Genomic DNA, 55,039 nt, shown 5'->3' with positions numbered 1-55,039 from the left:
CTCCGCCCGGGTGGCCCAGCAGTAGGCCAGAGCGCCGAGGTGGTTGCGGTCGGAGATGAGCAGGTGGGTGTCCGGGTCGGCGGACAGGGTCTTCATCGCGCGGGCTTTGTCCAGTTCGTGCCGCAGGAACCACAGCGAGTGCCCGGCGGATGAGGGGTGTACGGGGCCGCGCAGTCCGGCCGCCAGGCGGGGGTTGGGTTCGGTGAACCACAGGCATGCGTCGCCCAAGGCGGGCAGCATCCGGGCGAGCAGGGATGTTTTGCCCGCCCCGGGCGGCCCGTCCAGGACGAGTATGGGGGCGTCAGCTCCGGGCATGGTCGGTGTCCTTCGTCTTGGTGCGGGTGGGGCAGGGTGTGGTCATGGTGGCCAGGCCGAGCGCGAGGTTTTCCACGCGGACGGCGAGGTCCGCGCTGGTCGGCAGGTCGGCCGAGTGCTGGCCGGAGAGCCGTCCGTCGATGGCCTTCCACATGGCGGCGAACGGATCGCCGAAGCCGGTGTGTTCACCGTCGGCGCTGGTGGTGACGCGGGTGGTGGCCGCCGTCTCGTAGGGGCGGGCGAAGTCCACGGTGGCGGCCTCGATGGCGTCGGCTAGGTGGATCTGTTCGCGGAAGACGCCTGCGGGGGTGGCGCCGATGATCAGCGTGAACAGTTGCCCGGCCGGGCCGCGCAGGGTGGCGTGCAGGGACTGCCCGGCAGGGTCCACGACGCAGGCGGCCGGCTGGACGCCAGCGGCGGCCAGGGTCAGGGCGGTCAGCAGGTGGTAGCCCTGCCACAGAAGGATCTGCAGCGCCGTCACCTGGTGACCTTCCAAGCCCGGCGGCACGTTCTGCGGCGGGTCGTCGGCGAAGGTGTAGGGGGCGAACCCGTCCGGCAGGATGCGCCGGCGGGCGGCCTCGTCGAGCCCGTCGGCCTTGACCAGCCACCCTTGCGACGGTTCGGGGACCGCAGCCAGAGCGGCGTGCAGGGCCGGGTCGTGGGCGCGCATCGCCCCGACTTCGAGCAGCAGCCCGGCTGTGCGCGCCTGCTCGACCAGGGCCCGGCTGCGGGCGGCGTCCAAGCCCACGGGCTTTTCCGTGAAGACATGGAGCCCGGCCGTCAGAGCCATGCTGATGAGGTCTTCGTGCACGCCGGTGAGGACCACCAGCATGTCGGCCCCCGCCAGTAGTTCGGGGACGCTCGCGGCCAGACGGGGCACGGCGAAGCGCTCGGCGGCGGCGCGGGCGCGAGCCGGATCGCGGTCGGTGAGGGCGACGACCTCGAACGCCGGGGTGGTGGTCAGGTGCGGAAGGTGCAGGCCGAATGCGGCGGCGCCGCAACCGGCGACGGCCAGCCGCCATGGCCGGTGCGTGCGGGTCATCGGGGCACCTGCGCGCTGCGCCAGCAGCCGGTGGCCGCCTGGTGGGAGCGGCGGGCGATCTCCTGCTCGGGCAGGGCCCGCAGGTCGGGGTTGAACAGCTCCACCGAGACCGCCCCGCTGTAGCCGACGCCGGCCAGGGCGCGGGCGAAGACTGGCCACGGCAGCGCCCCCTCGCCGGGGAACAGCCGTGCGGCGTCGCTCCACTCGGGCCCGCCCGCGGGGGTGTCGGCGATCTGCACGTGCCCGACCGCGCCGGTACCGAGCGCCGTGATGTGGCCGGGCTCGGCCCCGGCCGCCGCCCAGTGGAAGGAGTCGACCAGCGCCACCGCATTGCCGCGCCCGCCCTGAGCCAGGAGATCAGCCAGTTGCGGCAGCGTGTCGGCCACCGGGTGCGGGCCGTCCAGCTCGGGCGGCAGCCCGGCCTGGACGCTGACCGCTTCGACGGCCAGCCGCACCCCGTGCTCGGCGGCCGCGTCGGCGAGCACGCCGATACGGCAGGCGGCAACCTGCAGCGCCTCGGCCTGGGGAAGGTCTGAGCGCGGGTTCAGCACGGTGGTGGCGATCGGGCAGCCCAGTGCGGCGAACGCCGCGAGGCGTTCACCAAGCCCGGTCAGGCACGTCTGGTAGGCGTCCGGGCCGGTCAGGAGCGGGGCGGGCAGTACCGGCCCGGCGGGCAGGATGCCGCTCGCGGCCGCGACGTTCAACCGGTGTTCGGCCAGCAGGTCGCGCACCCGGTCCAGGCCGTGGGCCTGAGCCTGCTGGATCGACAGCTCGACCGCGCTGAATCCGGCGGCCGCCGCCAGGGCGAGAAACTGCGGGAGAGCCACGCCCGACAGCGTGGCCGGATTGAGGCAGGCAACGAACGGGACTGCCCCGCTTGCGGCGGCCCCGGCGGCGGTCTCGCCGGGGGGTGGGGGTGCGGCGCTCACGCGGTGGCCAGCTTCCCGGCCAGCAGCTCCGAGCGCAGATCATCCAGCCCAGCCATCACCTCGCCGATCACGCGGCGTGCCACCGACTCGGCGATGGGGTCCGGGCCGCAGGCCTGGACGACGGCCTGCCACGGGTCGTGCAGGTCACGCCCGGACTGCGACACCAGCGCGACCGCGCAGGCCAGCCCGCTCTCCTCATACAGACGGCGGGCGGCCTCGGCGGCGGCCAGGTTGTAGAGCTTGCCGACGTGGTAGACCGGGTTCTTGCCCGACACGCCTTCGGCCGACCACGGCCGCAGCATGCTGATCAGCCCGTTGGCACGGTTACCCCGGCCGACCACGCCCTCGTCGCCGGACTCCAGGGAGGAGCCGGTCGCCGTCAGGTACAACTCGGGCCGGGCGTCCTGGTCACGGGTGTTGACCGCGACCTGCACCCGGTGGTCCGGGGCGAGCTGAGCGGCCAGGTCGCCGATCAACTCCCGCATCTGCGCGCGCCGGCCAATGTAGGTGTCCAGGTCCGGGGTGTGGCGGGCGATCTGCGGCACGCAGACGGTCACCCGGATATCGCGGTCGTGGCGGATGACCATGAGTTTGATGTCGGTGCCGTAGTGCGGGTGCGCGGCCTTGAACGTCTCGCTGCACAGGTGGGTCTCGATCGCGGCGGCGAGCTGCTCGGCCATCCCGTGCGGCGCGTAGCCGACGCCGGCGGAGGTGTCGTTGGCGAACAGCCGATGCCGCTCGGCCAGATCCTCCAGGCTGCGCGGGGCGAACCAGCGCTGCCGCGACGCCTGCTGCTCCTGACCTCGCCCATCATGGACCGCGCCGGGGCTGGAAGCCTGCGTCAGCTGGGTGCGGACCTCCACCCACCTCCTGGTGTCCAGCAGCGGCAGGGCCTGCCCCAGATAGTCCTTGACCGCCGTGGTGACGATGTCGGTGACCGGGATGACCTGATCGCCGAGTGCCGCGGTGATCCGCCCGTTGACCAGGACCTGGACCGGCGCGGTCAGCTCCCCGAAGCCGAACCGCACCTCGGCGGCCCCGCCCAGCAGCGCGGTCTTGTCGGTGTTGTGGTGCAGGATCGCGCCGAAGGTATCCAGGCAGTAGCGGCTGTAGGCGCGGGAGATGGCCTCGGCCACACCGTCGGCGAGCGTGTCGGGATGCCCGGAGCCTTTGCGCTCGACCAGCTCCACGCCGGTCGTGGCGGTGACGGCGGCCAGGCCGCTGGTGGTGATGATTTCCATCAGGTGCTCTCCTTGGTCGGCGGTTCGGTATAGACAGCAGCAGAGACGGCGGGGCGGCGGCCGAGCAGCCGCAGCCGCCACCGTTCGGCGTGGTAGGTGGTGATGCGGGCCAGGTCGCGGGCCGACTCCACGGCGCGGGAGCGGTCCAGGAACGCCCACCCCTGGATCAGTCCGCCGGTCGCCTCGCCGACAGCGGCCCGGTCGGCTTGGATCGCGGCGGGCTCCACCCGCACACTCAGGTGCATCCGGGCCACGCAGATGCCGTGTCCCGCGCCCTGACGGACGAAGTACCGCAGCGTGGTCTCGGTCCGGTAGATCGGGTGGCGGACCACGGCCTTCGGCTCGATCAGCGTCAGGTGACCGAGCTGGCGGGCCCGGTCGATGAATTCCAGGTCCTCGCAGTCGCCCATCCACCGTCCCCGACGGCCCAAGTCGGTGCGGAACAGCCCGATCTCCAGCGCGATCTGGCGCTCGAACAGCAGGTTGCAGCCGGTCACCCAGTACGGCCACACCGCCGGCTCGCGCCCCTTGGGCCAGTCCACCGCGCCGTGGCACTCGCGCAGCGCCTTGGTCAGCACCACCGCCTCGCCCTGCGGGTACTCCACGAGGGTGCGGCCGCCAACGGCGAAGACTCCCTCCTCCTGGGCGGCGGCGACCAGCGTCTGCAGCCACGCGGCCTCCGGGGTGATGTCCGGATCGGTGATGGCCACGTAGCGTCCCCGGGCCGCGCAGATCCCGCGGTTACGGCCCGCGCTCAGCCCCGGTTTCGCCTCCTGCAGCACGCGCAGATGGAAGGGCCATGTGCGCTGCCGCAAGGCGTTGGTGATCGGGCGGAACGGCCCCGGAGGATCGTTGTCCACCACCACCACCTCCAGCAGATCGGCCGGCAGGCTCTGCAGGGCGAGCGCGTCCAGCAGGTTCCTCACCGCCGCGGCGTTGCCTCGGGCACTGACCACGACCGACACCAGCGGCGCGTCGGGTTCTACCATCGGTTCCCGCCCTCCTTCACCCCGTCGCGAACGGACACCGCCCATTCACCGCCGCCGACGCCGCGTCCGGAAGCCGAAACGTGTTGCCGAGGTGTTGCCGACCTCCTGAAGGGCCCCTGGCCTTTCGACAGGAGCTATCTACTGTGAAAGTTCAGGAGGCCGCGCAGAGGAGAGCCGATGCACGACCAGCCCTTCCGCCACCCGCTGACCGCGCTGCGCGCCGCGCTCGGGTTGCCTGCCGACAAGTACCTGGACCACCTGGATGACGCGCATTTCGCCCTCGGCTACGGGCGCATGGCCAAGCGGCGCGAGAAGGTCTCCCGCTGGGAGACGGGCGTGCACAAACCCGACGAGCACGCCCAGCACGCTATGGCCCGCCTGCACGGCATCCCGCGCGAGGTCGTCGCAGAACTCGGCTGGCCGGACTTCCTGCTGCGCGCCTTTCCCGATGACCGCCCGGTCCGCTACGGTCCCTGGACCACAGCAGGTACCGTGGCATCAATAGAGGCTGCCGCGCGGGGAGGCTCCATGGACCGACGGGGATTCCTCATCTCCAGCGGCGCGGCGCTGGGCGCCATCGCCCTCCAGTGGAGCGACACCCTCACCGACCTACCCCTGCCTCCATCTCAGGGCCGCCGGCTGACCGCCGCCATGCTCGCCCGCCTCGAACAGCGCCTGGATGACCTGCGCCACCTCGATGACGTGCTGGGCAGCACCGAGTTGCGCCCCTCGGCAGTGGCCGAGTACAACCTGCTCAGCACCCTCGCCCAGCAGGCCGTCTACGACGGCGCCGTGGCCAGACGCCTGTTCTCTGCTCTGGCTGAGGCGTCCCGGATGTGCGGCTGGCTGTACTTCGACTCCGGGCTGCATGCCGCCGCCCAACGCTTCTACATCACCTCGCTGCGCGCATCAGCCACCGCGGGAGACCCCGAAGTCGGCGCCAACACGCTCAATTTCATGGCGATCCAGACTTACTCCGTGGGCAATCCCCAGGATGCGGTCAACCTCATCCGGGCCGCCCAGGTGCAAGTTTCCGGACACACTACGGCCCGGGTCCGTGCCAGGCTGCACGCCCGCGCAGCCCGTGCCCTGTCCAAGACAGGAGACCTCAAAGGCTGCGCACGCGAACTCGACGCAGCCCGCGACGCCTACACCGCCGGACCACACGACGATGATCCGCCGTGGGCCTACTCACTCACCGCCGGGGAGATCGAAATGCTGGCGGGCTCGGCCGCCCTCGACCTCAAAGACCCTGGCCGCGCTCTGGAGCACTTCGCCGCCGCTCAACAAGCCGAGTACGCCGCCGCCGGACACGTACGCGACAGCGTGCTCTACCTGGCCCGCTCAGCCCACGCCCATCTCGAACTCGGAGACCTGGACGCGACCTGCGCGACCGCCACGCAAGCACTCACCCAGAACAAGAGCGTCGGCTCCTCTCGCCCTTCCGACGCACTCAGCGACCTCCGTGACCAACTGGCCTCCCATCGCGACGTCCCGGTCGTCCGCGAGTTCCTCAGCCTGAGCACGTAGCCCGCCGCGGCGTCGGCCGCGTTCCGAAGGATCGGCCGTCCTCATAAACGCGACAAGATCTTCTCCGAAAAGATCAGCACCCGCATCCGAGTCCGCCCCCAGTTCGAGGCCGCCCTCCCCCTGGCCCGCGAGATCAAGGCCCACGCCCCGCACTGCCGCGTGCTGTTCACCGTCTGTGAGATGAAGCGACTGGGCCGAGACGCCGCCGAGCTCACCGCCCTGGCCGACCACCTGACCGCCCACGGCCTGATCCTGGAAATGCTGGCCGGCCCGCTGCCGGGCATCTACGACCCCAGCGGTCCCGGCCGCATGCTCTTCGGCTTCTTCGCCGCCATGGCCGAGACCGAGCGCGAAGCCATCCGCGAAGCAACCCTGGAAGGACTCGACGCCGCCGCCCGCAAGGGCAAGCACGGCGGCCGGCCAACCGTCATCACCGACGACATGCTGCACACCGTGCTCCGCCGCCGGGCCGGCGGCGAGTCCGTCGAACAGATCCGCCCCGACCTGATCATCCCCACAGGCAAGCGCAAGGGGCAGAACCCGGGCCTGGCCAGCATCTACCGGGCGCTCGCTGAGCACGAGAAGGCCCAGGCGTACCCCGAAGCCGTCGCCCAGGCTCGCGCCGACTTCGCCGACCTCCACACCGTCGGGTGACCTCGCGACCTCACGACGGCAGCAACTCCGGCGTGCCCTCGCTCATGAGCCTCACCGCAGGCGATCTCCTACCCAGCTACAGAGTCGCCGCATCATCGCAGTTCAAGGGCATATCCGACGAAAGTTTCTTCAGGACTACTGGGACCCCTGGTGGCCACCGGGCTGGCCGACGTGCTGCCTGCCGTACCGGGCCTGGCCGAGCGGTGGGGCCGCGACGTCGTGCACTGTCCCTACTGCCACGGATGGGAGTCCCGCGACCGGCCGCTCGTGGTTCTCGGGACGAGCCTGCTGTCGGCGCACACGGCACAGCTGTGGCGCCGGCTCACCGACGACGTCACGTTTGTGCTGGATCCCGGCGTGCGGCTCGGCCCCGAGCAGGACGAGCAACTCGCCGCGCGGGGCATCGGCGTCGTCCGCGGCCCCGTCACCGCGCTCCGTACCGAGGAGGACCGGCTCACCGGGGTACGGCTGGCCGACGGCCGCCTCATCCCCTGCCAGGCGCTGGCCGTCACCACCACGCTCGCCGCACGGGCGGACTTCCTGGCCGGTCTCGGGCTCGAACCGGTCGACTGGATGATGGGCGGACATGTCGTCGGCGCCCGCATCGAGGCCGACGAGAGCGGCGCCACGGCCGTGCCCGGCGTGTACGTCGCGGGCAACGTCACCGACCTGCTCGGGCAGGTCGCCGGTGCCGTCGCTGCCGGGGTGACGACGGCGGCGGCGCTCAACGCCGCCCCCATCGCCAAGGAGATCGAACACGCGGTCGTCGAGCACCGATGGGCCGGAGAGACCTCCTCGGCCCGGATCGAGGCCGAGGTGCCGTTCTCGGCCCGGATCGCGGCCGAGGAAGGCGCGCGGGTCACGAGCGATCGGAGACACGGACGGTGAAGGACACCGACCCGCCCGGCGCCGACCGGCTGCGCCAGGCGGTCGGCGCGGTCGCCCCCCGGAGGGCTCCTGCTGATCGTCGACCACACCGCCCATGTCACCACCGGACCACGGGCCGCAGCGTGCGGCGTGCAGACGGGGACCAGGGAACCGCGGCAACGGAGATCGTCGTGATCGATCCGCCCTGGAGAGGCCCGGGCTCCTCCGCGGGAAGGTTCCGATCAGGTCAGGGAGGGGACACCGGCGCTCAGGCCGGTGGTCCGCGCCGGAAGGAAGGCCAGGCACAGCGCCCATCCGCTCCAGGCGACATAGCCCGCGAAGTTGGCCAGGTCGGCGCCGGGAAGACCCAGCGGCACGAACACCCCCGCCGCGATGGCCAGGGCCGAGCCCATGCCCAGGACACCGAACCAGCGCGGCGACCCCGGCAGCGCGACCAGCAGGAGGACGGTCCACGCTGCCGTGAACAGGTAGCCGAGAGTCTCGCCGATCCCGGTGCCGAGGTAGCCGTGGAGCGCGGAGAAAACGGTCTCCGCCACCTGTGGCTGCTCCGCATGGGCCAGCCCTGGTACGGCGAACGGCCAGCGGAGCAGGCCGAGTACCTGGACCAGCCCGGCCAGCACGCCCGCGTGCACCGACAGGGTGGCGGCCGCGCTGGGCGGCAGCCTCCTGCCGAGCAGGACCGCCGCGGGGATGAGCGCGCCCGCCCCCAGCGCCAGCAGCAGGAACCAGGCGGAGATCGTCGCCTGGTCGGCGGCGAACCTGGCGAGGATCTCCGCCGGCGGTTCGGCCAGGACGTCCGGATAGCCGAACGCGACTCCCAGACCGACGAAGGCGGTGTTGGCCGCGAGCACACCCGCGGTGAGGAACCATCTCATGGCGCCACTCCTAACTCTGAACGATGTTCAGTATTAAACACCGTTTAGAGTTAGCTTGTGAAGAGAGGACCGCAACGTTCGGCGAACCCCGAGGCTCTGCTGGACGCCGCCCTGGAGTTGATCGACGCCGGCCGGCTGACGATGCGGGCGCTGGCCGCCCAGGTGAACCTGACACCCGGCGCGCTCTACACCTACTTCCCCGACCGTGCGGCGATCGTGACGGCGCTGACCGACCGGCTGCTCGGCGCCGCCGACCTCGGCCTGCTGGAGGACACGACCAGGACGAGGGACGAGCGAATCGTCACGTTCGCGCTGAACCTGCGCGAGGTGCTGATGCGCCATCCCAGGGCGGTGCCCTCGATCCTCGGCGCCGCGTTCACCGGCCCCGTCGCGCTGCGGGTCGGCGAAAGCCTGCTCGGGGCACTGCCGGATCCGCGCGCCGCCTACACCGTCATGGTCTACGTGCTGGGCGCGATCGCGCTGGAAGCCGCCGAGATCGAGGAAGCGGGCCCCGACGCCGTCGCACCGGAGGCCCATCGGATCGCCGCCCGCAGGTCCGCCTTCGTCGTCGACCCCGAGGCCTTCCCGCATACACACGCGGCGGCGGACGTCATCGCCGCGTACGTCTCCACCGAACAGTTCCGCTGGGGCCTCGAGCGGGTCCTGTCCGCGCTCTAGGCATCCCCGCCCTGGGGGTGGCCAGGCCGTGAAGGACGCACGATCCAGCCGGGCCTTCAGGTGGCGAACCGCCAGGGGCGCCGGCGCCCGGCGCCGGCTCAGTTCGTCGGTGGGCTCTCGTCGTCATGGCCGCGCATCCGGTCCGCCGCCCGGCTCACCCCCAGGATGAGCCGTTCCACCGCCTTGTCGATCCGGTAGTACAGCCGTGGCGGGACGTGCGGGAGCAGCCGGGAGTGGCGCTGGCTGAGCAGCGTGAACATCTGCGCGGGCGGAAGGCCGACATAGCGCGGAAGGTTCTCGTACCACTGGGCGCTGTAGCGGGCCGATCTCTGGGTGGGCCGGATCGCGGACTTGCGTACCCGCTCGTAGCGGGCGAGGGCTGTCTCGAGATCCGGCTTCTCGTGCAGCGCGGCGGTCAGGATCGCGGCGTCCCCGAGCGCGAGGGCGGTGCCCGCGCCGATGGAGAAGTGCGTGGTGTGCGCGGCGTCGCCCACCAGCACGAGGTTGCCGCGGGACCACGTCCGGTTGGTCAGGGTGCGGAAGTTCAGCCAGCGCGCGCTGCCGCCGGAGTGCGCCCGGCCGATCAGCGGGTGGCCGTCCAGGACGTCGGCGAAGAGCTTCTCCAGCATGGTCAGGCAGTCGGCCTCGCTCGCCTCGTCGAACCCGAGCCCCTTCCACGTCTCGGGTGAGCACTCGATGACACAGGTGCTGTTGGCCTTGCCGTACCCGTAGCCGTAGCACCAGATCCAGCCATGCGCGGTCTCGGTGAAGGCGAAGGTGAAAGGGCCGAACACCCTGGTCGTGCCGAGCCAGATGTACATGTTCCGCCCGACCGCGACCTCGGTGCCGAAGTGGTCGCTGTGGCGTTCGCGCAGCACGCTGTTGATGCCGTCGCCGGCCACGACGAGGTCGGCGCCGGCCAACTCGGCCTCGTCGGTGATCTCGCGCTCGAACTCGATGTGCACGCCGAGGGAACGGGCCCGGTCGGAGAGGATGCCCATCAGCTCACGCCTGCCGATGCCGAAGCCCTCGTCCCAGTGATCCACCGTCACGGGCTCGCTGTCGCGGACGTGGGCGACCCAGCTGTCCCAGCGGACCGAGTTGGCGATGATGGCCTCCGCGGACTCGGCGTCGGCCCGGTGGAGGTCGTAGAGCAGGTCGTCCCAGTAGGTCACGCCCCAGCCGTCCGTCGCCCCGGCCGGGTTCCGCTCGTAGACGGTGATGTCATGGGACGGGTCCACCCGCTTCATCAGGATCGAGAAGTACAGGCTGGCGGGCCCGCCGCCGACGCAGGCGACCTTCACACGAACTCCCATTGTAGCTCAAAGTAAATGATCTGTTGCATTGAGTAACAATGCTATGTGCCTGGACGGTTTTCTGTCTCTGAGCCGCCGGTCAGAAGATGACCAAGGATCGAGACGGCGCGCCGCTGCGATGTCCGGCCGCGTGACACGCTGATCGTCCAGTCCTTCTGACATGGAGATCCGCCGTGGCCGCCGAAACTCCGGACGTGCCGTCCGGGCTCGGCAGGGAACGGGTGGCCGCCTTCACCGACGCGATCCTCGCGATCGCGATCACGCTGCTCGTCCTGGAGATACCGCGCCCTGGAGCGAGCGACCTCCCCGACCTGGCAGGGTTCCTCGCCGAGCAGCTCAGCTCGTTCTTCGCCTTCGTGGTCACCTTCCTCGTCCTGTGGCAGGTGTGGCGGGCCCATCACCGGCTCTTCGACCAGATCGAGCGCCTGTCCGGTCCGCTGGTGGCGGCGCACGTCCCGCTGCTGATCTTCGCCGTGCTCCTGCCGTACGGCACGACGGTCTTCGGGCTGGCGGACGAAGCCACCGGGCAGGACGCGGGGACCGCCCTCGCGGTCGGCCTGCTCGCCGGCAACGTGACCGCCGTGCTGGTGAGCCAGGCCCTGCTGGTCAGCCTCGTCCTCCGCCAGGGGTTGCACCGCCCCGGCACCGACCTGGCCCGCCTGCGCTCGGACGCCTGGGTGGGGTGGACGATCGGTCTCTACTGGGCCGCGACCACCGTCGCCTGCGTCTGGATCGCCGGCGTCGTCCCCTACCTGTGGCTCGCCTCCCCGGTGGCCGGCCACGTCGCCCACACCCTCACCGGACGCCGCCACTGACCGGCGCGTGCGGCGTCACGTCCGCGGCCCGGGTCCTTCCGGCCCCCGCCCGCCTTCCGGCGGCAGGCCGTCGCGCATGCCAGGAGCGATCAACCCGGTCTCGTAGGCCAGGACGACCCCCTGGACCCGGTCGCGGAGGCCGAGCCTGGAACAGGATGCGCGCGACATGAGCCTTCACCGTCGTCGGGCTGCGGGTCAGGCGGTCGGCGAGTTCGTGTGCGCCGTCGAGACGGGGACATGCGGGCATCCGAGGAGGACGAGTGCAGAAATTAGCGCTGGCGATCTTCTGATGATCTGAGGCCCCGCAGGGCTTGTATCCGGTACCCAGGTACAGGTTTACGGTCGGTTCATGACACAGCACATCGCCCTGGAGGCGGGATGGGTCCCGCCGTCGTGCACCCTGCCGAGCGCCGAGCGGCCGCTGCGAGTGGCGGAGTTCGACGCCTTGTTCGCCGACGCCGTCCAGCGGGTCGAGCGGCCCGGCCGTGAGCGCCTGCTGCTGGAGCTCGCCTTCACCTCCGGGAACGCCGCCCGCGCCGCCGAACTGGCTACGCGGGAGAACGGCTGCTGCTCCTTCTTCACCTTCACCCTCACCATCGCCGGCGGTGGCCTGGCCCTGGAGGTGACGGTTCCCGCCGAGCACGCCGACGTCCTGGACGCGCTGCAGGCGCGCGCGAGCACCTCCGCCGGTGCCGCGTCCGAGAACGCGGGTACGGCGGTTATCTTGGGTGACTCTCTGCGGTTAGGCGTGTCCGGTAAGTAGCATTAGATGTACTTGCCAGACTGATATCCGCGGGTAGTAAGGCATGTTGGTCATGCCTGGTGCACTCGCGCAGCCGTACCGAGCTGAACGGGCCGAGACCGCCGACGGGACGATGTGGTGGGTCGTGGTCGACGAGGACTTCGTCCTGCAGACGAGGCGTCGGCGTATCTGGCGGGATTACGGGCGGCGGGCCGGGCGCGCTCAACACCAAGAAGACCTCCTCGGGCCGGATCGCGCTCTACCTGTCGAACTGCCAGGGCCACGTACCGATGACGGGTGGGGGTTCCTGCGCCTCACCACGACCTTCGGCCGGCCCCCGATGCGCGTCACGGTTCCGCGTGGCGGTCGATGCCGAGGGTGGCGATCAGGTCTTCGTGGAGCTCGAACCAGACCCGGTGGCAGGAGTCCACGTCGGTGCGATCGACCCAGGCGACCTCCCCAGCCCGAGCGCGCGCCAGGGCGGAGGCGAACCGCGCGTCGTAGCCACGGAACCGGGCGAGAACCCTCCCGAGCCGATCAGAGAGCGGCAAGAGCCCACGCCCGACCACCGCGAGGTCGTCCAGAACTCTGGCGTCCCAGGAGGGGTCGGAGTGGTCGTTGCCGGCGAGCCGGTCACCGTCGGTGGGCCGGATCTGCCAGTCGGTGCAGGCTCGCTGCAGCAACGCGTTGAGCGGCAGGAACTCGCGGTAGACGTCACGGACCTCGCCACCGCCCCTGGCGCCGGCGAGTTCGGCCGCGAGCAGGCGCTCGTTCTCGGTGCGCCCTCGCTCGGTCAGCGACCAGCCCCCGGTGCCGGCGAACGCGGAGTGCTGGACCCAGCCGCGCGCCTCCGCGTCGTACAGCATCTCCTTCGTCTCGGCCGCATCGAGCCCGTACCGCCGGGCGATCACCGGCGTGTCGGCGAACCCGGTGATGCGTACGGCATGCAGCACCAGCAGGTCAGGGGCGGAATCGTGCGTCATGTGTCGGCGTCCTGTCGTGCCGTGAGGCGGTTGTAGTACTGCTGGCAGGCCTGCGGGGAGTTGAACCCCATGGCCTGCGCCATCTGCGCCCAGGTCAGTCCCGCGCTGCGGGCGATGAACAGCAGGGCGGATTCGAGCCCGTCGACCTCGGCCCGCGCGGCGGGAAGAAGGGCGAGCGCGCTCAGGGTGTCCTCCGGGCTCAGCTCGGCCTGCCGCCAGACGGCGAACTGGACGAGGTCGATCGCCGAAGGCGGGACGGGCGGCGGCCGCCACGGGCGAGGGTCGAGCGCGTCCGCGCCCCGGTCGAGCAGGCGCTCACGCGCCTCCTTCTCACGGTCCGCCTGGGCGCTGTCGGCTTGAGCCGTGTGGGCGATGTCCTGCTTGCGCGGCATGGACCCATCGTGCACAATCAACAAAAAGTTGTCAACAAAACGTTGAAAGGCGGAACGGGTGATCATAGCCTTGGCGGAGGCCGTCTCCAGCACTTGCGGTGGCAAGGCCGGGGCGCTCGGCGCCCTGCTCCGCGCGGGACTACCGGTCCCCGACGGCTTCGTCGTCCCGTTCGCCACCTACCTCACCGCCGCCCACGATCTGGACCTCGGCGCGCCGTACGACCTGGGCCTCGGCGGGCCGTACGCTCTGGACGCGGTACGGCAGGCGCTCAAGGCCCACCCGCTCGACACCGCCGAGCTCAGGCACGCGCTCGCCGGGCTCGGCGATCCACCCGTCGCGGTGCGATCCTCGGCCGCGAACGAGGACACCGGCCAGTCCTCGGCGGCCGGCCAGCACGAGAGCTTCCTGGCCGTGCGCGGAGCCGTCGAGGTCGCCGATGCCGTACGCGCCTGCTGGGCCTCGCTCTTCACCTCCCGAGCCGTCGGCTACCGGGGCCACCATGATCTCGCGATGGCCGTCATCGTCCAGCGCCATCTGGACGCCGAAGTCTCCGGAGTCATGTTCACGCCCTCAAGCCCCGACGGCCCGACCGAGATCGAGGCGTCCTGGGGCCTCGGCCCCAGCGTCGTCGAGGGCAAGGTCACCCCGGACTCCTACCGCGTCACCGGCGACGGGACGATCCACCGCACCATCGCCGACAAACACACCCGCCTCGACCGGCACGGCGACCGGCTCGTGCTCGGCGACGTACCGGCCTCCGCGCGTCAACACCCCACGATCGACGACGCGACCGCCACCCGGCTCGCCGAACTGGGCGAGGAGATCGCCGCACTCCGGGGCGGACCGCAGGACATCGAATGGGCCATCGCCGACGGCCGCCTCTGGGTCCTCCAGGCCCGCCCGATCACCGCCGCCCTTCCCCAACGAACCGAGCCTTCCCGGCAGTCCGGCGCTCCGGTCGGCACGCTCATCGGAACCCCGGGCAGTCAAGGGACGGCGACCGGCACCGCCAGGATCGTCCGCGGCCCCGGAGACTTCTCCCGCGTGCGCCCCGGCGACATCCTCATCTGCCCTTTCACCGACCCCGCCTGGACACTGCTGCTGCGCATAGCCGCCGGCGTCGTCACCGAAACCGGCGGCATGCTCTCCCACGCCGCCATCGTGGCCCGCGAACACGGCATCCCCGCCGTCCTCGGAACCCCGGCCGCGACGACCAAGCTCCGCGACGGCACCACCATCACCATCAACGGCTCCACCGGCACCATCACCTACCCCTGATCGCCGACCGAACGGAAAGGAGACGGTCCGCCCGATGCCGACTCGCCACCTCTACCTGACCCGCCACGGCGCGTCCGACCCCTTCGGGAACCTCACCGACACCGGCCGCCGGCAATCGGCCCTACTCGGCGAGCGCCTGGCCCACCTACCGATCGACGCCGTATGGCACTCCCCACTCCCCCGCGCCACCGCGAGCGCCCACGAACTCGCCCGCCACCTCCCGACCGCGTCAGTCGCCGAGGCCCCCGAACTCATCGACCACGTGCCCTACGTCCCCCGCCCCGCCGAGACGCCCCCGTCGTGGACCGGCTTCTTCGACGGCTACGACGCCACCGAAGCGGCCCACGGCCACCGCCTCGCCGACGCACTCGTCGCCCGCTTCACACAGCTCCCCGACACCGACACCCACGAGGTCCTGATCACCCACGCCTACCCGATCGCGTGGCTCGTACGGCACGCGCTGGAGGCCCCGCCGTACCGCTGGCTCGGTCTGAACAGCGCCAACACCGCCCTCACGATCATCGAATACCGCCCCGGCCTGCCCCCCACCCTGGTGATGTTCAACGACCTGAGCCACCTCCCACCCGACCTACGCTGGACCGGCTTCCCCACCAGCACCAGACCGTGACACCCAGTACGGCGAGCCGGACCACCGCTTCGGCGAGCAGGCCGGCGTTCCATCCATCCGAACGTGGTACTGGAACCTATGGGCGCACCCGCAGGCCGAACACCAGGTCGGAGTAGGCGGCGGTGTCGGTGACCACCATCTCCGGCTTCGGGCCGCCGTCGAGGTTGAACATGGCGTCCAGGATGAACAGCGAGTCGCGCAGCGTGCCGGGCACCACCAACCCGCCGACGCCCATCACCTGGTCGTTGACGACGTTCAGCCAGGTGGCGCCGTGCTGGCGGCCGAAGTAGAGCGGGTTGTGGCCGGTGTGCAGGTTCTGCACCGGCACGACGAAGCGCAACCCGTCGGCCGAGGCGATATGCCCCGACCCCCACGCCTTGACCACCTCCAGGCCGGACTGCGCGGCGATCAGCCGGGCGTTGGCCGCCGCGATCGTCTCACCACGCACCTACCCCTGGTCGACCTGCTGCAGCCGGGCCCGGGTCAGCGCCGGCACATTCGGCTTCTCGATCGGCACTAGGCCGACGATGCACGCCTCGGCCACCAGCAGGCCGCACAGGCTGACCGCGAAGTCGTCCATCCGGGCGTCGGCTCCGGAGACGTGGGTGAAGTCGGCCGCCGGCCCGGTGCGGTCGAACACCTCCAGCAGCAACTCGGGGAAGTCGACACGCGGCAGCATGCCGTCGACCAGGGAGCGTAGTTCCTTCATCAGCGGCGGCTCGGCGAGCGGGCCGAGCTTCTCCAGACGGAGCCGGCCGTCGACGAACTGCACCGCGGTGTTGGTGTCCGTCCAGCACCTGCGCGTACGCGCCCTCCAGCGCGCCGGCGAGCTCGGCCAGATGCCCGGCCGGTTCGGCCTCCAGCTCCATGCGCACTGTGCCCCACCGCACGGCCCAGCCCAGCCGGGTCGCCGCGCGGCGTTTGCCGGCCAGTGCACCGAGCGCGGCGCGATCCAGCCGGAAGAACTGCTCGAGCTCGGCGACCGATGGCTCCTCGGGGAACCGGCCGTAGCGGGCAACTTGCTCATCGGAGAGGAATTCGAAAGGCATGGCCCAGGACCGTAGAGCTCCCGACCAGGCCCAACACCGCTCGTCATCGAACCGAAACGAAGATCAACTATCTAGCGCTCATCCTCCTCGGAGGCATGCGTGTAGGCCGCTGGCTTCCCGCCTTCCGGGCGACCGTACCCGGCGGTCCCGACGAAGTCCCGACGGCGGCCGGACCGGTTCACCCGCGGCGGCATGAGACGGACGTTCAGGCCGGCGCCTCCAGCAGGCGGTCGAGTCCCAGCGGGACGAGCACCCGATGCACCCGTGGAGGCACGTGGGTCAGGCAGAGAGAGCCGCCCGCGTCCAGGAGACGCCACCGGAACGGCACGAGCACGCGTAGTCCGGAGCAGTCCATGAAGGTCACCTGGCTCATGTCGATCTCGATGACAGGCGCCGCTCCACGCCTCACCAGGTCGACCTCAGCCTCCACCAGTTCGGTCCGCAGGCAGCCCGCGGTCGCCATGTCGATCTCCCCGCACGGAGAGATGACCACGCGGTCGCCCTGATCAGCGGACGTCACTTTCAGCCGTTCCATCACGAACCTCCATCAACCCGCCTAACGGGGTGCCCGAAATGTCACGTGTGTGGTGGAAGCTGACCACATCTCGCCGCGCCGCGTCCCCTCCGCAAGGCAAATCCCCGGCAACAACCTCTCCAACCGGCCGAACCCACACAGGAAGGTCCCGCTCAGGCCGGCTGCGGCACTCGGCCGTCTCCGGGCGGAGCAGGCAGGAAGGCGAGGTAGGCGCTGGAGATCAGCCACGCCGCGAGCCCCCGGCAGGCCCTCACCGCGCTCCACGACTACCTCGCGGCCCATGTGGACGCGGACCTGCTCCCCTGCGCCGCGGAAACCCTCGACCGTCTGCTCGGCGCCGACGACCGGTGGGCCAACCCCGCCACGATGATGGACCCGTCCCGGTCCGTGGGGCAGTCGGCCGAGGCCAGGGAGCTGCTGCTGCTCGCCGACGATCTCGTGGCGCTGCTCGACGCGGAGACACCGCGCCTGATCGCGGCGTCCTCGCGGGACGGCTGGGACCGGGCCCGCCTGTACGGGCGCGCCGCCACGGGCCTGCTGCGCTACCACTTCTGGATGGCCGACACCTCGCCGGGCCGCGTGACGCGGCTGCTGGGCCTGCGGAGTTCGATGATCGCGCTGGCTACTTCCCGCTGGACCCGGCCCACCTGGCCGGGAACGACGGGATCGTGTTCGTCAAGGACGTCCGGCGGAGCTAGGTTCCCTCTGCCTTCAGTGCGGCGATCGTCGGCGGGTTATTCCTCCAGGGCTACCGCTATGCGGTCGAGGTCGGTGAGGAGCGCTGCCATCCGTTGGGGCGGGATCGCTTCGACCATGCGCTGCTCGATGGCGTAGACGGCGGCCTGGACCGCCGCCAGGCGTGCGTGGCCCTCTTCGGTGAGGTGGGCGGGCCGGGCGCGGCCGTGGTCGGCGGTGGCGGGCCGGGTGATCAGTCCCGCCTCCTGCAGACCCCGCAGGACGACGTTTCCGGACTGCCGGGTGACGAAGGTCGCACGGGCGAGGTCGGCGTTGGACATGCCGGGGTGCAGGGCCAGGAGCTCGAGGGTGGCGTACTGCGGCACGGTCAGCCCGTGCTCCCGCAGGGCCCTGTCCATGGCGCCGCGCAAGGCGGCCTGGGCGCGCTTGAGCAGGTACCCCACGTGTCCGGTGACGTCCTTCGCCGGCTCGGTCGGCAAGCTCTCCTTCATGTCAGCATTTTGACATAGGAATCCCCCGGTCCTAGCCTTGGCTATGTCAAAGTTCTGACATACAGGATCGAGGAAGACCATGTCCATCACCGTCAACGGCCCCGACTTCGTCGCCCTGCAAGTTCGCGACGTGGCCGCGGCAGCCGCCTTCTGCGAGCAGCACCTGGGCCTGCGCCGGGCCGCCGTCTCGCCGCCCCACGCGGTCGTCTTCGACACCGAGCCGACCCCGTTCGCCGTCCGCGAGCTCCTCCCGGGCGTCGACCTCGACGACACCGCGCGGCCCGGTCTCGGCGTCGCACTGTGGTTCCAGACCTCGGACGCCCACAAGCTGCGCGACCAGCTCACCGCCGCCGGGATCAAGATCCTCACCCCGGTGGCGGACAGCCCGTTCGGCCCGATGTTCTCCTTCGAGGGCCCTGAGGGCTACACGCTCACCGCGCACGGAGACAGCGGTCACGGTCAGGTTCGGTGACCTTCGCGTCCTCTTGAGCCCACGGAACGCGGCGTGCCGCCGCTTCGTGAGGAGGTGATCCGTCCACAACAAAAAGGGAAAGGGGGGTACCCGCTCCTTTCCACTCTCAACGTATAGCGCACCGGGGGACTTGCGGCAAGACCCGGGGTATGCCGCAGAATCGTCGGCCGAAGGCAGAAGCTGCGGAAACGGGGGACGCGAAAGTGCGCGTGGTGTTGTCGACGTATGGGTCGCGCGGGGATGTCGAACCGCTGGCGGGACTCGCGGTGCGGTTGCGGGAACTCGGTGCGGAGGTGCGGGTGTGCGCGCCGCCGGACGAGGAGTTCGCGCAGCGGCTGGCCGGTGTCGGCGTGCCGTTGGTGCCGGTCGGCCGGTCGGCGCGCGCGCTGATGACCGCGGCGCCGCCGCCGTCGTCCCTGCCCGAGCGTGCGGCCGAGTTGATCGCCGGCCAGTTCGACGCGGTCACCGCGGCGGCCGAGGGATGTGACGTGCTGGTGGCCACCGGCATGATCCCGGCCGCGGCCGGCGCGCTGTCGGTGGCCGAGAAACTGGGCATCCGCTCCGTTTCCGTGACCTTCCAGCAGCTCACCCTGCCGTCGCCGCGCCACCGGCCGCTGGCGTATCCGGGCCGGCCGTTCCCGCCGGGGGTGACCGACAACCGGGCGCTGTGGGACCTGGACGCCCAGAGCATCAACGCGTTGTTCGGGGCGGCGCTCAACACGAACCGGGCGTCGAACGGCCTGCCGCCGGTGGACAACGTCCGCGACTACGTCATCGGCGACCAGCCGTGGCTGGCGACGGACCCGATCCTGGACCCGTGGCAGGAGACGCCGGATTTCGACGTCGTCCAGACCGGCGCGTGGATCGTGCCCGACGTCCGCCCCCTCCCGGCCGAGCTGGTGGCGTTCCTGGACGTCGGCACACCACCGGTGTACGTGGGCTTCGGCAGCATGCCCATGCGCGCCTCGACGGACGTCGCCCAGGCGGCCATCGAGGCGGTCCGCGCGCAGGGCCGTCGCGCGGTCGTGGCCCGCGGCTGGGCCGACCTGGCCCTCATCGACGACCGGGACGACTGCTTCGTCGTGGGCGATGTCAACCAGCAGGCCCTGTTCGGCCGGGTGGCCGCCGTCGTGCACCACGGCGGCGCGGGCACCACGACGACTGCCACCCGGGCTGGCGCGCCTCAGGTGGTCGTGCCCCAGGCGGCGGACCAGCCGTACTGGGCGGGCCGGGTGGCCGAGCTCGGCATCGGGGTGGCACACGACGGTCCGGCTCCGACCTTCGACTCCCTGTCAGCCGCGCTCAGGACGGCCCTGGCCCACGAGACCCGCGCCCGAGCCACCGCCGTGGCCGGCGCGATCCGCACCGACGGGGCGACGGTGGCCGCGAAGCTCCTGCTCGACGTGGTCAGCGGAGAAAAAGCCACCCGTGTACGCGTGAACCACGCGTGATCGCCGAGCCAGGACCCCAGATCGGAGCTGATGACGTGAACCCCTTGACCACCAGCGCGTTCGACCTTCCCGACCACCTTGCCCCCAAGGCCGACCCGGCGCTGATCGCCGACGACGAAAAGCACTTCGCGGCCATCGCGGAGAGCCTCGAGCAGTCGATCGCCGAGCTGTCCGACCGCCTCGACGCCGCGCGCAAGGCGCCCGGCGGCAAAGGGCGGCAGGCGATGGACAGGGACCTTGAGGTCCACCGGCTGAGCGCTCGCCTGCGCGCCTTGCGCCGCTTCGGTCTGGACCTGTGCCTCGGACGCGTGGTCAGCGCGGACAACCCCGAGCCCGTGTACATCGGACGGCTTGGCCTCACGGACAGCGAGGGTCGCCGGCTGCTGCTCGACTGGCGCTCCCCCGCGGCTGAGCCGTTCTTCGGAGCCACCCACGGCAACCCGATGGGACTGGCAAGCCGGCGCAGGTATCGCTGGACCCGTGGCCGGATCAGCGACTACTGGGACGAGGTGTTCACCTCGGACGGGTTCGAAGGGCACGCCGCGCTCGACGACCAGTCCGCCTTCATCGCCAGCCTGGGCAGCAGCCGGTCGCCACGCATGCGGGACGTGCTCGGCACCATCCAGGCCGACCAGGACGCCATCATCCGCGCGGGATCGCGCGGCGCTCTCGTCGTCGACGGCGGTCCGGGTACGGGCAAGACCGTCGTCGCTCTGCACCGCTCCGCCTACCTGCTCTACTCCGACCCTCGCCTCGGTCACCGCCGGGGCGGCGTGCTGTTCGTCGGTCCGCACCAGCCGTACCTGGCCTACGTCGCCGACGTCCTGCCCAGCCTCGGCGAGGAGGGCGTGCAGACCTGCACCCTGCGGGACCTGGTCGCCGAGGGAGCCGCGGCAGCGATCGAGACCGACCCGGACGTGGCCCGCCTGAAGTCGTCCGCGGACCTGGTGAAGGCGATCGAACCGGCCGTCAGGTTCTACGAGAACCCGCCCACCAAGGGCATGACGGTCACGACCCACTGGTCCGACATCTGGCTGAGCGCCGACGACTGGGCCGAGGCGTTCGAAGCGGCGGAACCCGGCACTCCGCACAACGAGGCGCGCGACCAGATCTGGGAGGAGCTGCTCACGATCCTGGCGGACAAGCACGACGACGACGAAGTCCCGGCTGACCTGCTCCGCAAGTCGCTGCTGCGGAACAGGGAGCTGCTCACCACCTTCAACCGCGCGTGGCCGCTGCTCGAAGCGGCTGACCTCGTCGGAGACCTGTGGTCGGTACCCGCCTACCTGCGGATGTGCGCTCCCTGGCTCAGCCCCGACGAGGTTCGGAAGCTGCAGCGCGAGAACGCCCAGGCCTGGACGGTGTCCGACCTGCCGTTCCTGGACGCGGCACGGCAGCGGCTCGGCGACCCGGAGGCGTCGCGGCGTAAGCGTCGGCAAGATGCTTCTGTCGCCGCGCAGCGCGAGCGCATGGCGCAGGTCGTCGACAACCTGCTCGAGGCCGACGACGACGGTGAAGGGGTGGTGACGATGCTCCTCGGACGCGACATGCAGGACGCCCTGGTCGACGAGAGCGCGTCGCCCGGCATCGAGCCGGACCGGCTCGCCGGACCGTTCGCGCACATCGTCGTGGACGAGGCTCAGGAACTGACCGACGCGGAGTGGCAGATGTTGCTGCTCCGCTGCCCGTCCCGGAGCTTCACCATCGTCGGCGACCGCGCCCAGGCCAGGCACGGGTTCACCGAGTCGTGGCAGGAACGGCTCGAGCGGATCGGGCTCGACCGGATCGACCTGGCCTCGCTGAGCGTCAACTACCGCACGCCGGAAGAGGTCATGGCGGAGGCCGAGCCGGTCATCCGGGCCGTGCTCCCGGACGCCAACGTGCCGACCTCCATCCGTAGCAGCGGCGTCCCCGTCGTCCACGGACCCGCTTCGGATCTGGGCTCCATCCTCGACACCTGGCTCGCCGGGAACGCCGACGGCATCGCCTGCGTCATCGGCGATCCCACGTTCCGGTCGACGCCACGCGTCCGGTCGCTGACTCCGGAGCTGTCGAAGGGGCTCGAGTTCGACCTGGTCGTCCTCATCGACCCGGACAAGTTCGGCGAGGGCATCGAAGCAGCGGTCGACCGCTATGTCGCGATGACGCGAGCGACCCAGCGACTCGTCATCCTCACCAGCTCCTGACCCCGGCCGCCGAACGCGACCGCACATGGCCCGTCATCGCGCTCCCTGGAGACGGCCGCGCCTGTCTCATGGACGATCACCCATGAAACACGCGCGGGCGCCATGTGCGGTCCAACGGCGCATGCCGTCGCCCTGGCAGGAGGTTCGCCGTGCCGATCAGCACGATTCCGGCGATCGTGAGAGCGGGGCGTACGCTCGTCAGCCCGGCTGGCACGCCCCACCGCGCCATGGCAGCGGTGATGGCGTGCGGGCCCGTCGGAACAGCCGGGAACGCGGCGGTCCGATGCCGCTGGAACGCCTGCCGCCCAGGGAGCGCTTGGCTCAGCGGTGAGCGTCGGCCTTACTGGGGATGGCGGCCTTGATTCCGCGTCGCCGCGGGTAGGCGAATAGGTGTGGCCCGCGGTTGCGACAGCTCTGCCGCCAACGTCACACCCTAACCGCGCTGCTGGCCGACTCGCCACGCACCGCTACGGCAAGGCCAGGGGACGCCATGTGCGCCACAGCCAGCGCGGATTCGCCGTCGCGCAGCGATCTGATCGACTCTCTTTCCTCCACCGCCATGACTATTGTGGGGCACTATGCAGATGAACCGAGTCGCCATCGTCGGGTCCGGCGGCAGCGGCAAATCCCATCTGGCGCGCACACTCGGCTGCCTGTTGGACGCTCCGGTTACCCATCTGGACGCTGTCTTTTACGACGACAAGTGGGATGCGCTGCCACCGGAGAAGTTCGAGGCCGCGCAGCGCGAGCTCGTCGCCGCCCCGCGCTGGGTCATCGACGGCAACTACAACTCCTCCATCCATGTACGGCTGAAGGCGTGCGACACCGTGGTGATGATGGACGTCTCTACTCCGACCGCGCTGTGGGGTATCCTGTCCCGGCAGGTACGGCACGGTGCGGGCCAGCATGCCCAGGGGGTCTACAACCGCATCCACTGGGGCGTGATTCGCTATGTTGCGACCTATCGGCGGCAGATGCGGCCCAAGGTTCTCGCGAAGATTGACCAGTTCGCGGCCGGGAAGCCAGTGGTGTTCCTGACCAGCCGGGCCAAGACGCGGCGCTGGCTGGAGCAGGTGGCCGCCAGCAGCTAACCCAAGCGCACCAGCGAGACTCCGGAGGTTGCCGGTTAGACCCTTGTCAAATCATGTGATGCCGCACCAAGCGCTACGCGTGCGTCAGTGCCGAGACGTGCGGGGTGTGCGCGTCTATCTCACCGATCAATGTCTGCACGCTGTATGACCGCTTAGCGTGCGACGCGAGCTCAGAACGGAGCTCGCCCAGTAGGGACAGACATCTAAGAGAGGTGACCATGGGAAGCCGCTGTACCGCGAGATGACCTGTGTGCACGGCCTGATCGAGGTCCCCGGCCCTCACATGGGCCAGGCTCAGCCAGGCGCTATGGCGCAGTGCCGACCGGCGGTGGGCATCGGATGGATCCAGGGCACGCTCGAGCAGGAGAGCTTCAGCCGCGCGGGTGAGGTCGTCCCGGCGCCGGGGAACAGTATGCGCGATCATGACGAGAGCGCGTCCCGCCAGGGCGTTTACCTCTGTCGAGGTGACGTAGCTGGCCCACTCAGGCCGCTCCTCGTCGGCATTGCTGATCAGTTCGGCGGCGCGGTCTCGGGCACGCTCGACACCTGTCAGATCCCCCGCGCCGGCATGTGCCAGGGTGCTGCGCGCGGCGATCAGCGCCTGCACAGCGGTAGGAGCCTGAGATGCGGCCTCTGCGGCCGCCGTTGCGAGTTGGAGCGCTTCGCGGTGCTTGCCGCGTTCCGTCGCATGGTTGCTCATCAGTGCCATGATGCTGGCGGCTACACCCTGATCCCCTGCAGAGTGAGCGGCACGTAGACCGAGGTGGTACCAGCGTTGCGCGCGGCCGTCGTGGGCGGCTTCCTGCGCCATCCATCCGGATGTTTGGGCGAGCTGAGCGAGCGCCATGCACAGGCGCTTTCCGGTCTGTTCGTCGTAGATGCTGTTGCGTACAAGGCGGGCCACGCAAGCGAACTGGCTGGCGACGAAGTCGGCGGAGGCGCTTCCATGTTGTTCGTCCAGCTGTTGTGCCCGCACCACGGTGGTCTCGATGAGGGACAGCAGTGGCGGCGGCACTTGACTCGACGTTCCCCGCTTCGGGACAGGCGCGGGGATGTCCAGCCACTGCCAGGCCGGCCTAGTCAAGGCCGTACCGTTCAAGATCAGGAACTTGCGTCGTGTCAGCATGTCCAGCCACCACTCTCCCAGCAGGTGCTGTACGCGGTGCCCCGCGTCCTCCGGACAGCTGCCTAGTGATCACTTCATGATGCGAGTTGCTGGCTCAGATGCCCGTTGCGGACCTCAAAATGGAGTCCGATACCCGTTTGCGGAATGAGGCCTGCATCAATTATAGAAGCCCTCAATATATTTGACAACCTCCCGCCGTGTTTTAGCCCGGGTGGTTGCCATGCCGTTGAGCCACTCATTCTTCAACGCCCCAAAGAACGGCCCTGCCAGCGCATTACCCCAGCACACGCCCGTACTCCCGGCGGACCGGCGCATGCCATGCCGAGCCAGATGCTGCCCGAATTCCTCGCTGGGTGTAGTTCTTGGGCGCAACCGGCCGGAATGGACGATGCAGCCCTGCTGCAGCTCGATGCTGCCGGCAGCCGTGTCGATCGCGTCTGATGAGCGGCGACTTATGGTCGTCAGCCATCGCCTAGCCCACCACCATTTTGGAATGGCAATCAATCACCCTGGCGAGATAAACGAACCCTTCCCAATACTTCATCCGTAGATCTTGAGGTAACGGGTCGCCTCGTTGGCGATAAGGACTGATCAGAGCGCGGGTTTGGCGCTCCTGTCGGAACGTGGACCAAGCCAGGACATGGTCGATGAGGTCGTTGGCGGGGACATAAGGCGGGGCGAAGATGCGGCGGATCTCGGCCAGGGACGGCCGGACCAGCCGGGACGGGGTCAGCTGGCTCTCTCCTGGGTCGGGCGGTCCTTTCGCTGACCGGCAGTGGATATCACGTGCTCGCGTGAACGGGTCGTCCAACCGGGCACGGCTGACGGCCAAAAGGCCAGGGAGAGCATGGCGGTGGTGATATGCCGGTGCCAGCCGACGACTGGAGAAGATCGTTGCGGTGGAGCTTGATGCCCACATCACGGTCAAGGGTTACAGTCTGCGCGGTTACCTCACGCGCTGACGGCTTCTCCCCGCGAGGTCGCCTTGATCGATGCGGGGGACGCGACACCGTCCGCCTCCCTCACGTGGTGCGGGTAGATCGTGGTCGCCGGCAGGCCGCCGGGGCGATCACAACAGGAGCGTGCGCCAGCGTTCGGCCGATTCCAGCGTGTCGAAGCTGATCAGCTCCAGGAACGCCGAGCCCTTGGCCAGCCGGCCGAGCCCTTGGCCAGCCGGCCAAGCCACATGCCGATGAGCACGCGTGCCATCATTTTCGGCAGCCCCATCCCGACCGCCATTTCGACGACCTCGTCCTCCAAATCGCCCGCCTCGCCGTCCGGCGGACCGGCCGAAGGTGAGGGAACCGGCGTGCCGCGCCCGCCGCTCCGTCTCCCGATGCGCGTGCTCGGGCCGGTACCCGCGGGGCTCGCCGTTGCGGCCGATCTCCCGGCTGATCGTCGAGGTCGGCCGGTTGAGCCGCCTGGCGATCTCGGCGTCGGACGCCGAAGAACCCCGAGACGCAGTACGCCGCCTTCATCGAGCTCAGCACGTACCTGCGGGAGCTCGCGCTCGCCAAGCGAGCCGAGCCGACCGACGACGTGCTCAGCAACCTGGCCACCGACAACGACCTGACCGACGAGGAGCTCGGCGGCGTGGCCGCCATCCTGCTCGGCGCCGGCCTCGACACCACCGCCAACATGCTCGCGCTCGGCACCCTCGCCCTGCTGCGCGTCCCGGCCCAGCTCGCCGCCCTGCGCACCGACCCCGACCTGGCCGCCGGCGCTGTGGAGGAGCTGTTGCGCTATCTGTCCATCGCCCCACCGGCATGCGCGGCGTGCTGGAGGACGTCGAGCGCGGCGGCAGGCGGCTCAAGGCCGGCGACACGGTCATCATCGCGCTCAACACCGCCAACAGGGACCCTGCCACGTTCCCCGACCCCGACATGCTCGACCTGAGCCGCTCGGCCGCCGGGCACCTCGCCTTCGGCCACGGCGTCCACCAGTGCCTCGGCCAGCAGCTCGCCCGCATCGAGATGCGCCCCCGGCCCGATCCACGCCGCCCCCGCCATCGACCTCAGTCAGGCAGGGTGATGGTGACGCTCGCACCACCGTTGACCGGGTTGGCGAACTGGAGGGTCGCCCCGATGATGCGGGCGTGGCCGAGCACGATGGTCAGGCCGAGCCCGTGCCCGCGGCCGCGCTCGGTCCGTCCGGTGCGGAAGCGCTGCGCCTGTCCCTCGTTCAGGTTCGCGAGCAGGTCCGGCGGGAAACCCGGCCCGTGATCGCGGATGACGATCCGGCGGGAGCCCACGGTGATCGTGACCGGGCCGGCGCCGTGCGTGCGGGCGTTGAGGAGCAGGTTGGCGACGATGCGCTCCAGGCGGCGCGCATCGGTGACGGCTTTCGTGTCGCCCTGGTCGGGGACGACATGCAGCTCGGCGGGCACGTCGACACGGTGCAGCGACTCGCGGACCAGGTCGGCCAGCGGCACCGGCTGGCGGTCCGGTTGTTCGTCGGTGGCGTCCAGGCGGGAGATCTCCAGCAGGTCGTCAACCAGGCCGCGCAGGACGCCGATCCGGTCGCGGACCATGTCGGTGGCTTGCCCCTCGGGCAGCAACTGGCCGGCGGTCAGCAGCCCCATCAGCGGGGTGCGCAGATCGTGCGCCACATCGGCCGTGAAGCGCTGCTCGGCCAGCAGCCGCCGCTGCAGGCTGGCGGCCATGGAGTTGAGCCCGGCGCCGATCTCGGCGATCTCGTCCCTGCCGCCCGCGTCGGTGCGAGCGGCCAGGTTGCCGTCGGCGATCTCGCGGGCGGTACGGGCCATGCGCCGAAGCCGCCGGTTGGGGAGTTCGGCCGCCAGCACCGACAGCGGCACCACCCCGGACAGGGCCAGCAGGGCGGCCTTGACCATGTCTCGGTCCAGCGCGTACAGGTCGAGCAGTTCCGAGCCCATCGAGATCTGTACGCTCACCGCCTGGCTGCCGTCGCGGCCGTACGGCTGGGCGGCCCACATCCACGGTTCGTCCCGGTGATCGAGCCCGTACCAGATCACCGGCCGGCCCGGCCGCAGCTGGGCGGCCAGAGCGTCAGGGAGCTCCTCGACGGTCACCACGTTGTCGGGCGTGCCGCCGGGCCGCTCAGCGGGGGCCAGTGAGCTGTCGAGGGCGGTCCTGGCCCGAGCCGCGCCGATGTCCAGGGCACGCTGCCAGGTCGCCCGGTGAACCAGGAGCCCGACCACGGCGGCGACGACGGTGGAGGCGAGCGTGACGAGGGCGGCGATCTTCCATCGCAGCGAAGCCGGGTTCATGTGGCGCTCAACTTGTAGCCGAACCCGCGGACCGTCTCGATGCGCTCGGCGCCGACCTTCTTGCGCAGGCGCTGGACGCACAGGTCGACCACGCGGCTGTCGCCGTCCCACCCGTAGTCCCACACGGTGCGCAGCAGCGTCGCACGTTCCAGCACGATGCCGGGATGGGCGGCGAACTCCAGCAGCAGCCGCAACTCGGTCGGGCTCAGCTCGACGCGTCGCCCAGCCCGCCGTACCTCCAGCGAACCGGTGTCGATGCTCAGCTCGCCGAAGGTGAGCACCGCACTCTCGGCGGGCCGCCCGGTCGTGGGCGGGGGCTGCGCGATGCTGGCCCGGCGCAGCAGCGAGCGGATCCTGGCCACCAGCACCGGCAGGTCGACCGGCTTGACCACATAGTCGTCGGCGCCGCCCTCCAGCCCGGCGACGATGTCCAGGCCGTCACCGCGGGCCGACATCATGAGGATCGGCACCTGGCTGGTCTCCCTGATCCTGCGGCACACGCTGATGCCGTCCAGGCCGGGCAGCATCACATCGAGCAGCAGGAGGTCGTGGCCGCCTGCCTGGGCCGCCTCCAGGCCGCTCAGTCCGTCAGCCGCGGTGGTCATGCGATAGCCGTAGCGTTCCAGGGCCAGGCTGACCGACGCGCGGATCACCGCGTCGTCCTCGACGAGCAGCAGGGATGTCATGAAGGTGCACGATATCTACCGAAGCGCGGCGACCGGTTCCATGCGGGCGGCCCGCAGGGCCGGGTACAGGCCCGCCAGCAGCCCGACGACGGCACCGGCGGCAGGAGCCATGACGGCCAGCCGTACGTCCAGGACCGGAGTCCACTGCTTGGCCGCGCAGACCACGACGATCACGACGATCCCCCCGGAAGCGCCGATGACGCCGCCGGTCAGCCCGGTGAGGGTGGACTCCAGCAGGAACTGCGCGGCGATGTGGCGGCGGGCGGCGCCGAGGGCGCGGCGCAGGCCGATCTCGGCGATACGCTCCATCACGGTCACCAGCGTGACGTTGGCGATGCCGACCGCGCCGACGACCAGGGAGACCAGCCCGAGGATCAGGAAGAGGGCGTCGACGTCGCCCTCCACCGCATCGCGCGCTCTGGTGGGGCTGGGCGGCGAGATGACCTGGAGGCGGGCCTCGTTGCCGGGGCTGAGCGCGGTCGGCGCCTGATCGGCGATCAGTTCCGCGGCGCCGAGGCCGGTGTTGACCAGAACCCGGGTCACGGCGCTCAGGCCGTAGCGCTTGCCGACGGACGGCGGCAGCATGACCGCACCCGCGAGGCTCTTTTCGCGTTTCAGGTCGCCGAGCACGCCGATGACGGTGTACGCCTGGGCGCCGATGAAGACGGCCGGGGCACGGGTCAGCCTGGTGATGCCCAGCAGCTTGGCCGCGTGCTGGCCCAGCACGACGACCTTGTCCCCACGGGCGATGTGCCCGGCGTCGAAGTAGCGGCCCTCGATCATCCTGCCCTTGACCGCGGCGGGCAGGCCGGGGCTGCTGGAGACCACGGTCAGCGTCTGGTCGGTGACCCGGGTCGGGTCCACGATGTCGTTGGAGCGGACGCTGAGATTGGTGCTCTGTTCCGACTCGGCGAGCGCGGCGGCGGAGACCACCCCGCGCAGCCGGGTCACCCGGTCGACGCCGGCCCAGTCGACCAGGGGGACGGGGTTCTCCGGGACTTCGACCGTGACGGAGGTGGCGGTGAGCTCGTCGAAGCGGCCGACGATCTGGTTGCCCGCCGTCGCGGCGATGCCCAGGGTGACGACGAGCGTGGTGATGCCCAGCACGGTGCCCAGCGTGGTCAGCGCCGAACGCACCGGGCGGGCCAGCAGACCCGCCAGGGCCTCGTCCAGCAGGTCGCGAGGGTGCACATCTACTCCTCTGTGAGGACGCCGTCGGTGATGCGCACCCGGCGCCCGGCCCGGTCGCTCACCTCGGCCTCGTGAGTGATGACCACGATGGTCATCCCCTGGGCGCGCAGTTCGTCGAACAGGTCGAGCACGGCGTCGGTGTTCTTGCTGTCGAGGTTGCCGGTGGGTTCGTCGCACAGCAGCAGCGACGGTTCGCCCAGGAGCGCGCGGGCGATGGCGGCGCGCTGCCGCTCACCGCCGGACAGCCTGCCGGGCAGGAAGTCCACCCGGTGCGACAGCCGTACCCGCTCCAGAGCCCGCATCGCGCGCTCCCGCCGCCCCGTGCGCGGTGCCGCGCCGTAGACCTCGGCCAGCATGACGTTCTCCAGCACGCTGCGATGCGGCAACAGGTGGAAGGACTGGAAGACGAAGCCGATACGGCTGCCGCGGATGGTGGTCCGCACGCTGTCCTTCAGGGAGGCGGTCTCGATGCCGTCGAGCCGGTAGCTGCCGCTGGTCGGCCGGTCGAGCAGGCCGAGCGTGTTGAGCAGGGTGGACTTCCCCGACCCCGAGGGGCCGACGATGGCGACGTAGTCGGACCGGTCGACTCTCAGGTTGACGGCGGACAGCGCCCTGACGGGTGGATCGGTGGGGAACTCCCTGGTCAGGTCGTGGAGCAGGATGACCGGCTCAGGCACTGTTGATCACCACCATGTCGCCCGGCTTGAGGTCGCCGGTCACCTCCACGGCTCCGTCGGCGGACAGGCCGGTGCGTACCTCGACCTCCTTGGTCCGGTCGGGCGCGACCTCCACCTGCACGCGGGCCTTGCCGTCCGCGGCCGTGACGACCGCCGCGGCGGGGACCACGAGCACCTCCTGGTCGGTGGCGCCGATGGTCACGCGCACCGTGACGGGCGCCCCGGCGAGCTTCTTGAGGCCCTTCATCGAGGCGGGCGTGATCGTCACCGGCACGGCGCCCTTCGCGTCGCGTCCGCCGATGGCGGTCACCGTGCCGGGGACGGTCCTGCCGGCCTCGGTCTCGATGCTCGCGTTCAGACCCGTCTTCACCCGCTCGGCCTCGGCCACGTCCACCGAGCCCGAGACCATGAAGGCGGAGCTGGCCACCGTGGCGACCGACTTGTCCACCGGCTCGCCCGCCTTGACGGCCGGCTTGTGCAGCCGGGCGGGCAGCCTGGGCAGGAAGACGACCTCCCCCGGCGGGACGGTGGTGCCGTAGGTCCGGGAGAACTCGGCCAGCAGCGCCTGCGCCGCGGCCAGGTCACGCTGGGCGTTGGCCGCCTTCAGCTTGACGGGCGAGAGCTGCCTGGCCTGGCGGAGCGCCTGCTCGGCGGTGACGACGACCTCGCGCGCCACCCGGACGTTCTTCCTCAGCTCGGCCAGCCGCTTGGCCCGCGTGGTCCCGACCTCCTCCCGTACGCGCTCCAGCGCCGACCTGGCGGCGGCCAGCTCCGCGTCGGCGTTGGCGACCCGGAGTTCGAGAAGGCGGGTGTCGGCGGGCGGTCCGGGCGTGGCGCCTGTGGTCGGGCCCGCGGTGGAGCTGGGGTTGGGCGCGGGGGTGGACGGCGCCGTGGCCTGGTCGAGCTCCTGCTGGGCGGTCAGCAGCTTCTCCTCGGCCGCCCGTACGGCGCTCTCGGCGGCCTCGACCTTGGCCTCGTCCTCGGTGGTGTGGTCCTGTGCCCGCGCGCTCTTCAACGCCTGTTCGGCCGCCTTCAGATCCAGCCGGGCGTTGGTGAGCCTGACTTTCATCGGGAGCACATCCCTGCCCTGGTCAAGGGCCTTGCGCTCGGCCGCGAGCACTTCCTGCGCGGTCCGTACGGCCCGGCGCAGTTCGTCGCGCTGCCGCCGCAGTTCCAAGGTGGGCTGCTGCGCCTCGTAGCCCCGCTTGGCGTAGAAGCGCGACACCGCGGCGACGGTCGCCTGGTCGAACACGCCGGTCGCGGGTGCGCGGTAGCCCAGCCTGCGCAGCGCCTTCTGCAGCTGCGCGACGTCGGCCCCCTCGGCGCCGGGGACGATGCTGCGGTGCATCGGCACCTTGCCGGAGAAGACGAACACCGGGCGTCCGTTCACCTCCATCAGCACCGTGCCCTCCGCGAGAGTGCCCCGCCGGGGAGCGCGGGTGGCGCGCTGCACCGTTTCGCTGCCGCCCACCACCCCGGCCAGCGACACCGGATACGGCGAGCCGTACTCCAGCGTGCCGCTGACCACGACGGTGGCGACCAGTTTGCGCCGCTCGACCGCGGCGGTGACGAGCGACGGTTTGGGCGGCCTGCGCGCCGCCGCCTCGTCGGCCGGGGAACGCAGCAGGGTGCCCACTCCCCAGCCGGTCCCCGCGACCACCAGGACCACGGCCAGCACGAGCAGCAGCTTGCCGCGAGGGGTACGCATCACTGCTCTTGGAACCCGTACTTCATCCTGGCCTCGTTGGTCAGCCGCCTTTGCAGGGGGGCGAAGGCGGCGTAGAAGTCCTTGCCGCACTCCAGGTCGACCAGCGCCGACTTGATCTCCTTGGCGAGGTACGGCCTGGCCACCTCCGCCGTGACCTCGCCCGCCTTGCCGAGTTGGTCAGCCTGCTCGCCCCACACCTGCATGCCGCGGGCGCTCAGCGCGAGCGGCTTCGCGGAGGTCACCCGCTCGCCTTTCGACTTCAGACACTCGGCGAACGGCGCGGCGAGCTCCACAAGCTTGGGGTCGCCGTCGAGCGTCTTGTCGATGTTCTCGATCGCCGTGCTCATCTGGTCCTGATAGTCGGCGACCGAGGTGACTTTCAGGCCGTCCACCTGCTGGAGGGCGGTGACCCTGCACTCGTTCAAGGTCTTGACGTAGGCGTCCCGCTTGGCGCTGGACAGGCCCTCCATCGTCGCCTGGTTGGGGTCCGGCGCCCGCGTTTCCTGCGGCTTCGGATAGACGACGGCGGAGAAGACGCCGAAGCCGTACTTGCTGCGGTCCGCCTTCATCACCGCGTAGTCGGCGGGGTTGGCATCGGACTTCTTGGGCCGGCTGACCGAGGCGGTGTAGGGGAAACCCTTCTGCTTCATGCAGGTGGCGATGACGGTCTCCCGCTCGCGAGCCTTGTCCACCGTGGCCCCGCCGCCGTCGGCCGCGGGGGTCGGGGCTCCCCCGCAGCCGGTCAACACCGCCAGACCGAGCAGACCGCACGCCAACACACGCATCAAGGACTCCTTCTCAGCGGGATCGCGCCGCCCTTCACGACGCCGTTGCCACTCTGGAGCCCGTTTCCGTCCGCTCTGTGTTCGCCGGGTATCCGCGAATGCTCAGCCGTGTATCAGCCGCGTATCAACGCCGCCGGCCGCCTTGCGTGCTGCGCCCCTCACCGCGACTCGCCGCCGAAGGCGGGGCGAAGGCGGGGCGAGCCGACCGAATGCTTGCTTGGCTTGGCCTCGCTCCGAGAGAGTGTCCAGACAGTGTCCGGCAAGATCAAGGAGGCAAGGTCCATGTCCGAGCTCATGGGCGTCTCGCACATCTCGCTGTCGGTGAAGGACAGGGACGCCAGCGTGCGCTGGTACACCGAGGTCCTCGGCTTCAAGGAGTACGCCACGATGGACGAGGAGCGCTGGCTGCGTACCATCTGCCTGCACGACAGCCTCGCCATCGTCGGCTTCACCCAGCACCTCGACGTGCGCGAGGACGACTTCGACCACCGCAGGGTGGGCATCGACCACGTCGCGTTCGCGGTGCCGTCGCGCGCGGCGCTCGACGCGTGGGCGCGCAGGTTCGAGCAGTTCGGCGTCACCTGCTCGTCCGTGGTCGAGTCGCCGTTCGGCGCCGTGCTGTCGTTCCGCGACCCGGACGGCATCGCGCTCGAGCTGTTCGCGATGGAATAGCGGAAGGGGGTACGGCACCGCGTGCCGTACCCCCTTCGCGTCCTGCCGGCCGAGGTAGGCGTGGCCGGGCACGGCGAGTTCTCGGGCGTCAGGTCGTCGGCTCCAGCAGCCCGGCCAGGTAGCCATCGGCCACGATGCGAGCGGCGCTCTGTTCGTAGGCGGCAGGGTCGTCGGGAGTGACGGTGGCCAGCCCGTCGACGTAGCGGTTGAACATACAGAACGCGGCCGCGATGAGCACCGTGTCGTGGATCTCGACGTCACTGGCGCCGGCCTCCCTGGCGGCCTCGATCTGCATGGTCTGGACCTGGCGTCCGCCGCGCTGGACCGCGGACGCGACGGCCAGCAGTGCCCGCAGCTTGGCGGAGATCGGCGCGGTGGCCGGGTCCGCGCGGACGTGGTCGATCAGCGCCATCCCCTCGGGCAGTTGCGCCGCCGCGAAGGCCGCGTGCGAGCTGGTGCAGAACTGGCAGTCGTTGAGCGCGGAGACGTAGGCGGCGATCAGCTCGCGTTCGCCCCGCGTCAGCGTGCTGGGGCCACGCAGCAGGACCTCGGCCAGTTCGCTGAGCGGTCGCGCCGTCTCGGGCCGGAACGCGAACAGGGAGAGGATTCCCGGCAGGTCGGTGTTCAGGTGGATGTGCGGCATTGCGGGCTCCTTGGTGTGAGGGTCAGACGCCCAGCTCGGCCGCGGCCGAGGCGGTGCCCTCCAGCCGCGCCCTGATCTTGGCGAACGCCACCTCGCGGGAGGTGGAGGTGTCGTCGGCGAACGGGGAAAACCCGCAGTCGTCGCAGGTTCCCAGGCGGTCGAGAGGCAGGTGGCGGGCCGCGGCGAGCACGCGGTCGCGTACCTGCTCGGGGGTTTCCACGTGCGGATCGATCGGGTCGATCACGCCGACGAAGATCCGGGCGGTGGCCGGCAGGTGTTCGGCGATGACGGCCAGAACCTTGTCGGGCTCGGGTTCGCCGGCCAGCTGGACGTAGAAGTTGCCGGCCTTGAGCTGGAACAGGTGGGGCAGCAGCCCGGCGTAGTCCACGTCGGCGCTGTGGGTGGAATCCTGGTCGCCGCCCGGGCAGGTGTGCACCCCGATCCGTGACCGCTCCTCGGGAGAGAACCGTTCCAGCACCCTGTTGTTCAGCGCGACGAACTCCTCCAGCACGCCGCCGCTGGGGTCGAGCTTGAGCGACAGCCGCCCTTCGGTGAAGTCGAGCTGGACGGCGTGCGCTCCGGCGTCCAGGCAGCCGCGAATGTCGGCCTCGGCCTCGTCGGCCAGGTCGTCCAGGAAGCGCTCGCGCGGGTAGCCGTCGATGCCGGTGGCGGGGTAGAGCAGGCTGAGCGCGGACGGCGCGATGACCGCCTGCTTGACCGGGACGGTCGCGTGCCGCTGGGCGGCCCGCAGGTACTGCTCGGCGCGTACGGCGTAGCGGAACGGCCCCGCGGTCAATCGGGGCAGCTGCCGGGTGTGCCCGTCCGCGAACGGGATCACGACGCCATCGGGCGCCAGGTGCGCCAAGCCCGCGATCGGGTAGGTGGCGAAGCTCGGCTTGGCCTGCTCGCCGTCGGTGACGACCGGCGAGCCAGCCTGCTCCATGCGCGCGATCGTGTCCCGCACGGCCGATTCCTGGGCGCGTGCCAGCTCGGCGGCGTCGCCGGAGCGCATCGCGGCCAGGAGTTCGGGTGAACGGGGAATGCTGCCGATCGGCTCGGTCGGGATGCCCATGCCGCGACCGTATATCGCTCCCTGCAATGGTTCAACGACCCCAAGTAACCACCCCGGCTGGCGTAACCACCTGGGCACGGCCCGGGGCTCGGGGACGTGACCTGGCGTGACTGCCCGCTCCTGCCTTCGCGGGTGTGATGGCGGAGTCCATGACCACTACCGGGCGAAGAAACAAGACACAAGGTGTCAGGTTTTTGATCGAACATGGCTGCACCGGTCAGCGCCGAAGGTGGCCGCGAACCGGTCGTACGGATAGACAAGGAAAGCAATGCGCGAAACGCAAGAAGATCTCAAAGAGCTCCAGAGCCTCCTGGACTCCTCCCTGTCCCGCTCCACCTCGCATCTCCGCTCGATCGTCACCGAGCGCACCCTGACCGCGGAGCAGCTCACCCAGGTCCTCACCGGCATGTGCACCCTCGCACTGTCCACGGTGACGGCGAAGGGCGAGCCGCGGATCAGCGGCGTGGACGGACATTTCCTCCACGGCAGGTGGCATTTCGGAACGGCACGCAGCGCCGCCAAGGCCCGCCACCTGGCCGCCCGCCCGGCCGCCAGCGTCGCGCACATGCGCGGCGAGGACTTGGGCGTGTTCACCCACGGCACGGTGGAGATCCTCAACCCCGAGGACGGCGAGCCCGCCGCGGACTGGCCGGACCTGCTCGCGTACTTCAAGGACTTCTACGGCGAGGGCGCCTTCGACTGGGAGAACGACGTGGTCTACTACCGGCTGCACCCGCACTGGATGACCGTCTACGCCCCCGACGTCGACAAGCTCACCGCCACGTGACCGCAGGCCCATGAAGGAGGCCCCGGGCGCGCTGTTCGGGTCGTCGTCTCGCGGCAACGAGGCGGCTGGCGCGGCTGACCCGATCCGGGGCCGTGACCACCCTCGAACCGGCCGACCGACCGGGCCTCCTCCGGGCTACTGCGCCTGGTCCCCCGCCGCGGTGTCCAGGGCCGGCGCGATCACGGCGAAGGCCCGGTCGATCAGGACGGTGGGGTCCTCGGAACCGTCGCTGTCGCTCCACCGCTGCAGCACGGTGTCGAAGGCGTTCAGCGCCATCCCGGCCGCCAGTTGCGGGTACATGTCGGTCGCGGGGTCGAGCTCAAGCCGCCGGGCCAGCTCCCCCGTCAGCTCCTCGCGCCACTGCGTCTGGCGCTCCAGGAAACGGGCGAGCAGGGTGGGGGTGCGCAGGATCAGTTGCACCACGCGCAGCGCCCGGTCGGCATGGCCGGCGCAGGCGTTGACGGAGACCCAGACGGTGTGCCGTAGCGCGGCCGAGGGTGGCTCCTCGGCGGGGCGGGCCGCCAGCTCCGCGCGCATGCCGGCGCCCATCTCGGCCAGGAACTGAACGACCACGTCCTCTTTCGAGGCGAAATACCGGAAGAACGTCCGCCTGGAGACGCCTGCGGCGGCCACGATCTCGTCGATCGTGACCGCGTCGAACCCTTTCCGGGTCAGCAGATTGAGCGCCGCCTGCGTCAGCTCGTCCGCGACGAGCTGACGTTTGCGCTGGGCCAGGCTCACGTCGGGGCGGATCACCAGACCATCTTACACACCATGCCAATATTGGCACTGAGGCATGGTTTGACACTCAGTGCCATCGAGGGCAACGTGTGCCCTATGACCAAGCAGCAGCGCTGGACCGCCGAGCACATTCCAGATCAGACCGAGCGGCTGTTCGTCGTCACCGGAGCCACCAGCGGCCTCGGCCTGGCGACCACCCGGGCGCTGGCCCGCAAGAACGTGCACGTCATCCTCGCCGTACGCAACGAGCTCAAGGGCCGCCGTGCGGTCGAGAAGATCATCGCTGAACAGCCGGGCGCCCACCTGGAGGTGCGCAGGCTCGACCTGGCCGATCTGGACTCCGTCCGCGCCTTCGCCGACGGATTGCGCTCCGACCACGCGCGGCTGGACGTGCTCGTCAACAACGCCGGCGTGATGGCGCCGCCCCGGACGCTCAGCGCGCAGGGCCATGAGCTGCAGTTCGCCGTCAACCACCTCGCTCACTTCGCCCTCACCGGCCTGCTGCTCGACCTCCTTGCCGGCGGCGACGACCCCCGCGTGGTCACGGTGAGCTCGACCAACCAGCGGCAGGGGCGCCTGTTCTTCGACGACCTGTCCGGCGAGCGCGCGTACGCGCCCATGGCGTTCTACAACCAGTCCAAGTTCGCCAACGCCGTCTTCGGCTGGGAACTCCACCGACGGCTGACGGCGGCCGGCAGCCCGGTGCGCAGCCTGCTCGCCCACCCTGGCTACACCGCCACCAACCTGCAGACGAGCGCACCGGTCGGCATGGTGAAGATGATGTACGGCCGCATCCTCACCCCACTGGCCCAGTCCCCGGACCGCGGCGCGCTGCCCCAGCTGTACGCGGCGACCGCCCCGGACGCGGACAGCGGCCGGTTCTTCGGGCCGGACGGCGTGGGCGAGCTGCGCGGCGCCCCGAAACAGGTGCACCTGGCCCCGGCCGCTGCCGACGCCGAGACCGGACGCCGACTCTGGGAGTTGTCGGAACGGTTGACCGCCGTGCGGTTCCCGCTCTAGTCGCGGCGGCGCGCCTCGTGAACGACGCCGCGGCGTTCGTACTCCAGCACCATCTCGACGTTCATCGACATCTGCGTGCCGTAGGCGCGCTGGATGAGCCACAAGGCCAGCTCCAGGCCGCTCGTGACACCGGCCGAGGTGACCAGATCACCGTCGTCGACCACGCGTGGCCCCAGCGGCGCCCGAGCACAAGGGCACGCTCAAGGACTGGGCCGACCTGGTCCATCGCACCGACACCCGCGGTCGGCGGTGGGTGGCGCGCATGGTGTATGAGGTGGCCACCTTCCAGACCCTGCGGCAGCAGCTGCACTGCAAGGAGATCTGGGTGGTCGGCGCCGACCGGTGGCGCAACCCGGACGAGGACCTGCCCGCCGACTTCGAAAATAAGGGACAGCTTCTGTGAAGGCGCTGGAGTCCGAAAGCGCTGAAGATTTCCAAGATTCACATGAAATGGTGGGGCACTTTTCGCCATGTAAGGGGATGTCCGCGTTTCGTACTGACAAGGAGATCGGCCATGGGAATCGCCCGTGGATGACGATGAAGCGGCCAGGTTCGAGGCCGTCTACAGGGAGACATACGACCAGATCGCAGCCTACGCCGCACGCCGCTGTGACTCTCCGCAGGATGCGGCCGATGTCGTGGCGGAGACCTTCACCATTGCCTGGCGCCGGGTGGCTGATCTGCCGCCGGGGCAGGAGGCCAGGCTCTGGCTGTACGGCGTAGCGCGCAAGGTGCTGGCCGATCACCGCCGGAGCACAGCCCGGCAGCGGCTGCGCAGCGTGGAGCTTGACGCCGAGATAGCCGATCTTTATGGGGACTCTCCCGGCAGCAGCGTGGAGCTGAGCGTGATCGCCGCGGTGTTTCGCAACCTGCCCGACGACGACCGTGAGCTTCTCTCGCTGGTCGCCTGGGAGGGGCTGGGGCGCGATGAGATCGCCGCGATGCTGGGACTGTCCCGCAACGCCGTGCGCATCAGGCTTTATCGCGCCCGCAGGCGCTTCTCGCGCGCACTCGACGAAGCCAGTGTCCGGTTCACATCAGAAAGCCGGATGATTCCGGTGGGGAGGTCGCTGTGAGGAACGTCGATGGGATCAGCGAACTTCTGAGACCACTGGCCCGAGTCGAGCCCGGACAGCCGAACAGCCACGCGTCCGGTACGGGGGCGCGCGCGTTGCTGGCCTCGATCGTGGCCCAAGAGCCCGGCAGTGCCGCCAGGACGCTGGGACGTACCCACCGGTCCGCTTCGCGCAGTCCTCGACGTCTTGCGCTGGGCCTGACCGCTGCGGCCGTGCTCGCAACAGGCATCGTAGTAGGGCCGAGCCTACTGGAGGACGGACGTGGCGTGGCGGTGTCCTACGCCAACTCCGCGGTGGAGATCCACCGGGAAGGCGACCAGTACGTCGCCCGCATCAAGGACCCGTTCGCTGACCACGACAAGTACACCCAGGCGTTCCACGCGGTCGGCCTGAACGTCGATCTACGCCCGGTGCCCGTCTCGCCAGGCGGCGTGGGAAAGATCCTCGGCATGATCATCGCGGACAAGGGTTCCTCTCGCCCCGCCCCGGAAGCCAAGCCAGACCCCTCCGGCCCTCGGATCAACGGTGTCCCCCTCTCGATGGAGGCGACACCCAAAGGATGCCAGCCAGGACAGGACAGACACTGCGTCATGGTGATGCGAATCCCCGCCGGTTTCACCGGCCATGTAGACGTCAAGCTGGGACGCCAGGCGAAGCCGGGAGAGGAATACGCGAACTTCGACTCGGCCATGGCGCCAGGCGAGATGTTCGGCGGGGTCCGGCTGAGAGACGGCCGCCCCGTGGACGACATCCTGGCTGAGGCGCGCAAGCGTAACCTGACCGCGGTGTTCAGCCTCATTCGGACGGATAAGAAAACGGGCGGCCTGTCCTTCGAGCCGCTACCTGCCGACCGGGTCGGACCCGGCTGGACCGTCTGGAACGCATGGCAGGTGAAGGCCGGCGTGATCCGGCTGCTCGTCACACCCGAGCGTCTACCCGAGAACCCGTTCTACAACGGAAGCGCGCCACCGCCCGCATCCTGATCACGTGCGCAACTCGGCTCCCGCCCCGCAACGGGGCGGGAGCCGTCCGTTTGATCAATACTCACGTGACGCACTGCGCGTGACACTGGACGGCGAGCCCGACATCGAGGTGATCGGTGAGGCGGCCGACGGACGGATGAGTACCTCTTCGGGGGCACTCCAGTCGGGGCGTCGGGGTGCCTGCTCAAAGACAGCGACCCGAACTGCTCCTGGAGGCGGTGCGGACGCTGCACCGCGGACACGGGCTGGTGGACCCTCAGGTCACCACCCGGCTGATCCACCGCTTCGCAAGACTGTCATGTCGCCCGCGTCCGCCACTGATGCGCAACAGCGGCTCACTGCTTGCCGTTCCTATGTGAGACATCATCTCGGGCGACGTCCGTTGGCGCCTTGGGACGTGGCCGACGGGCTGGCGGCTACGAGGAGTTGGTGGCAGCGCGGTAGGCCGCGTTCAGGCGCTCGCGAACACTCGGTGATCGCGCTGGGAGTTCGGAGCCAAGGTGCTCGCGGCGAAGCTCGTCCATGAACTCGTCCCAGAGCGCGGGGCCGCCTTGTTCAAGCAACACGGCGCGAGCGTTCAGCGCGCTGCTCGTGGGTCGGTGGCGAAGTCCCCAGCTGCCCAGCTGCGCGAACACGGGTACGAGTTGGATCGCGGGTTCGGTCAGGCTGTAGCGTGCCCGCTGGCCGGCCCGCGTGTCCTCGCGGGTGAGCAGTCCCGACTTGACGAGTCGTTTGAGTCGGTCGGCGAGAATATTCGAGGCGATCCCCTCGATCGAGTTGGCCTGCAGCTCTCGGAAATAGCGGCGATCTCCGAAGACGATGTCGCGGAGGACGATCAGACTCCAGCGATCGCCGAACGCCTCGATGGCGGCGTTGATCGGGCACTCCGACCGCGGCTCATTCGCTTTGCCCATACTGCTTGCAATCTACCACCGCCCGGTACTACCGTCTCGGCAAGCGGTTGCAAATCACAAGCGGAAGGGGCCACCGTGCTGAGGCAGGTCGCGGAGGGCGTGCTGATCCACGAGAGCGAGTTCTGCCAAAGCAACGCCGTTGTCGTGCAAGGCCGCGCCGGCGTGCTGCTCATCGACCCCGGGGTGCAGGGCCACGAAATGGCCTGCCTTGCGAACGACCTTCGCGAACTGGGCCAGCCCGTTGTGGCGGGTTTCTCGACGCATCCGCATTGGGATCACCTGCTCTGGCACGCCGGGCTCGGCGCGGCGCCTCGCTACGGCACGGCCCGCTGCGCGGCCACTGTCCGAGATCGGCTGTCGGACCCGGGCGCGAAGGCCCGCATCGCCGCCCAACTGATACCGCCGGACATCGCCGAGCAGGTACCGCTGGACCTGCTCGGCCTCATCACCGGCTTGCCCGCCGACACCGCGCGGATTCCTTGGGATGGTCCTCAAGTCCGGATCATCGAGCATCAGGCGCATGCCCCGGGCCATGCGGCGTTGTTGATCGAGGAGCGCGGCGTTCTCGTCGCCGGCGACATGCTCTCTGATGTCCTGATTCCGATGCTCGACTTGAACGGCACCGCGGACCCGATCGAGGACCACCTCGCCGCGCTGCGGCTGCTGGAGGGCGTGGCGGGTGATGCCGATGTCCTCATCCCCGGCCACGGGTCAGTCGGCGGAGCTGACCAGGTACACGCACGGATCGAGCGGGATCGGGCGTACGTGCTCGCCTTGCGTGAGGGCCATGATCCCAGTGACCCGCGGGTCGGCCCATCGGCCAAGCCGGGCTGGGAATGGGTGAGCGATGTGCACAACGGGCAAGCCCAGCGTCTCGCCCGACAGAGCGAGCGCGACGGGACGCCCGGCTAGCTCGCGGGAGTGCCGGCCCAGCGATTCCGCGGCTTCGTTGAGGGACAGCGACCGGTCCAGCCACGTGGCCCGCCTCGGCGAGGATGCTGGTGTCGGCGGGCTCGACGTCCAGGCCAAGGCGCTGTGGCGGACGCTCTACGCCACCTCCAGCGCCCGCGACAGCTCCTCACATGCCGATCAATATGGTGAAATGGCGATCAAGCGACCTCCCGCATAGTGACACGCTACCCAGGCCACCGGCACTGTGCGGGGACGATGGGTGACAGCCGGAAAGGCAGTGTCAATGTCCAGCGCGCAGTTGTACGACACCATCGGAGCGACCTACACCGTGACACGGCGCACGGAACCGCGCATCGCCGCGCGGATCTGGGCCGCGCTCGGCGATGCCCGGACCATACTGAACGTCGGGGCGGGCACCGGGTCGTACGAGCCCCCCGACCGCCACGTCCTCGCGGTGGAACCGTCGGCGCTCATGCGTTCGCAGCGTCTCCCGGGCGCGGCGCCGTGCCTGGTCGGATCTGCCGAGAGCCTGCCGTTCGATGACCAGTCCTTCGACGCCGCGATGGCTGTTTCCTCCATTCATCACTGGCAGGACCCGATTGCCGGGCTGCGCGAGCTGCGGCGGGTTGCTCGCCGCGTGGTGGTGTTCACGCACGACACCAGCGACACCGGATGGCTTCATCGGTTCTGGCTTACTCGCGACTACCTGCCTGAGGTCGCGGACCTCCTCGCCGGCCGGCCTTCGGTGTCCGAGCAGGCCGGCGCGATCGGAGCCCGGATGGAACCGGTGCTCATCCCGTGGGACTGCGCTGACGGCTTCTTCGAGGCCTACTGGCGTCGGCCGGAGGCGTACCTGGACGAGAATGTCCGTCGCGGGATATCGGTCTGGGCCAGGGTCGGGCCGGACGCCGAGCAGCGTGCAGTGCGCAGCCTCCGTGACGACCTCGCATCCGGTCGGTGGGCCGAACGCAACCACGACCTCGTCGATCTCGACGCGGCAGAGCTTGGGCTTCGCCTACTGATCGCCTGAACCCGCCACCGGCTCGCACCGGTCAACGGTCCTTGAACCCCGAAGCCCGGGCAATTGCGGTTGGGTCTTCGTCCCGAGGACCGTTGTCAGCCTTCTGCCAACCCATGCCGGTAGGCGTAGCGTGTCGCGTCGCTGCGGCTGCGAGCTCCGATCTTGGCGAAGGTGTTGTTGATGTGCGTTTTGACCGTCGACTCTCCGATGAACAGCGACGCGGCGATCTGCTGGTTCGTCATGCCTTGTGCGATGAGCTTCAGAATCTCGACCTCCCGGGGGGTGAGCCCGTCGGGGTTGCCCCAGCGATCTGGCGGTACGGGGTGGAGCGGGCCTGGCCGTAGCATGGCCGCCACAAGGCGCCGGGAGACGGCGGTGTCGAAGGTGGACTGACCAGACGCGGTGGCGCGGAGAGCCGCTGCGATCTCGGCTCGGCCTGCGTCCTTGGTCAGATAGCCGCGGGCACCTGAACGAAGGGCCGCCGCGATCGAGTCATCGTCGGCGTACGTGGTCAGGACCAAGACCGCGACCTGTGAATGCTGCCGGGTGATGCGCTGTGTGGCTTCCACCCCGTCCATCACCGGCATCCGCAGGTCCATCAGCACAACGTCAGCAGAGGTTTCCTCCAGCAGCCGAAGCGCGCCCTCGCCGTCGCCCGCCGAACCGACGACCTCGACGTCGTCCAGCAGCCCGAGCAGGGCCACCAGGCCTTCCCTGACGATCTGCTGGTCGTCTACAACGATCACGCGGATCATCGTGGTGTCGCTCACGCCGGTACCTCCGCGACCACCTGCCAGCCACCCCACTTCTCCGCAGTGGTGAGTTGACCACCCACGAGGGCGAGCCGTTCGCGCATGCCGGTCAGTCCGTACCCCGCAGGCCGCGCGCTGCGGTCGCCTTCAGCCGGTTCGGGAACGGACTCGTTGCGGACCACGAGGTTCACGGTATCGACGTGGTAGTCGAGCCGAACCGTGATCGCGGCGTGCGGGGCGTGCTTGGCGGCATTGGTGAGCGCCTCCCGCGCGGTGCGCACCAGGCAGACGGTGACGGCCGGCGGCAATGAGCGCGGCGTCCCGCCGACCTCGGCGTGAACGACCGCTGAATGGTTGCCGCGATGAGCTTCCACAAGCTGAGCCAGCGCCTCGGCCAGCGGCGGTATGTCCTCGCGCAGCGCGGCCACCGCGTGTCGTGCCTCGGACAAGCCCTCGACGGCCAGCCGACGGGCCCGCCGTACTTGTTCCAACCCGCCGTCCAGGTCGTGCTTCTCGCTCAGCAGCGCGTCGGCCAGTTCCAGTTGCACACCCAGGGCACCGAGGGAGTGCGCGAGGACATCGTGGAGTTCGCGGGCGATCCTGGTCCGTTCGTCCAACGCGGCGGCTCGCGCGTGCTCGGCCTGGGCGCGCTGAGTCTGTTCCAGCAGCCGGTGGGCGTGCTCGGCCTGGACACGGTACTGCCGCCGGCTGAGTCCGAGCACGACGACGACCAGCATCACCGCGGCGTTGCCGAACGCGTCACTGGCTGATCGCTCCGAGAACACGCACGACAAGGTGGCCGCCATGACCGTGGCACCCGTCATCGTAATGATCACGAGTGGGCTCGGCCGCGTGTGCATGGAGAAGGCCACCAGCCCGACACATGACATGATCATCGCGGTGCCGTCGGCGGTCGAGCCGACAGCCGGCGCCGCGGCCAATGCCGAGGCGCCCAGCACGACGAGGGCGCTCGTCGGCGCTCGTCGCTCCAGGAAAACGAAGGCCGCCCAGCCGGCCAGGCTCAGGCTCAGCAGCGTCCAGGTGATGTCGGTGAGCATGCCCGAACGTGCCGTCAGCGGGGCGGCCACCATCATGATCGTGCCGACCAATCGCTCGACTCGCCATCCTGGTGACAGGTAGACCCGCCAGGACGGCCGTTTCGCCTGGCGCGGCGCGTCGATCATGTGGTGGCTCCCGGGACAGGACGTTCGTCAGTGGCGAAGGTTGGCGATGAGTTCAAAGGCGAGCAGCCGGTAGGCGAGGAACCCCACCAGAACAACCAGCCCCACGACAACCAAGGCGACTATAGACTTTCCGCCCACTTTTCCCCCATTCGTGCCGAGAACCCAGCTCATGACCACCTTGATGAGGTCGAGCCGGTTCGCGTCTCGTCTGTTCATGTGACGGAACCGTACGGATCAGGCAGGTGATCGCCACACCTCCGCGGGATGGAGATCGGGGTGGAGCTCGGGTGGAGAGGCATTCGTGCGCGAACTCGGCGGGCGCCTCCTCCGAGCTGACCGAGGAGCCCGGCCCGGTGCTTCCGGAGGTCTGCCCGCCGGCCCGACCCTCAGTACACCTCGATCCTGTTGGCGTTGATGTCGTCCAGCAGGCGGATGCTTCTGCTGTACCGCTCGGCGGTGTCGGAGCCGACCGGCAGCGCGGCCGTGTCCTGGGCGTAGAGCACCGCGGCGCGCACGGTGCCGGGGCTGGAGCTGATCGCGGTGTCGGCGTTGATGCGCCTGGTCGCCAGGTTGAAGTACGTGCCCAGGAGGTGCTCGGTGAGCACGCTCTTCGGCGAGTTGTCGGCGGTGAAGGCCGCCGTGATCTCGGCGGCGGTCAGGGCTCCGCCCCGGTCGGTGTCGTAGCGCTGGTCGGTGGCCTGGATACGGGCCAGGAACTCGGCTGTCCACTGGCCGGCGTGGTTCTTCCAGAAACCCTTGGAGCGCGGATCGCGGGCGGGCGGCACGGCCGTGACCCCGGTGGTCGCCGAGGCGGTGACCGGGGCGAAGGTGCACGCCCCGCCGGCGTTCTTGTAGCGCACGGACACGTCGCTCGTGTACGTCGTGCCCGCCGGGGCCAGCAGCGTCGGCCGCGCGGTGAAGACGATCGCGCGGTCGCCGGACCTGGCAGGGACGGCGCCCACGTTCCAGACCAGGGTCCGGGTGCCGTCGTCGTTGAGCGTCACCGAGTCGGGTCGGGGGCCCGTTCCCAGGTCGAGCGCCTGGCTGTAGTAGACGCCGGACGGGAGCGTGGCGGTGACGACGGTGTCGGACGCGGCGCCGCCACCGGTGTTCGCGTACGTGACGGTGTAGGTGACGGCCTCGCCGGCGTTGACCGTGGGGGTCGCGGTCTGGTTCACGGTCAGGACCGGGGCCCGGACCGTGGTGGTGGCGCGGTCGGTGTTGTCGTCGGTGTACGGGTCGGGGATGCCGTCGGTGTCCTTGCCGGTGACCGTGGCGGTGTTGGTGACCACGGTGCCGTCGTTCGTGGCGCAGGGCACCCGGTAGGTGAACGGGGGTGTGACGGTGTGGACGGCGCCGTTGGCCAGGTCCGGGAGCGAACGGTGGTGCGCGGTGCCGTCGGGAAGCGTGTCGGTCACCGAGAGGGCGGTGGCGGTGCCGGGGCCGAGGTCGGTCACGGTCACCGTGTAGGTCACGGTGTCGCCGCCGACGGCCTCGGTCCGGTCGGCGGACTTGGTGAGCTTGACGTCGGCCTGCTGGAACCTGGCGCGGATCATCTGCGCGGTGAGTTCCTGCGGCAGGCCGCGGCGCGCGCCGTCGGCGAAGAACCTGGCGTTGAGGCGGGGGTTGTACTGGATGTTGGACCAGTCGTCGAAGCCGTGCAGGTCTTCCAGGTCCTTGTCGGGGCACTCGTCCAGGATGCGGGTGATGTTGGCGGCGGTCTCGCCCTGTCTTGTGCCGTTTCCGTTCCAGTCGATGAATCCGTTGGTGGCGGCCACCGTTCTGGGCTTGCCGCCGACGCCGTACACGATCTGGCGATCGGGGCTCGCGTACACCCCGGAGTTCTCGTCGAGTTCGCTCTCCGGCAACGACACGGTGAGAGCCGTGCCCCTGGCCGAGCTGCTGTAGTCCAGCGGCCGGATGGGGTCGTAGTCCTGGAACTGGTAGGAGTAGTTCATCACGCTGAGGTAGTTGGGTTTGCAGTTGACCTTTTCGTCGCCGCCATGGCCCAGGCCCAGCGTGTGTCCCAGCTCGTGCATGAAGGTGGCCTTCTCGGCGTTCACCCGCCCGCCCAGTTCCTGGAACTCCTTGGGGGTGAACACGCCCATCGTGACGACGAAGTCGTTGCCACCTCGGGGGCTGGTGGGGTCCCACTCGGCTATGCCCGACCCGTTGGTGTTCCCGTCCTCGTCCTCGACGCGGTCGCCGAAGATCATGTAGCGGTACACCATGTTCTTGGCCTTCAGGATGTTCGCGCAGTTCGGGCTGGAGCGGTCGGCGGCGGTGCCGAAGGCGCCCGCGCAGGTGCTGTTCCGCGCGCCGTTCTTGATGAAGCTGAAGTTGTCCGGTTGTCCGTCGTTGTCCGGGACGAAGCGGAGCACGGGCACGTGCGGCAGTTCCTCGTCGATGTCCAGCATGTGGAGCCCGACGCCCAGGTACTTGCCGCCCGGGTACGGATCGACCGGTGCGCGGTCGAACGCGCCGACCACGTCCAGGAGGCCCAGGTAGTCGGGCCGGAATCCGGTCATGTAGTCGACCTCGACGAACAGGTCCTTCCGGTACGGCAGAGCGTTGTAGGGCGGGTCGCCCAGCGGCAGGTCCACGGTGCCGTCGATGTTGGCGTCGAGACCCAGACCGGGTGTCTCCCAGGCGTTCTGTATGCCGTCGCCGTCGCTGTCGCCGCCCGCGTTCCTCGCCAGGTCGAGGCAGTGCGGGGTGGTGATGGTGAAGTACCCGCGGGCCGAGTCGACGCCGCCGGCCTCGCTCTGCCCCGTCAGAGACAGGATGCCCGCCCCCTGCTGGGCGGTCAGGCCGCCACCGGTGAAGACGCAGGTGTTCAGATCGAACGTGATGTCCAGGTCATCTCCGGGCTGGCCCCAGTCGATGGGGTCGTCAGGGGTCGCGTCGTCCTGGTCCCACAGTTCCAGGTGGATGTCGATGGGGTTGTGGGTGCTGTCGACCTTCTCGCTGTGGACCCAGTTGGTCCTGAAGTCGGGACCGTGGGCGCAGCAGAAGTCGGCCTTGCCGTCGAAGTTCTTGCCGTCGATCCGGAACTTCGGGTAGTAGTCGTTCGGGCACGACTCGCCTGCCCCCTCGCCGCACTCCACCTCGACCACCCGGTACAGGTGGACGGTGACCGTCACATCCTCGGCCTGGGCCGCGGCGGGCGCGAGATACGCCAGCACCACGAGCAACGCGACCAGCGATCGAGCCAACCATCTCATGGCGCGGTCCTCTCCGAACTGTCCGGATTCCGATGATCGCCCGAACGGACCCTTGCGGCATGAGTAGGCCCATACTCAATCCCGAAGCACTCCCGAAGCCCCAGAATCGGGTGTGTGGATCTCCTCGGTAAGCGCGAGAAGCCATCTCCGGGTCACTACGACGGGTTCATCTCCTACAGCCGAGCCGCCGACGGCCGCCTCGGCCCCGCCCTGCGCGACGCCCTCCACCAGTTCGCCCGCCCCTGGTACCGCCTGCGCGCCCTGCGCGTCTTCTGCGACGCCCGCAGCCTGTCCGCCTCGCCGGGCCTGTGGACGACGATCGACGCCGCGCTGGACGCGTCGCGCTGCTTCATCCTGCTGGCCTCGCCCGACTCGGCGCGCTCCGTCTGGGTCCGGCGGGAGGTCGAGCACTGGCGGTCGCTCGCGGCGCAACGGCCCATGCTCATCGTGCTCACCGACGGCGAGCTCGTCTGGGACCACGAGGCGGGGCACTTCGACGACACCCTGACCACGGCCCTGCCCGAGTCGCTGCTCCGGGGCTTTTCCGAGGTGCCGCTCTGGGTGGACCTGCGCTCGATCCGCACCCAGACCGACCTGTCCCTCGGCAACCCCGCCTTCCTCGACGCCGTCGCGACGCTCGCCTCCGCCCTGCACCACCGCCCCAAGGACGAGCTCGTCGGCGAGGACGTCCGCCAGCACCGTCGGGCCCGGCGGTTCCGGCGGTTCTCCTGGACGGGGCTGTCCCTCCTGACCGCCGCGGCGGTGGTCAGCGCGGTGGCCGCGGTCGACTCGGCCAACCTCGCGCGGGCGCAGCGGGACAGGGCGGAGGCGCAACACCGGAGCGCGGTGTCAAGCCTGCTGGTCACGCGCCGGGAACAGGTCCGTGACCCGGTGGTGGCCGGGCTCCTGGCCGCCGCGGCCTGGCGTTTCAAGGCGACCGCCGAGGCGCGCCACGGCATGCTCGCCTCCCTGGCGACCCCCGCCAGGGCTGTCCTGAACGGCCTCGGCGACATCAAAGCGCTCGGCCCCGACGGCAAGGTCCTGGCCGGCGACGACCGGACCATGCGCCTGTGGGACCCGGTGACCCGCCGCTGGATCGGGAGCCCGTTCACCGCGGATTTCCGGTTGGCGATGTTCGGCCACGACGGCCGGACCCTGGTCACCCTCGGAGAGGACGGAACCGTCCGGCTGTGGGACACCACGACCTGGCGGCAGATCGGGACCACTTTCACCGGCCCGGGCGACGTGATCGCGGCCCTGGCTCTGAGCCCGGACCGCGTGACCCTGGTCACCGTCGGGTCCGACGAGAAGATCCGGCGGTGGGACACGGCGACCTGGCGGCAGATCGGGGCTCCGCTCACCGGTCACACCGACGACGTCGAGTCTCTGCGGATCAGCCCGGACGGCACGACCCTCGCCAGCGCGGGTCGCGACGGGGCCTGGCTCTGGAACCTCGCCACCGGGAAGGGGAAGCCGCTCGGCGGCCGCACCGGCACCGTCCGGTCGGTCGCGTTCAACCCGGATGGCGGGATCCTGGCCACCGGAGAGGACGACGGAGAGGTCCGGTTGTGGAACTCCGTCACGGGCGACGCGATCAACAGCCCGCTGCGAGGTCATGACGGGCCCGTCAGCGCCATCGCGTTCAGCCCGGACGGCAAGACCCTGGCCACCGGAAGCTGGGACCAGACCATCCGGCTGTGGGACCCGGCGACCGGCCGTCAGGTCGGGGACACGCTCACCGGCCACACCTACAGCGTCTCGGCCGTGGCCTTCAGCCCGGACGGCGCACTCCTGGTCACCGGCAGCACGGACCGGACCGTCAGACTGTGGGATCCGGCGGCGCGGCGGCCGATCGGAGACCCGCTCAAGGGCCACACCGAGGAGGCCATGCCACTGCTGTTCAGCCCGGACGGCAAGACGCTGATCAGCAGCGGTATGGAGGAGACCGTCCGGCTGTGGGACCCCGGGACCGGACGGCAGCTCGGCAAGCCGATCGGGACGCCGAACGCCTACGGCAACAACGCCTGGCCCATGTCGCTGAGCGCGGACGGCGAGACCTTGGCCATCGCCGATCCCGACGGAGAGATCCAGCAGTGGGGCATGGCGGACCGGCAGCCGATCGGAGAGCCGATCCAGGCCGGTCAGAGCATCTATTCGGTGGCGTTCAGCCCGGACGGCGAGACACTGGCCGTCGGCGGCGGCAACGGGACGGTCTCACTGTGGGATCCAGCCACCCGGCGCCCGATCGGGGTGCCGATCCGGGCCGGGACCGCCCCCGTTGAGGCGGTCGTCTACAGCAGGGACGGCAAGAGCCTGGCCACCGCCTGCGACGGAACCATCCGGCTGTGGGACATGGCGACCCGGCGGCAGATCGGGAACCCCATGGAGGGCCTTCCGTCGATGGCGTTCAGTCCGGACGGAAAGCTCCTGGCCGCCCTCAGCGACGACGGGACCACCCGGCTGTGGGACACCAGGACCCAGCAGCCGTCGGGAGATCCGGTCAAGGGCCATGGCGCGGTGGCGTTCAGCCCTGACGGCCAGACCCTGGCCACCGAAGGCGAGGACAGGGGCGTCCAACTGTGGCACGTGCCAACCAGGAGGCCGATCGGCAACCCGCTCAAGGGCCACACCGAGGACGTCGTGGCGCTGGCGTTCAGTCCCGACGGCCAGACCCTGGCCAGCTCCGACAACGCCGGAACCATCCTGCTGTGGAAGCCGGGCATCCCGTCGGAGCCGATGACAACGGTCTGCGCGATGGCCGGCCGTTCGCTCACCAAGGAGGAGTGGACCCGCTACCTCCCAGGCGGAGAGCCCTTCCAGAAGATCTGCTGAAGCCGCCGGGGCGGTGGTGCAGACTGCCGCACATACGCGGACGCATGGTGCGCTCCGCATCTGTTCAGATGCGCGTGCCGTCCTTAGCGTTCTCCCAACCTGGTCTCTTGGGAGGACACCGTGGCCTCTGCCGTCGACGACTACTCACTCAGCCGAGTACCTACGACCGCCCGCTACCCCTGGTGGTCGGTAGCCGTTCAGCGCTTCGGGCAGGTGTCCGCGCTGACCCAGTTCATGCTGGGCGCCGCCCTCGGCTTCGGCCTCAGCTTCTGGGACGCGTTCTGGGCCCTGACGTTCGGCGCGCTCATCCTGGAGTTCGGGATGATCCTTGTCGGGATCATCGGCATGCGCGAGGGGCTGTCCACCTCCATGCTCGCCAGATGGACCGGCTTCGGCCGCGGCGGCTCCGCGGTCATCGGCCTGGCCATCGGGATCAGCCTGGTCGGCTGGTTCGGCATCCAGTCCGGGGTCTCCGCCCGCGGCCTGCACGCCTTGATCGGCGGCCCGCCGGAGTGGGTGTGGGCCATCGGCTTCGGTCTGGCGGTCACCGCCATCGTGATCGCCGGGTTCCGCTCGATGGCCTGGACCGCCTACGTCACCGTCCCGCTGTTCCTCGCCCTGGTGGCCTGGTCGATCATCTCGGAACTGGGCGGGCATTCCCTGGGCGCGCTCGTCTCCTCCCCTCCGCCGGGACCGCCCATGACCGTGCTGCAGGGCACGGCGCTGGTGGCGGGCAGTCTCATGGTCGGCGCCGTGATCACCTCCGACATGACGCGGTTCAACCGCACCGCGGGCGACGTCATCAAGCAGACCGTCATCGGGGTCACCCTCGGCGAGTACGTCATCGGGCTGGCCGGAGTGCTGCTGGCGCATGCTGTCGGCAGCTCCGACGTCATCTCGATCGTCGTCTCCTCCGTCGGTCTCGTGGGAACCCTGGTGATCGTCGCCGGTACGTTGAAGATCAACGACTGGAACCTCTACTCGGCCGGCCTCGGACTGCTCACCTTCATCGGCGTGGTCAGCGGACGCCGCCCCAGCCGCGTCGTGATCACCCTGTTCGTCGGCGTGGCGGGAACGCTGCTGGGGGCGGCCGGCATCCTCGACCGGTTCACCGACTTCCTGATCCTGCTGGGCGTGGTCTTCCCGCCGATCGCGGGAATCATGATCGCCGAGTACTTCGTCGTCCGCCGCTGGCGTGACCGGCTCGCCGAGGGCCTCGCCAACGACGCCGCCCCGGCCAGCGCCCCCATGTGGGTGCCCGCGACACTGGTCGTCTGGATCGTCTCCACACTCGTCGGCGTGTTCGTCACAGCCGGTCTGGGCAGCGTCAACTCGCTGGTGGCCGCCTTCGCGCTCTACGTGGCGTGCGGACGGCTCGGCCTGATCACCGAGGTCGGCACCAGCCGGACCGAGAGCGCGGAAAGGGTGAGCGCATGAGGATCGGCATCGACGTCGGCGGCACGAACACCGACGCCGTCCTGATGGACGGCAACCGGGTCGTCGCCGCGGTCAAGCGCAGCACCAGCAAAGGCGTCACCGACGGCATCGTCTCCGCCGTCGAAGGCCTGCGGCTTCAGGAGCCGGTGCAGGCGGTGATGATCGGCACCACGCACTTCATCAACGCGCTGGTGGAAGCCGACCGGCTCGCACCCACGGCCGCCGTACGGCTCGGGCTGCCCGCCACCACGGCGCTGCCGCCCTTCATCGACTGGCCCGACCCGCTGATCAAGGCCGTCTCCGGACGCGGCTACCTGTGCCACGGAGGTCACGAGTTCGACGGGCGGACCATCTCCGAACTCGATGAGGACGAGCTGCGCCGTACCGCGCAGGACATCAGCGCCCGCGGCATCCGCTCAGTGGCGATCTCCTCCATCTTCTCCCCGGTGAACATCGAGTTCGAGGAGCGGGCCGCGCAGATCCTGACCGAGGAACTGCCCGGCGTGCCCATCTCGCTCTCCCACGAGATCGGCAGGATCGGGCTGCTGGAACGGGAGAACGCCACCATCGTCAACGCGGCGCTGCGCGAACTGGCCGACGACATCGTGGACGGGCTGCGCCAGGCCATGGCCGGACTCGGGATCGCGGCCCCTCTCTACCTCAGCCAGAACGACGGCACGTTGATGCCCATCGACCACGCCCGCCGCTATCCGGTGGCGACGTTCGCCTCGGGCCCGACGAACTCGATGCGCGGAGCGGCCTACCTGTCCGGTCTGACCGACTGCGCCGTCGTCGACATCGGCGGCACGACCAGCGACGTGGGCGTGCTCCACGGCGGCTTCCCCCGGGAGGCGACCACCGACGTCACCGTCGCCGGCATCAGGACGAACTTCCGCATGCCCGACGTGCTGTCGATCGGCATCGGCGGCGGCAGCCGCGTGCACCCGGGCCCCCGCATCGGCCCGGACTCCGTCGGATACCTGCTCGCCGAGCACGCACTGGTCTTCGGCGGCTCGACCCTGACCGCGACCGACGTCGCCGTCGCCGCGGGCCGCGCCGACATCGGCGATCCCTCGCTGGTCTCGCACCTGGACAAGGACCTAGTCGACGCGGTCCTGCGGCGCATCGCCGACGACGTGGCCGAATCCGTCGAACGCATGCGGACCAGCCCCGAACCGCTGCCGGTCGTGGCCGTGGGCGGCGGCTCCATCCTCCTGCCCGACGAACTGGCAGGGTGCGGCCAGGTCCGCAGGCCCGGCCACTACGCGGTGGCCAACGCGATCGGCGCCGCCATCGCCCAGGTCAGCGGCGAGGTGGACCGCATCTATACGGTCGCGCCGGGACGCAGGGAGAAGATCCTCGACGAGGCCCGGCAGGAGGCGGTGGACCGGGCGATCGCCGGCGGCGCCAGACCCCGCAGCGTCGACATCGTCGAGCTCGACGAGATCCCGCTGCCCTACCTGCCGGGCGACGCCATCAGGATCAAGGTCAAGGCGGTCGGAGAGCTGTCGGTCGAGGAGGCCACGCATGCGTGAGATCAGGCTGGAACACCTGGCCGACATCGCCACAGGCGCAGCCGTCCTGGGCACCGGCGGCGGCGGGGACCCCTACATCGGGCACCTGATGGCCCGCGCCGCGCTCCGCGAGTACGGGCCCGTCACCCTCACCCCGCTGCAGGAGGTGCCCGACGACGCGATGGTGCTGCCGGTAGCCGGCATGGGCGCGCCCACCGTCATGGTGGAGAAGCTGCCGTCGAGCACGGAGATGTCCGACGCCGTCGAAGCCCTGTGCGGCTACCTGGGCCGCCGTCCCACCCATATCGCCTGCGCCGAGGTGGGCGGGGTCAACTCGCTGATCCCGGTCGCCGCGGCGGCCAGACTCGGCCTGCCGCTGATCGACGCTGACGGCATGGGCCGGGCCTTCCCCGAACTGCAGATGTTCATCCCCGCCCTGTACGGCGTGCGCGCCTCTCCCATGGCGATGGCTGACGACAAGGGCAACCGGTCGGTCCTCGACACCGTCGGCAACCACTGGACGGAACGGCTGGCCAGAGCAACCACCGTGGAGATGGGCGGCTCGGCCACCACCGTCCTGTACGCCATGGACGGAGCCCAAGCCCGACGGTCCATGGTGCCCGCCACCCTCTCGCTCAGCGCCGAGCTCGGCGCGCTGGTGGCCGCCGAGCGCGGTGATGCCGCGAAGGCGGTCGCCGAACGGCTGGGCGGCCGCGTCCTGTTCACCGGCAAGGTCGTCGACGTCGAACGACGCACCCAGGGCGGCTTCGCCCGCGGCACGGCCAGGCTCCAGGGAGCGGGCGAACTGCGGCTGTCGTTCCAGAACGAGCACCTGCTGGCGGAGCTCGACGGCGTCCCCGTGGCCACCACGCCCAACCTGATCTGCGTCCTCGACCAGCAGACCGGCGACCCGGTGACGACCGAGGCGCTGAGGTACGGCCATCGCGTCACCGTCCTGGCCGCCCCGTGCGACCCGCGCTGGCTGACCCCCGAGGGCCTGGCGCTGGCCGGGCCCAGATACTTCGGCTACGACCTCGACCCCGTGCCGCTCTAGGCCCGTGCCACTCTAGAGACGTGCTGGAAGAACGGGACGTCGCCGCGCTCGAACGCGGCTGCCTCCTGCTCGGCTCCGGCGGCGGCGGTCGCACGGCCACCGCCGCCCGGCTGCTGCGGACCAAACTACGCGCGGCCCCCGTACCGCTGCTGCCCCCGGCCGACCTGCCGGGCGACTCGGTGATCGTCCCGGTAGGGCTGGCCGGAGCCACCGAGATGCTGGAGGAGAAACCGCCGTCGGGCGCCGAGATGGCGGCCGCCGTCGCGGCCGTCGCCCGCTGGAGCGGCAGCAAGGTCGACGCGATCATGTCCATCGAATCGGCAGGCATCAACGGGCTGATGGTCTTCTGCTGCGAGCGGCCCGTGGTCGACGCCGACCTCATGGGGCGCGCCTTCCCCAGACTGGGGCAGTCGTCCACCTCTCGCAAGGGCGTGCAGGCCGGCCCTTATGCGCTGGTGGACGCCTCCGGCCGTACCACGGTCATGGACCGATTCGATCCCGAAGCGGGCGAGCG

54 protein-coding genes and 4 pseudogenes (2 of these 58 running past the window's edge) are annotated in these 55,039 nt (G+C 70.1%); 27 read left to right on the top strand and 31 right to left on the bottom strand.

Annotation, left to right across the window (positions count from 1 at the left end; translation table 11 throughout):
* The 5 genes from ACWEVS_RS13140 to ACWEVS_RS13120 all read right to left on the bottom strand — a co-directional run.
* Window positions 1-315: the start of a hypothetical protein gene (locus ACWEVS_RS13140; RefSeq protein ID WP_452551548.1), read on the bottom strand. It extends 555 nt beyond the left edge of the window; 315 of the gene's 870 nt are visible here — the first part of the coding sequence; its start codon is at window positions 313-315; its stop codon lies off the left edge, out of view.
* Window positions 302-1,357 carry a Gfo/Idh/MocA family protein gene (locus ACWEVS_RS13135; protein WP_452551546.1) on the bottom strand — a complete coding sequence of 352 codons (1,056 nt, stop codon included), beginning with the start codon at window positions 1,355-1,357 and terminating at the stop codon, window positions 302-304. The genes ACWEVS_RS13140 and ACWEVS_RS13135 overlap by 14 nt, the downstream gene beginning before the upstream one ends.
* The gene (locus tag ACWEVS_RS13130; RefSeq protein ID WP_452551544.1) at window positions 1,354-2,184 is read right to left on the bottom strand and encodes a sugar phosphate isomerase/epimerase family protein; all 831 of its coding nucleotides are present in this window, start codon (window positions 2,182-2,184) and stop codon (window positions 1,354-1,356) included. The genes ACWEVS_RS13135 and ACWEVS_RS13130 overlap by 4 nt, the downstream gene beginning before the upstream one ends.
* Before the next feature lie 98 nt (window positions 2,185-2,282).
* Entirely contained in the window at window positions 2,283-3,527 is a 1,245-nt protein-coding gene (locus ACWEVS_RS13125) for a methionine adenosyltransferase (protein WP_452551543.1), read from the bottom strand.
* Window positions 3,527-4,516, bottom strand: coding sequence for a glycosyltransferase (locus tag ACWEVS_RS13120; RefSeq protein WP_452551542.1), 990 nt, complete (start codon window positions 4,514-4,516; stop codon window positions 3,527-3,529). Before ACWEVS_RS13120 ends, ACWEVS_RS13125 begins: the two co-directional genes overlap by 1 nt.
* 177 nt (window positions 4,517-4,693) lie before the next feature.
* Here ACWEVS_RS13120 and ACWEVS_RS13115 point away from each other — a divergent pair, with 177 nt between their 5' ends.
* The 3 genes from ACWEVS_RS13115 (at window position 4,694) to ACWEVS_RS13105 (ending at window position 7,588) form a co-directional block, all read left to right on the top strand.
* Window positions 4,694-6,046, top strand: coding sequence for a hypothetical protein (locus ACWEVS_RS13115; protein ID WP_452551540.1), 1,353 nt, complete (start codon window positions 4,694-4,696; stop codon window positions 6,044-6,046).
* Window positions 6,047-6,076: 30 nt separating this feature from the next.
* Window positions 6,077-6,700 carry a recombinase family protein gene (locus tag ACWEVS_RS13110; protein WP_452551670.1) on the top strand — a complete coding sequence of 208 codons (624 nt, stop codon included), beginning with the start codon at window positions 6,077-6,079 and terminating at the stop codon, window positions 6,698-6,700.
* Between the two features lie 150 nt (window positions 6,701-6,850).
* Window positions 6,851-7,588 carry an FAD-dependent oxidoreductase gene (locus tag ACWEVS_RS13105; RefSeq protein WP_452551539.1) on the top strand — a complete coding sequence of 246 codons (738 nt, stop codon included), beginning with the start codon at window positions 6,851-6,853 and terminating at the stop codon, window positions 7,586-7,588.
* A gap of 221 nt (window positions 7,589-7,809) precedes the next feature.
* Here ACWEVS_RS13105 and ACWEVS_RS13100 read toward each other — a convergent pair whose 3' ends face one another.
* Window positions 7,810-8,463: a DUF4386 family protein gene (locus ACWEVS_RS13100; RefSeq protein ID WP_452551537.1), complete on the bottom strand. Its 654-nt coding sequence runs from the start codon at window positions 8,461-8,463 to the stop codon at window positions 7,810-7,812.
* 57 nt (window positions 8,464-8,520) lie between these two features.
* Between ACWEVS_RS13100 and ACWEVS_RS13095 the strand changes: the two genes are divergently transcribed.
* Window positions 8,521-9,141, top strand: a complete 621-nt coding sequence (locus tag ACWEVS_RS13095) for a TetR/AcrR family transcriptional regulator (protein ID WP_452551536.1) — start codon at window positions 8,521-8,523, stop codon at window positions 9,139-9,141.
* 98 nt (window positions 9,142-9,239) lie between these two features.
* On the opposite strand, the gene ACWEVS_RS13090 is transcribed toward ACWEVS_RS13095, so the two are convergent.
* Entirely contained in the window at window positions 9,240-10,457 is a 1,218-nt protein-coding gene (locus tag ACWEVS_RS13090) for an FAD-dependent monooxygenase (protein ID WP_452551534.1), read from the bottom strand.
* A gap of 173 nt (window positions 10,458-10,630) precedes the next feature.
* Between ACWEVS_RS13090 and ACWEVS_RS13085 the strand changes: the two genes are divergently transcribed.
* Window positions 10,631-11,272 carry a TMEM175 family protein gene (locus ACWEVS_RS13085; RefSeq protein WP_452551532.1) on the top strand — a complete coding sequence of 214 codons (642 nt, stop codon included), beginning with the start codon at window positions 10,631-10,633 and terminating at the stop codon, window positions 11,270-11,272.
* 15 nt (window positions 11,273-11,287) lie between these two features.
* Here ACWEVS_RS13085 and ACWEVS_RS13080 read toward each other — a convergent pair whose 3' ends face one another.
* Window positions 11,288-11,440 carry a hypothetical protein gene (locus ACWEVS_RS13080; protein ID WP_452551531.1) on the bottom strand — a complete coding sequence of 51 codons (153 nt, stop codon included), beginning with the start codon at window positions 11,438-11,440 and terminating at the stop codon, window positions 11,288-11,290.
* A gap of 181 nt (window positions 11,441-11,621) precedes the next feature.
* On the opposite strand from ACWEVS_RS13080, the gene ACWEVS_RS13075 reads away from it, so the two are divergent.
* Complete coding sequence (locus ACWEVS_RS13075) at window positions 11,622-12,035, top strand: hypothetical protein (RefSeq protein ID WP_449922866.1); 414 nt, start codon at window positions 11,622-11,624, stop codon at window positions 12,033-12,035.
* A gap of 326 nt (window positions 12,036-12,361) precedes the next feature.
* Here ACWEVS_RS13075 and ACWEVS_RS13070 read toward each other — a convergent pair whose 3' ends face one another.
* Together ACWEVS_RS13070 and ACWEVS_RS13065 are read right to left on the bottom strand one after the other, a co-directional pair.
* Window positions 12,362-12,997: a transcriptional regulator gene (locus tag ACWEVS_RS13070; protein ID WP_452551529.1), complete on the bottom strand. Its 636-nt coding sequence runs from the start codon at window positions 12,995-12,997 to the stop codon at window positions 12,362-12,364.
* Complete coding sequence (locus tag ACWEVS_RS13065) at window positions 12,994-13,389, bottom strand: DNA-binding protein (RefSeq protein WP_449922872.1); 396 nt, start codon at window positions 13,387-13,389, stop codon at window positions 12,994-12,996. Before ACWEVS_RS13065 ends, ACWEVS_RS13070 begins: the two co-directional genes overlap by 4 nt.
* Window positions 13,390-13,447: 58 nt before the next feature.
* Here ACWEVS_RS13065 and ACWEVS_RS13060 point away from each other — a divergent pair, with 58 nt between their 5' ends.
* A complete protein-coding gene (locus tag ACWEVS_RS13060; protein ID WP_452551527.1) occupies window positions 13,448-14,668 on the top strand; it encodes a PEP/pyruvate-binding domain-containing protein in 1,221 nt (406 codons plus the stop codon).
* A gap of 34 nt (window positions 14,669-14,702) precedes the next feature.
* Window positions 14,703-15,296, top strand: a complete 594-nt coding sequence (locus ACWEVS_RS13055) for a histidine phosphatase family protein (protein WP_452551525.1) — start codon at window positions 14,703-14,705, stop codon at window positions 15,294-15,296.
* A gap of 76 nt (window positions 15,297-15,372) precedes the next feature.
* Here the strand turns inward: ACWEVS_RS13055 and ACWEVS_RS13050 are convergent.
* From ACWEVS_RS13050 to ACWEVS_RS13040, 3 genes and pseudogenes are all read right to left on the bottom strand, one after another.
* Window positions 15,373-15,975, bottom strand: a pseudogene (locus ACWEVS_RS13050) (Tn3 family transposase).
* Between the two features lie 199 nt (window positions 15,976-16,174).
* Window positions 16,175-16,345 (bottom strand): annotated as a pseudogene (locus ACWEVS_RS13045) (DUF4158 domain-containing protein); the annotation flags it as partial.
* A gap of 205 nt (window positions 16,346-16,550) precedes the next feature.
* A complete protein-coding gene (locus ACWEVS_RS13040) occupies window positions 16,551-16,880 on the bottom strand; it encodes an STAS domain-containing protein (protein WP_452551523.1) in 330 nt (109 codons plus the stop codon).
* Between the two features lie 213 nt (window positions 16,881-17,093).
* On the opposite strand from ACWEVS_RS13040, the gene ACWEVS_RS13035 reads away from it, so the two are divergent.
* Window positions 17,094-17,714 (top strand): erythromycin esterase family protein, encoded by a 621-nt coding sequence (locus ACWEVS_RS13035; RefSeq protein WP_452551668.1) that lies wholly within the window; start codon window positions 17,094-17,096, stop codon window positions 17,712-17,714.
* On the opposite strand, the gene ACWEVS_RS13030 is transcribed toward ACWEVS_RS13035, so the two are convergent.
* The gene (locus ACWEVS_RS13030) at window positions 17,615-18,067 is read right to left on the bottom strand and encodes a MarR family winged helix-turn-helix transcriptional regulator (protein WP_452551522.1); all 453 of its coding nucleotides are present in this window, start codon (window positions 18,065-18,067) and stop codon (window positions 17,615-17,617) included. The genes ACWEVS_RS13035 and ACWEVS_RS13030 overlap by 100 nt on opposite strands.
* Before the next feature lie 79 nt (window positions 18,068-18,146).
* Here ACWEVS_RS13030 and ACWEVS_RS13025 point away from each other — a divergent pair, with 79 nt between their 5' ends.
* The 4 genes from ACWEVS_RS13025 (at window position 18,147) to ACWEVS_RS13010 (ending at window position 23,267) form a co-directional block, all read left to right on the top strand.
* The gene (locus ACWEVS_RS13025) at window positions 18,147-18,539 is read left to right on the top strand and encodes a VOC family protein (RefSeq protein ID WP_452415443.1); all 393 of its coding nucleotides are present in this window, start codon (window positions 18,147-18,149) and stop codon (window positions 18,537-18,539) included.
* Between the two features lie 212 nt (window positions 18,540-18,751).
* The gene (locus ACWEVS_RS13020; protein ID WP_452551520.1) at window positions 18,752-19,990 is read left to right on the top strand and encodes a glycosyltransferase; all 1,239 of its coding nucleotides are present in this window, start codon (window positions 18,752-18,754) and stop codon (window positions 19,988-19,990) included.
* Window positions 19,991-20,025: 35 nt separating this feature from the next.
* A complete protein-coding gene (gene helR / locus ACWEVS_RS13015; RefSeq protein ID WP_452415446.1) occupies window positions 20,026-22,176 on the top strand; it encodes an RNA polymerase recycling motor ATPase HelR in 2,151 nt (716 codons plus the stop codon).
* Between the two features lie 578 nt (window positions 22,177-22,754).
* Window positions 22,755-23,267 carry a topology modulation protein gene (locus ACWEVS_RS13010; protein WP_452551518.1) on the top strand — a complete coding sequence of 171 codons (513 nt, stop codon included), beginning with the start codon at window positions 22,755-22,757 and terminating at the stop codon, window positions 23,265-23,267.
* A 73-nt stretch (window positions 23,268-23,340) separates the two neighbouring features.
* On the opposite strand, the gene ACWEVS_RS13005 is transcribed toward ACWEVS_RS13010, so the two are convergent.
* Together ACWEVS_RS13005 and ACWEVS_RS13000 are read right to left on the bottom strand one after the other, a co-directional pair.
* Window positions 23,341-24,393, bottom strand: a complete 1,053-nt coding sequence (locus ACWEVS_RS13005; protein WP_452551516.1) for a hypothetical protein — start codon at window positions 24,391-24,393, stop codon at window positions 23,341-23,343.
* A 1,378-nt stretch (window positions 24,394-25,771) separates the two neighbouring features.
* Window positions 25,772-25,828 (bottom strand): annotated as a pseudogene (locus tag ACWEVS_RS13000) (helix-turn-helix domain-containing protein); the annotation flags it as partial.
* Between the two features lie 20 nt (window positions 25,829-25,848).
* Between ACWEVS_RS13000 and ACWEVS_RS12995 the strand changes: the two are divergent.
* Window positions 25,849-26,372 (top strand): annotated as a pseudogene (locus ACWEVS_RS12995) (cytochrome P450); the annotation flags it as partial.
* A 35-nt stretch (window positions 26,373-26,407) separates the two neighbouring features.
* Here the strand turns inward: ACWEVS_RS12995 and ACWEVS_RS12990 are convergent.
* The 6 genes from ACWEVS_RS12990 to ACWEVS_RS12965 are packed head-to-tail and all read right to left on the bottom strand — an operon-like array spanning window position 26,408 to window position 32,687.
* Window positions 26,408-27,640, bottom strand: a complete 1,233-nt coding sequence (locus ACWEVS_RS12990) for a sensor histidine kinase (protein ID WP_452551515.1) — start codon at window positions 27,638-27,640, stop codon at window positions 26,408-26,410.
* Window positions 27,637-28,326, bottom strand: coding sequence for a two-component system response regulator CseB (cseB, locus tag ACWEVS_RS12985; RefSeq protein WP_452551513.1), 690 nt, complete (start codon window positions 28,324-28,326; stop codon window positions 27,637-27,639). Before cseB ends, ACWEVS_RS12990 begins: the two co-directional genes overlap by 4 nt.
* Before the next feature lie 15 nt (window positions 28,327-28,341).
* Window positions 28,342-29,517 carry an ABC transporter permease gene (locus ACWEVS_RS12980; RefSeq protein ID WP_452551511.1) on the bottom strand — a complete coding sequence of 392 codons (1,176 nt, stop codon included), beginning with the start codon at window positions 29,515-29,517 and terminating at the stop codon, window positions 28,342-28,344.
* Window positions 29,518-29,519: 2 nt separating this feature from the next.
* Window positions 29,520-30,194 (bottom strand): ABC transporter ATP-binding protein, encoded by a 675-nt coding sequence (locus tag ACWEVS_RS12975; protein ID WP_452551509.1) that lies wholly within the window; start codon window positions 30,192-30,194, stop codon window positions 29,520-29,522.
* On the bottom strand, window positions 30,187-31,902 hold the full coding sequence (locus tag ACWEVS_RS12970; RefSeq protein ID WP_452551507.1) for a peptidoglycan-binding protein: 1,716 nt from the start codon (window positions 31,900-31,902) through the stop codon (window positions 30,187-30,189). Before ACWEVS_RS12970 ends, ACWEVS_RS12975 begins: the two co-directional genes overlap by 8 nt.
* Complete coding sequence (locus ACWEVS_RS12965) at window positions 31,902-32,687, bottom strand: hypothetical protein (protein ID WP_452551505.1); 786 nt, start codon at window positions 32,685-32,687, stop codon at window positions 31,902-31,904. Before ACWEVS_RS12965 ends, ACWEVS_RS12970 begins: the two co-directional genes overlap by 1 nt.
* Window positions 32,688-32,969: 282 nt before the next feature.
* On the opposite strand from ACWEVS_RS12965, the gene ACWEVS_RS12960 reads away from it, so the two are divergent.
* Window positions 32,970-33,359, top strand: coding sequence for a VOC family protein (locus ACWEVS_RS12960; RefSeq protein ID WP_452415456.1), 390 nt, complete (start codon window positions 32,970-32,972; stop codon window positions 33,357-33,359).
* Between the two features lie 88 nt (window positions 33,360-33,447).
* Here ACWEVS_RS12960 and ACWEVS_RS12955 read toward each other — a convergent pair whose 3' ends face one another.
* Complete coding sequence (locus tag ACWEVS_RS12955; RefSeq protein ID WP_449922914.1) at window positions 33,448-34,002, bottom strand: carboxymuconolactone decarboxylase family protein; 555 nt, start codon at window positions 34,000-34,002, stop codon at window positions 33,448-33,450.
* A gap of 22 nt (window positions 34,003-34,024) precedes the next feature.
* Window positions 34,025-35,074 (bottom strand): cobalamin-independent methionine synthase II family protein, encoded by a 1,050-nt coding sequence (locus tag ACWEVS_RS12950; RefSeq protein WP_452551503.1) that lies wholly within the window; start codon window positions 35,072-35,074, stop codon window positions 34,025-34,027.
* A gap of 268 nt (window positions 35,075-35,342) precedes the next feature.
* On the opposite strand from ACWEVS_RS12950, the gene ACWEVS_RS12945 reads away from it, so the two are divergent.
* Window positions 35,343-35,861, top strand: a complete 519-nt coding sequence (locus ACWEVS_RS12945) for a pyridoxamine 5'-phosphate oxidase family protein (RefSeq protein ID WP_449922920.1) — start codon at window positions 35,343-35,345, stop codon at window positions 35,859-35,861.
* A 135-nt stretch (window positions 35,862-35,996) separates the two neighbouring features.
* Here ACWEVS_RS12945 and ACWEVS_RS12940 read toward each other — a convergent pair whose 3' ends face one another.
* Window positions 35,997-36,617 (bottom strand): TetR family transcriptional regulator, encoded by a 621-nt coding sequence (locus tag ACWEVS_RS12940; RefSeq protein ID WP_452551501.1) that lies wholly within the window; start codon window positions 36,615-36,617, stop codon window positions 35,997-35,999.
* A gap of 81 nt (window positions 36,618-36,698) precedes the next feature.
* Between ACWEVS_RS12940 and ACWEVS_RS12935 the strand changes: the two genes are divergently transcribed.
* Window positions 36,699-37,622 carry an oxidoreductase gene (locus tag ACWEVS_RS12935; RefSeq protein WP_452551499.1) on the top strand — a complete coding sequence of 308 codons (924 nt, stop codon included), beginning with the start codon at window positions 36,699-36,701 and terminating at the stop codon, window positions 37,620-37,622.
* Here the strand turns inward: ACWEVS_RS12935 and ACWEVS_RS12930 are convergent.
* A complete protein-coding gene (locus ACWEVS_RS12930) occupies window positions 37,619-37,786 on the bottom strand; it encodes a hypothetical protein (protein ID WP_452551497.1) in 168 nt (55 codons plus the stop codon). The two genes, ACWEVS_RS12935 and ACWEVS_RS12930, sit on opposite strands and share 4 nt — an antisense overlap.
* 2 nt (window positions 37,787-37,788) lie before the next feature.
* On the opposite strand from ACWEVS_RS12930, the gene ACWEVS_RS12925 reads away from it, so the two are divergent.
* The 3 genes from ACWEVS_RS12925 to ACWEVS_RS12915 all read left to right on the top strand — a co-directional run bounded on the left by ACWEVS_RS12925 (window position 37,789) and on the right by ACWEVS_RS12915 (window position 39,681).
* A complete protein-coding gene (locus ACWEVS_RS12925) occupies window positions 37,789-38,025 on the top strand; it encodes a hypothetical protein (RefSeq protein ID WP_452551676.1) in 237 nt (78 codons plus the stop codon).
* 124 nt (window positions 38,026-38,149) lie between these two features.
* Window positions 38,150-38,698: an RNA polymerase sigma factor gene (locus tag ACWEVS_RS12920; RefSeq protein ID WP_452551496.1), complete on the top strand. Its 549-nt coding sequence runs from the start codon at window positions 38,150-38,152 to the stop codon at window positions 38,696-38,698.
* Window positions 38,695-39,681 carry a hypothetical protein gene (locus ACWEVS_RS12915; protein WP_452551494.1) on the top strand — a complete coding sequence of 329 codons (987 nt, stop codon included), beginning with the start codon at window positions 38,695-38,697 and terminating at the stop codon, window positions 39,679-39,681. Before ACWEVS_RS12920 ends, ACWEVS_RS12915 begins: the two co-directional genes overlap by 4 nt.
* Before the next feature lie 416 nt (window positions 39,682-40,097).
* On the opposite strand, the gene ACWEVS_RS12910 is transcribed toward ACWEVS_RS12915, so the two are convergent.
* Window positions 40,098-40,595, bottom strand: a complete 498-nt coding sequence (locus tag ACWEVS_RS12910; RefSeq protein ID WP_449922931.1) for a winged helix-turn-helix transcriptional regulator — start codon at window positions 40,593-40,595, stop codon at window positions 40,098-40,100.
* A 75-nt stretch (window positions 40,596-40,670) separates the two neighbouring features.
* On the opposite strand from ACWEVS_RS12910, the gene ACWEVS_RS12905 reads away from it, so the two are divergent.
* Complete coding sequence (locus ACWEVS_RS12905) at window positions 40,671-41,507, top strand: MBL fold metallo-hydrolase (protein WP_452551492.1); 837 nt, start codon at window positions 40,671-40,673, stop codon at window positions 41,505-41,507.
* A gap of 283 nt (window positions 41,508-41,790) precedes the next feature.
* Window positions 41,791-42,537: a class I SAM-dependent methyltransferase gene (locus ACWEVS_RS12900; RefSeq protein ID WP_449922940.1), complete on the top strand. Its 747-nt coding sequence runs from the start codon at window positions 41,791-41,793 to the stop codon at window positions 42,535-42,537.
* An 86-nt stretch (window positions 42,538-42,623) separates the two neighbouring features.
* Here ACWEVS_RS12900 and ACWEVS_RS12895 read toward each other — a convergent pair whose 3' ends face one another.
* The 4 genes from ACWEVS_RS12895 to ACWEVS_RS12880 all read right to left on the bottom strand — a co-directional run bounded on the left by ACWEVS_RS12895 (window position 42,624) and on the right by ACWEVS_RS12880 (window position 47,688).
* Window positions 42,624-43,298 (bottom strand): response regulator, encoded by a 675-nt coding sequence (locus ACWEVS_RS12895; RefSeq protein ID WP_452419309.1) that lies wholly within the window; start codon window positions 43,296-43,298, stop codon window positions 42,624-42,626.
* The gene (locus ACWEVS_RS12890) at window positions 43,295-44,338 is read right to left on the bottom strand and encodes a sensor histidine kinase (protein ID WP_452551490.1); all 1,044 of its coding nucleotides are present in this window, start codon (window positions 44,336-44,338) and stop codon (window positions 43,295-43,297) included. The genes ACWEVS_RS12895 and ACWEVS_RS12890 overlap by 4 nt, the downstream gene beginning before the upstream one ends.
* 153 nt (window positions 44,339-44,491) lie before the next feature.
* Complete coding sequence (locus ACWEVS_RS12885) at window positions 44,492-44,680, bottom strand: hypothetical protein (RefSeq protein ID WP_449922948.1); 189 nt, start codon at window positions 44,678-44,680, stop codon at window positions 44,492-44,494.
* Window positions 44,681-44,850: 170 nt separating this feature from the next.
* The gene (locus ACWEVS_RS12880; RefSeq protein WP_452551488.1) at window positions 44,851-47,688 is read right to left on the bottom strand and encodes a DUF7507 domain-containing protein; all 2,838 of its coding nucleotides are present in this window, start codon (window positions 47,686-47,688) and stop codon (window positions 44,851-44,853) included.
* Window positions 47,689-47,802: 114 nt separating this feature from the next.
* On the opposite strand from ACWEVS_RS12880, the gene ACWEVS_RS12875 reads away from it, so the two are divergent.
* The 5 genes from ACWEVS_RS12875 to ACWEVS_RS12855 all read left to right on the top strand — a co-directional run.
* Complete coding sequence (locus ACWEVS_RS12875; RefSeq protein WP_452551486.1) at window positions 47,803-50,520, top strand: TIR domain-containing protein; 2,718 nt, start codon at window positions 47,803-47,805, stop codon at window positions 50,518-50,520.
* Window positions 50,521-50,640: 120 nt separating this feature from the next.
* Window positions 50,641-51,957, top strand: a complete 1,317-nt coding sequence (locus tag ACWEVS_RS12870; RefSeq protein ID WP_449922956.1) for a purine-cytosine permease family protein — start codon at window positions 50,641-50,643, stop codon at window positions 51,955-51,957.
* Window positions 51,954-53,492 carry a hydantoinase/oxoprolinase N-terminal domain-containing protein gene (locus ACWEVS_RS12865; protein ID WP_452551485.1) on the top strand — a complete coding sequence of 513 codons (1,539 nt, stop codon included), beginning with the start codon at window positions 51,954-51,956 and terminating at the stop codon, window positions 53,490-53,492. Before ACWEVS_RS12870 ends, ACWEVS_RS12865 begins: the two co-directional genes overlap by 4 nt.
* Window positions 53,485-54,525, top strand: a complete 1,041-nt coding sequence (locus ACWEVS_RS12860) for a DUF917 domain-containing protein (protein ID WP_449922961.1) — start codon at window positions 53,485-53,487, stop codon at window positions 54,523-54,525. The genes ACWEVS_RS12865 and ACWEVS_RS12860 overlap by 8 nt, the downstream gene beginning before the upstream one ends.
* A 20-nt stretch (window positions 54,526-54,545) precedes the next feature.
* Window positions 54,546-55,039, top strand: partial view of a DUF917 domain-containing protein gene (locus tag ACWEVS_RS12855; RefSeq protein WP_452551483.1) — the 5' end (the start) only. It continues 532 nt past the right edge of the window; only the first 494 of its 1,026 coding nucleotides appear in the window; its start codon is at window positions 54,546-54,548; the stop codon falls past the right edge of the window.

Source organism: Nonomuraea sp. NPDC003754 (assembly GCF_053605785.1).
This window is presented reverse-complemented; position numbering and strand designations above follow the sequence as displayed.

What these genes read in the sequence shown, in the direction of transcription:
- ACWEVS_RS13135 (WP_452551546.1), bottom strand. Translation starts at nt 1,357, where the DNA reads ATGACCCGCACGCACCGGCCATGGCGGCTGGCCGTCGCCGGTTGCGGC.
- ACWEVS_RS13125 (WP_452551543.1), bottom strand. Translation starts at nt 3,527, where the DNA reads ATGGAAATCATCACCACCAGCGGCCTGGCCGCCGTCACCGCCACGACC.
- ACWEVS_RS13120 (WP_452551542.1), bottom strand. Translation starts at nt 4,516, where the DNA reads ATGGTAGAACCCGACGCGCCGCTGGTGTCGGTCGTGGTCAGTGCCCGA.
- ACWEVS_RS13115 (WP_452551540.1), top strand. Translation starts at nt 4,694, where the DNA reads ATGCACGACCAGCCCTTCCGCCACCCGCTGACCGCGCTGCGCGCCGCG.
- ACWEVS_RS13100 (WP_452551537.1), bottom strand. Translation starts at nt 8,463, where the DNA reads ATGAGATGGTTCCTCACCGCGGGTGTGCTCGCGGCCAACACCGCCTTC.
- ACWEVS_RS13090 (WP_452551534.1), bottom strand. Translation starts at nt 10,457, where the DNA reads ATGGGAGTTCGTGTGAAGGTCGCCTGCGTCGGCGGCGGGCCCGCCAGC.
- ACWEVS_RS13080 (WP_452551531.1), bottom strand. Translation starts at nt 11,440, where the DNA reads ATGTCGCGCGCATCCTGTTCCAGGCTCGGCCTCCGCGACCGGGTCCAG.
- ACWEVS_RS13075 (WP_449922866.1), top strand. Translation starts at nt 11,622, where the DNA reads ATGACACAGCACATCGCCCTGGAGGCGGGATGGGTCCCGCCGTCGTGC.
- ACWEVS_RS13070 (WP_452551529.1), bottom strand. Translation starts at nt 12,997, where the DNA reads ATGACGCACGATTCCGCCCCTGACCTGCTGGTGCTGCATGCCGTACGC.
- ACWEVS_RS13065 (WP_449922872.1), bottom strand. Translation starts at nt 13,389, where the DNA reads ATGCCGCGCAAGCAGGACATCGCCCACACGGCTCAAGCCGACAGCGCC.
- ACWEVS_RS13055 (WP_452551525.1), top strand. Translation starts at nt 14,703, where the DNA reads ATGCCGACTCGCCACCTCTACCTGACCCGCCACGGCGCGTCCGACCCC.
- ACWEVS_RS13040 (WP_452551523.1), bottom strand. Translation starts at nt 16,880, where the DNA reads ATGGAACGGCTGAAAGTGACGTCCGCTGATCAGGGCGACCGCGTGGTC.
- ACWEVS_RS13030 (WP_452551522.1), bottom strand. Translation starts at nt 18,067, where the DNA reads ATGAAGGAGAGCTTGCCGACCGAGCCGGCGAAGGACGTCACCGGACAC.
- ACWEVS_RS13025 (WP_452415443.1), top strand. Translation starts at nt 18,147, where the DNA reads ATGTCCATCACCGTCAACGGCCCCGACTTCGTCGCCCTGCAAGTTCGC.
- ACWEVS_RS13010 (WP_452551518.1), top strand. Translation starts at nt 22,755, where the DNA reads ATGCAGATGAACCGAGTCGCCATCGTCGGGTCCGGCGGCAGCGGCAAA.
- ACWEVS_RS13005 (WP_452551516.1), bottom strand. Translation starts at nt 24,393, where the DNA reads ATGCTGACACGACGCAAGTTCCTGATCTTGAACGGTACGGCCTTGACT.
- ACWEVS_RS12990 (WP_452551515.1), bottom strand. Translation starts at nt 27,640, where the DNA reads ATGAACCCGGCTTCGCTGCGATGGAAGATCGCCGCCCTCGTCACGCTC.
- cseB (WP_452551513.1), bottom strand. Translation starts at nt 28,326, where the DNA reads ATGACATCCCTGCTGCTCGTCGAGGACGACGCGGTGATCCGCGCGTCG.
- ACWEVS_RS12970 (WP_452551507.1), bottom strand. Translation starts at nt 31,902, where the DNA reads ATGCGTACCCCTCGCGGCAAGCTGCTGCTCGTGCTGGCCGTGGTCCTG.
- ACWEVS_RS12965 (WP_452551505.1), bottom strand. Translation starts at nt 32,687, where the DNA reads ATGCGTGTGTTGGCGTGCGGTCTGCTCGGTCTGGCGGTGTTGACCGGC.
- ACWEVS_RS12960 (WP_452415456.1), top strand. Translation starts at nt 32,970, where the DNA reads ATGTCCGAGCTCATGGGCGTCTCGCACATCTCGCTGTCGGTGAAGGAC.
- ACWEVS_RS12955 (WP_449922914.1), bottom strand. Translation starts at nt 34,002, where the DNA reads ATGCCGCACATCCACCTGAACACCGACCTGCCGGGAATCCTCTCCCTG.
- ACWEVS_RS12950 (WP_452551503.1), bottom strand. Translation starts at nt 35,074, where the DNA reads ATGGGCATCCCGACCGAGCCGATCGGCAGCATTCCCCGTTCACCCGAA.
- ACWEVS_RS12945 (WP_449922920.1), top strand. Translation starts at nt 35,343, where the DNA reads ATGCGCGAAACGCAAGAAGATCTCAAAGAGCTCCAGAGCCTCCTGGAC.
- ACWEVS_RS12935 (WP_452551499.1), top strand. Translation starts at nt 36,699, where the DNA reads ATGACCAAGCAGCAGCGCTGGACCGCCGAGCACATTCCAGATCAGACC.
- ACWEVS_RS12910 (WP_449922931.1), bottom strand. Translation starts at nt 40,595, where the DNA reads ATGGGCAAAGCGAATGAGCCGCGGTCGGAGTGCCCGATCAACGCCGCC.
- ACWEVS_RS12900 (WP_449922940.1), top strand. Translation starts at nt 41,791, where the DNA reads ATGTCCAGCGCGCAGTTGTACGACACCATCGGAGCGACCTACACCGTG.
- ACWEVS_RS12890 (WP_452551490.1), bottom strand. Translation starts at nt 44,338, where the DNA reads ATGCTCACCGACATCACCTGGACGCTGCTGAGCCTGAGCCTGGCCGGC.
- ACWEVS_RS12885 (WP_449922948.1), bottom strand. Translation starts at nt 44,680, where the DNA reads ATGAACAGACGAGACGCGAACCGGCTCGACCTCATCAAGGTGGTCATG.
- ACWEVS_RS12880 (WP_452551488.1), bottom strand. Translation starts at nt 47,688, where the DNA reads ATGAGATGGTTGGCTCGATCGCTGGTCGCGTTGCTCGTGGTGCTGGCG.
- ACWEVS_RS12865 (WP_452551485.1), top strand. Translation starts at nt 51,954, where the DNA reads ATGAGGATCGGCATCGACGTCGGCGGCACGAACACCGACGCCGTCCTG.
- ACWEVS_RS12860 (WP_449922961.1), top strand. Translation starts at nt 53,485, where the DNA reads ATGCGTGAGATCAGGCTGGAACACCTGGCCGACATCGCCACAGGCGCA.